This is a genomic window from Streptomyces sp. NPDC006544 (assembly GCF_040611715.1).
Lineage (GTDB): Bacteria > Actinomycetota > Actinomycetes > Streptomycetales > Streptomycetaceae > Streptomyces.
The window spans coordinates 1-42,754 of record NZ_JBEXOV010000065.1; the positions used below are offsets into that span (position 1 = coordinate 1).

Here is a 42,754-nt window from a genome sequence, read left to right on the forward strand (position 1 = left end):
AGCTACCTCGCCGGCCTCCACCTCCGCGCCGCAATGATCTGGATCGACGACCTGCTGAAGGCTCCCGAATGATCACGACATCACACAGGCCCTAGTAGGGCTTGGTCAGGTCGGTGCGAGGGTGGGTATGTCGCGGTGACAGGTGGGGCAGGCGCCGGCCCAGGCGGCGAGGAGACTCTGCAGTTCGCGGACGATTCGGTAGAGGCTCAGACCGGCGCCGTGGCTTTTGGGGCTCCGGCCAGTCGCTGGAGGGTGCAGAAGGCGTGGGCGGCGGAGACGAGGGTGACGTGGTGGTGCCAGCCGGCCCAGGTGCCGCCCTCGAAGTGGGCCAGGCCCAGGGCCTGCTTCATCTCGCGGTAGTCGTGCTCGATGCGCCAGCGGAGCTTCGCGAGGCGCACGAGTGTGGTCAGCGGTGTCTCCGCGGGCAGGTTCGAGAACCAGAACTGGATCGGCTCGGCCTGATCGGCAGGCCATTCGGCCAGCAGCCAGCACGCGGGCAGTTCCGGCCCGTCGACGGCTTTGCGGACCTCGCGGCCGGCGGCCCGGATCCGCAGGGCAACGAATCGCGCCGAGCTCGGGAACCGAGCACTTCCCCTCCACCAGGGCACGTCGCACGTCCTCCACCACACCCACACTCCTGAAAGCACCCAGACGATCCACCCTGGATCACGACTGGGACATGGTGCAGTTAACAGGCCTCTGGGCTGTCGAGGTGCCGTGGGACCGGGCCAGCCGCGTCGAGGCAAGGGACTTCTCCCGCTGGCTGCAGGTCGCAGGGCAGCCGTCGCGCCCTCACTGGCGGCGCCCCGACTCGGTCGGCCAGTGGGCTTCAAGCGGAAAGCCGTACGCGCCGTCGGTTCGTACATCACAGCGAGACGGTCTACGAACCTTCTACGACTGTCAGGTACGGGCGAAGGCGCGCAGGTCTTCGTTGAGACGGTCCGCATGGGTCGCGAACAGCCCGTGGCCCGCGCTCTCGTACACGTGGAGTGTTGCTCCCGGAATCATGGCGGCCGCGCGACGTCCCGTGAGGTGGAGCGGGGCGGAGGCGTCGGCGGAGCCGTGCACGACGAGGACCGGTCGGTCGATCTTCGCCAGCTCCGGTACGAGGTTCAGTGAGGGCAGGAGGTCGTTGAGGGCCGTCCCGGCCCGTGCCGTCGCTCCCTGGCAGAGGGCCACCATGTGCGCCACGTACGCGTCCGACACCGCAGGGCCCGGGAGGTGGCGGGCGAAGAAGGCGTCCGCCCCGTCGGTGAAGAACTTGGCGCGGTCCTGCCGGAAGGTCTCGTTGAATGCGCGGATGAGCTGCGGATCCAGTCCGTCGGCGTGATCCGAAGATCGGGCCGGTCCGGGCGCCATCCCGCTGACGAGAACGGCCCGGGCCACCCGCTCACCACCGTCGAGGGTCAGGTGGCGTACGACCTCGACGGTGCCGAATGAGTGCCCGACCAGCGTGACGTCGAGCAGGTTCAGGTGGTCGAGCAGAGAGCCCAGGTCCCCGGCCAGCGTGTCGAGATCGAAGCCGCCCCAGACGTCCTCGGACCTGCCGTGTCCCCTGCGGTCGAACCCCACGCACCGGAACCCCTCGGCCGCGAGCGGCAGCATCTGGTACTCCCACATCTCGGTGCTGAGGTAGGAGCTGTTGACGAAGACGATGACGGGTCCGTTCGCCGGACCGTAGTCGACGAAGTGGAGGCGAGTGCGATCGGTCGTGGACTCGAAGTACGGCATGACGCGGGTCCTTCCGTGGGGTGGCTGTGGGGCGTGGCACCATCCTTGCCCGGTGCCACAGGGGCGAGCCATTACCTCCGAGGTCATGGCCGAGGCGGATACCTGTTCTCCTGCGCCGGGAAATCGAGGCCAGCCGTTCGGGCATCTCAACGGCGCTCTTCGATCAGGCGAAAGGGAGTGGGTTTCTCGCCCTGAGGGGAGGCCCGCCCCCGCAACGGACCCGGGTTCGCGTCCCTGGGCGTCACCGTCGAACGGGTACCGACCGACAATGCGCGGGCCTACAGCGAGAACACCGGGTTAGGTTCTTCCGCTCGGTCCGGCAGCGTCGGCGGCTGGTGCGGCGGACCGGTCATCACAGGTTCAGATGCCCGCGAGGAACTCCCGGACCGCGATCGCCAAGCCCTCGGGGTCGGCCTGTTGGACGAAGTGGTCGGTGTCCAGGGCGCGGTAGACCGTGCCGGGGCGCCTGGAGCACATGGCATCGGCCTGTTCGGCGGGCAGGACCTGGCTGCGCAGTCCATGGATGAGGAGTGCGGGACAGTCTGTGGCGAGCCACTGTTTCCAGTGGTCGCCATGAACGAGGTTCTCGGAGTCCACGGTGTCCTGCGGGTGGAAAGGCAGTCGCCAGCCGGCGCCGTCGGGCAACGGGCGCAGCAACGGGCCAAGGACGGTGGCGAGGGGTCCACAGGCGGCGGCCAGTTCCTCGCGGGTGGCTGCGGTGTAGGGGAAGTTGAGGACGAAGGCGAGGGGTCTGGTTCCGTGGTCGGGGAAGTCGACCGCTGCGTCGACGTTTATCAACGCTTCGACCAGTTCCGGGCGTTCGGCGGCTAGGTGGAAGGCGTTGAATGCGCCGAGGGAGTGACCGAGGAAGACCGCGCGGTCGATGCCCAGGTGGTGGACGAGGGCAAGGAGGTCGGCGACGTAGCCGGCCCGCGTGTATTCGGGGGCACGGTCGGAGTCGCCATGGCCGCGCTGGTCCGGGGCTATCACCCGCCACTCCGGGCCGAGGGCTGCCGCCAGGGCAGTGAAGGACGCCCCCTCTGAGAGGTGGCCGTGCAGGGTGACGAGGGGGCGGCCAGTGCCGCCGAAGTCGAGATAGGACAGGGCGCGGCCGGCGACGGTCAGGGTGGCACGGGTGGGCTGGACGGCCATGACGGTTGTACTCCCTCGGTTCGTGTTATTACGGGCCTTTACCGAGACCAACCATACATACGTCTATGACGATTGTTCAATACATCTGTATGAATGCCGTGGAGGGGGCGCCACGCCGCCCGCCAGCCCAGCGGACGCTCACTCCACTGACCAGCCAATCCAACAACCCGGGCCCAGTCATTCCTCGACAACTGCCCAACCTCAACACCCAACCATCACCAGCGGGGCTGTGAACGTTCCGGGTTGGGCAATGCCGCTTAGACCGACCGGAAAAAGGATCACTTGAGGCGCCGGGCGGTGGGCGGATCGTCCCAGCGATATCGGCTCGTCGAGCGCCGGATGAGCATGCGGAGCGTGACGAGAGCGGCGGCGAGGTAGAGATAGAGATAGAAGTCCACGGCCTCGCCGCTTCGCTCGGTGCAGCGTCGCAGCTTGCCGTAGTCGTTCATCCAGGAGTGCGTGCGCTCGATCACCCAACGCTTGACGGCCTGGATCGGGGCGGGCACTCCCCTGCGGGCGATCGCGGCCGTGAATCCCAACTCGGCTACCATTACACGGGACTTGGTTCTGTCGTATCCGCGGTCGAGGTTGACGTTGACCGCCTCCGGGATCGTGCCGGCCTGTTCCCTGACCGCTGCCAGGGTGGGGCCGAGCAGCGGTGAGTCATGACGGTTCGCACCATCGGACACGATCCCCAGCGGGACCCCGCACGCGTCGGAGGCGACCGAGCGTTTCAGTCCCTGTTTGCCCCGGTCGACGGGCGAGCGTCCCGCCTTCTCCCCGCCGCACGGAGCTTTGGTGATGCAGCCGTCGACCGAGATCTCGCCGAGATCGAGGCCGATCATGCGGTCGTACGCCTCCAGGGCGATCTACTGGCGGTCGGCCTTAATAGCTCTGATTGCGGGGCGAGTTGGGGGCACACCACCGCATAAGTCGCCTACGCGTACGCGAGGGTCCTGCGTCATCCGGACGGGTGACGCAGGGCCCTCCGCCCGCTAGCCGCGCCGCCCGTCCGGCGGCCTGCCTTTGCCGATCCTCTCTGTTGACCCACGAAGCCCGCCAGGTCGCCGCCTGGCTGCGCGCGGTGGCCGCCGGGACGGTGTCTGTGACCGAACCTAATGCCGAGGGTCAGGCACCGCGCGGCCAGGCCGCACGGCGCAGACCCCGTGATCACACCAGCCACGAACAAGATCAGGAAGGGCGGCGGCTACCGCTTCGGGGAAGGCGGCGGCTCCGGCCACGGCCTCTCCGGCGGCTCCGGGCAAGGCCGCGGGGACGGCCACCAATACCGCGGCGACGGCGGTGAAGAAGGCCACCACCAAGAAACCCCCCCGCCAAAGCGACTGCGAACAAGACCGCCGCCACCGCGAAGACCACCACCGCGAAGAAGTCCGCCGAACCGCAGGCGCCCCAGGTGACGGAGCCCCCGCGGCGCGAACTCGTCCTGACCCTGCTGGTCGAGGCCGCGGAACCCCGCATGGACAGTGAGGTCGCCGCCGAACCGGCGCAGGCCCACCCCGAGCGCCCGGCCTCCGTCCAGGTGGTCCGCAACACCCTGGAGGCCTCGCCAAGAAGGGCGTCGTCGAGAAGGAGAACAAGCATGGTTCGGTCATGTACTCCGCGCCCCGGCCCGCAGCGAAGGAGCAGGCACCCTCGGCGGCCCCTGCCGCCGCTCCGGCGCAGGAGAAGGCCCCGGCCGAGGAGGAGGCCCCGGCTGAGGTCTGATCCACGGTGCTGCCCACCGCGCCCCGGCGGCCACCCCGGCCTGACGGCGGGGAGCCCCGGTCCGGGCTCCCCGCCGTCCGTCGGGGGTGGGTGCCCCTATATGTTTGGTCAAGGTGGAGGAGGGCTGGTTCGGGCGTCTGGAACGATGTGCCTGTGCATGCTGATGATCAGGTTGGCGAGGGTGTTTCTGCGGATCTCGCGGTGCTTCTCCGGAGCGCTGACGACAGCCGTCCGGTGATGATCGTGTCTTCCGTCTGTGGCGGTTGTGGCGGGCGTGTGTTCCTCGTGCTCTTTGACGATGTCGAGGGCGGAGCCGAGCGCATGTGTGTTGGTTGCGGCGTCCACGCGTTCATTGCTGATAGTGAGGAGTTTTGGGAGGACGCGGATCCTGGCGAGGCCGGCTGCCCGTGCGGAAGCCGGGAGTTCGAGGTGGCAGTCGCGTTCTCGCTTGCCGACGACGGGCTGGTCCGATGGGTGACGGTTGGGCTGCGGTGCCGGAGGGATGGCGCCGTGGGGGTCTATGCCGAATGGAAGATCGATTACGGACCCACGGACCACCTCCTGACCATGGTCTAGATCTGTGGGACGACGGCCCGAACAGGCTGGGGTTCGTAAAAGGTTCCGTCGCGGAGCATGGCGAAGAGGACGTCGGCCCGGCGCCGGGCGAGACAGAGCAGAGCCTGAGTGTGGTGCTTCCCTTGGGCGATCTTCTTGTCGTAGTAGGCCCGCGATGCCGGGTCGCCCAAGGCCGCGAATGCGGAGAGGAAGAAGGCCCTCTTGAGCTGCTTGTTTCCCCTGCGGGAGGGCTGTTCGCCCCGGATCGAGGACCCGGAACTGCGGGTCGCGGGCGCGAGACCGGCGTAGGCGGCGAGGTGGCCGGCGGTCGGGAACGTGCTGCAGTCACCGACCTCGATCAGAATCCGTGCTCCGGTCCTGACGCCGACTCCCGCATCGACCTCAGGACCTTCGAAAGAGGGTGAGCCTCCAGGAGCTCCTCGATCCGCCCGGCCAGGAGTTTGCGCTGGTCAAGGACGGCGGTCAGAGATGGGGCCAGGCTCGGGACGATCAGCGCGGCCGCCTCGGTCCCCGGAACCGTGACCGTCTGTGGACGGTCGCGTAGTTCGGCTCTGTCGGGGATCTTGTGATGTCGCCGGGCTGAGCTGGGCAGTCTCCGGGTGTGCGGTTCAGGGGTTTTGGGGCGGTTGTTGCCGCATCTGTCCGGTGTTGTCATCGAGTCGATCAAGCGAACGGCAGGGGTCATCACGCTTCGCGCGGGGTGTCAGGCGTCGCCGGTGAGATGCCCGGGATGCGGCATGCCGTCGTGGCGGGTGCACGGCCGGTACGTCCGCCGGCTCGGCGACGCGCCCGTGGCCGGCAGCCCCGTAGTCATCGAGCTGACTGTGCGCCGGTTTAAGTGTCTGAGCAGCCGGTGCCCGGCTGTGCCGTTCGCCGAGCAGATCGAGGGGCTGACCAGGCCGCATGCCCGGCAGACGCAGATGCTGCGGTCGATGCTTGCCTCGATCGCTCTGTGCCTGGCGGGCCGTCCCGGCGCCCGCCTGGCCGCGGCCCTCGGGATCCGTATCGCCAAGGACGCCCTGCTGGACCTGCTCCGCTCGGTTCCGCAACCACCGGTTGGCGCCGTCAGGTTCCTGGGAGTGGACGATTTCGCTCTGCGCAAGGGCGACTCCTACGCGACGATCCTGGTTGATCTGGAGGCCCGCCGCCCGGTCGATGTCCTGCCCGGCCGGGAGGCCGAGCCGCTGGCCGTGTGGCTTCGTCGACACCCGGAGGTGGAGGTGATTTGCCGGGATCGGGCCGGCGCCTACGCGGAGGGAGCCCGAACCGGCGCCCCGCAGGCGATGCAGGTCGCCGATGCCTGGCATCTGTGGCGGAACGTCGCGGATGCGGTGGAGAGAACGGTCGGATCCCACCACGGGTGCATCCAGGCCGCGTTCGCGGAGACCGCGGTAATGGCGGAGGCGACCGCGAGGGACCTGGTCACGCCGGAGCCGTCCAGACCGATGGCCGTGCCGTTCGTCCCGCCGGACAGCACGCTCGACGTCAGCGGCCAACCCCGGCGCCTGGTGGCCCGCACGACAGAGAGATACGCGGCGGTCCAGACTCTGCTGGCCGAGGGAAAGTCGCTGGCGGCGATCGGCCGGACACTGCGGCTGGACCACTCCACCGTCCGCCGCTTCGTCCGAGCCGACAGCCTCGATGAACTCCTGGTCAAAGCCACCGGCAGGCTGTCTCTCCTGGATGAGCACAAGCCCTACCTCCACGCCCGCTGGCTGGAGGGCTGTCACGACATTCCCCAGCTCCACCGGGAACTGGTCGACCGCGGATTCACCGGGAGCGTCCAGTGCCTCCGCCGCTACTTCCGCGTCTCAGACCTCTCCGCCAACCAGGACGGAAGCAGCAGCCGGTGTCCCGGCCGCGGCCCAGGTCGGCCCCGAAACCTCGACGCGTCGTCCGCTGGATCATGACCAACCCCCAGCACCTCGCGGCCGCCGACGCCGCGGAACTGAAGGAGATCCGCACGGCCTGTCCTCACCTCGACGCTGCCGCACGGCACGTCCACGACTTCGCTGAAATGCTCCACCACCTCCGCGGAGACCAACTCCCCAACTGGATGGACCGTGTCCTTGCCGACGACCTCCCGGCCTTACATTCCCTGGTCAGCGGCCTAAGACGAGACTTCGACGCCGTCACCGCAGGACTCTCCACCTCATGGAGCTCCGGGCAGGTTGAGGGCCACGTCACCCGCGTCAAGCTCATCAAGCGCATGGCCTACGGCCGAGCCAACCTCGACCTCCTACGCCAACGTGTACTGCTGGGCCCCTGACCTTGCGACAGCGACCTCCCGCTGTGAGATCGCCTGAACCTGCCGTCTATTCTGAACGCGTTCAGTCAGGTGTGGAGGTGGGATGTGGATGAGCACTTCAGCGAGACGGTGGTCGGCTCTGGTCGCCGCGTTGGCGTGGGCCTGCGTTGCTTGCGCTGATGCAGGTGGAGACGCGGCTCGCATTGATCAGTCGGCGCTGACGGGCGAGTGGAGTAGTCCGGGCGGCGCTCGGCTTCGATTGCGGGCGGACCGCGGTATGACGGGGGAAAGCCTGAACAGCGCGATGTTGGGAGGCACATCGTGCCCGGACACGGCAACCGGACGCTGGAGCTTCTTCAGCTCGCCGGACGACTCGGGTTTCATGTTCGCCGATGACACGTTCACCAGCGGCGACGCCATCTCTGTGCGCATCGACGACCCGAAGGACTCCTGTCTTCTGTCAGTTCAGGTTCGGCGAGACGAGCACGGACTCAATCTGTGTCTGGTAGAGGACCTTGACTCTGGCTGTTCCGCCGAAGAGCTTCTGCGCCTTGAGCCGGTTACGCCGACAGGACAGGTAGCAAAGTGACCCACTGCCCCTGCCTCTAACGGAGCATCACAAGATCCCCGACAGAGCCCGAATTCCCCAGGTACCCGCCTCGCTGGGGGCTGCGGGTGTTCCTCCTCCTATGGGCACCTCGACAAGGGAGCAGAGTGGATCTCAGAGCACCGGTACCGTCTCGAAGACTTGGGCCGTACGCGTTGACCGATCACGGGATCGCGGCACTGCCGGCACGCTACGAGTTCGGTGATTCCTGTGTCCGCCGGGTGATCCTTGACCAGGAGTTCGGACGGAAACCACGGGGGCGGGCCGTCAGACTTGTGATCGACGTTCGGGTGGTGGACGAGGCCCTGCGTTGGGAGCCGGTGTGCCTGGACCTGGTCGACGTGAAGCGATTTCGGATCGACGAGAGCCAGGGCTCTCCTGCGGGGGTGCTCTACGATCCCCCGCAGTTCACCCGGTTCGATGGGCTGATGCAGGTCGACTGTGCGCTGAGCGTTTGGCGGCCTTCGTCCGGGGAGTGGGCAGGAGGTCTTCGAAGGCTCGGAGTTGGTCTTCGAGGCGGTCGAGGGCACGTGGAGTGTCCTGGAGCCGTGGAGCGTGTGACACCGCGCCCGCTACCAAGCACTTGCCTCGGCATCGAGCTGCCACACCCCCGTTACGGAGAACTCTTCCGGCCAGGGTGAAGCCGGTGCTCAAGCCCCTCATTAGCGGTCCGTCGATGCCTCCGGGCCCGGTGACACCACCCCCCGGATCATCAACCGCAACAAGGGGGAAGTCATGCCGGACCCGAAGGCCGGTAGCCCCATTGCGGAGCCACGAAGACGGTAACGGGGGGGGGCGGGGCGCGGGGGCACTGGAGGGCGTTTAAGCTTCCGTGACGGGGCCACCGGCCGGGACGGATTGACGGGCCAGGCGGTCAGCCAGGCGCGCAGCCACGCAGCCGCTGCCTGAGTAGCCGGCTATCCGCGCGAGGGTTTCCCGGCGGCCTGGCCGGTGCGGGTGTGCGACGCCGCCTCGGTGCGGGGCCGCAGCCCGTGGAGCGCGGCCTCGACGACTCGGTCGGCGTACTCCGCGGTCAACGGCCCCGTGCGCTGCAACCAGCGGTTGAGCAGCGGGCTCCAGAGCAGTTCGACCGCGAGGTCCAGATCGGTGTCGGCGTCGAGTTGACCGGCCTCCTGGGCGCGGCGAAGCCGGTCGCGCTTGATCCGCCGCATGGGTTCGTGTAGACGCTCGGCGTACGCCGCCGCAAGTTCCGGGTCGTGCACGATCTCGGTGTTGAGGGCCCGTAGCGGCTCGTCGTAGCGGGCGTCGTTGAGTTCGTCGACGGTGGCCCGCAGGACGGTTTTGAGGTCGGCCTCGATGTCGCCGGTGTCGGGCAGCGCGGGGTCGCCGCTCGCGTGGTCCTCGCTGAGCATGAGGAACGCATCGAAGAGCACGGTGCCCTTGGACGGCCACCAGCGGTAGATCGTCTGCTTGCCCACGCCCGCACGCGCGGCGATGGCCTCGATGCTCAGCTTGGCGAAACCGACCTCACCGACCAGGTCGAAGGCGGCCGTCAGGATGGCCTTGCGGGAGGCTTCGTTGCGGCGGCCGGCATCGGGGAGGCTCTTCGACTGCTTGGTCATGGCCCCAACCTAGCAGGCGGACGAAACGAGACGGTCCGTCTTGACAATTGCCTCATCCGCCCTCATGCTGAAAATCAACGAGACGCAACGTCTCGTCTAGTCGAGAGAGGGAGACACCATGCGTGCGTCATCCACACCGGGCCATCGCGTCTGGTTCATTACGGGCGCGGGGCGAGGGCTCGGGCGTGCTTTCGCCGAGGCTGCGCTCGCCGCGGGCGACCACGTCGCAGCCGCCGCGCGCACCATGGGGCCACTGGAGGAGCTGGCCGCCTCACACCCTCCTGGGCGCGTACTCCCCCTCGGTGTCGACGTCACCGACAGGGAGGCGGTGCGCGCGGCTGTCGCGGAGGCGGTCGGCCATTTCGGGCGGCTCGACATCGTCGTCAACAACGCCGGGATGCTGGCGATGGGCATGGTCGAGGAGTTCACCGAAGCCGAGGCCAGAGCCCAGCTGGACGTCAATTTCTTCGGCGCACTGTGGGTGAGCCAGGCCGTGTTGCCCACGCTCCGGCATCAGGGCTCCGGACACATCGTGCAGATCTCCAGCATCGCCGCCCTGGGCGGGTTTCCGAGCACCGGGCTCTACAGCGCGAGCAAGTTCGCGCTGGAGGGCATGAGCGAGGCGCTGGCCCTGGAGGCGGCCGGCTTTGGAGTGAAGGTGAGCATCGTCCACCCCGGGGGCTACTGGACCGACCTCTACACGGCGATGCGCAACACGAGCGCCCTGGGTCCCTACGCCTCGCTGCGGGAGGAGCTGGAGAAGCAGTTCGCGCAGGGGTCGGTCGACAGCGACCCGAAGCTCGCCGCCCGGGCCCTGCTCACCCTGGTCGACAGCGACGACCCTCCGCGGCGCCTGCTGCTCGGTGGCACGGCCTACGACCTCGCGTTCGATCTGGCGCACCAGCGGATGGCCGCATGGGCGGCCTGGGAACCCGTCAGCCGGGCCGCCGAACAGCCGATACCCGCGCCCAACCCCTAATGCTCCAGCCAACACGACCGAATCACCATGGACACCCTGAACGCGTTGAAAGACTCCGGCATGTTTTGCCCTCGACCACGCCGGAACTATGCGGTAGAGATAGGCCGTTGCGGACAGCTTCGGAGTCGCCGCGGAGGTTGCGGGCGAAACCAGCGAGCGGAGCGAGGTCCTCCTGTTCGGCATCGGCGATCCAGTCCTCGAGGCGGTCGCCGTGAAGTCCGGTCATCATCGCGGCGAACTTCCTGATGTGACCGGTGAGCCGGTCCATCCCGGGATCACGGGCCCGGAGGCCGTGCAGCTTGTCGGCATCTTCGTCCCGCAGGTGCTCGGGGTGGGTCGTGGATCCATGAGGCGACCTCACGGACCGTGGACTGCGGAGTCGCGGCGAGTGTCGATGCTCCGGCGCGTCCACCACGTTCGGCCGTGGCGCTCGGTGCCTGCGGGGAGGTAGCCGGTGGTGGCGTACGCACAGACCAGGGTGGCGTCGATACCGAGAACGGCCGCGGCCTCCTTGTCGCTGGAGCAGTCGTCCTGGTGGACGCCAGCCGGGCTCAGAACTACTACGGCCGCGACTTCGAGCGCGATCTGGCCGGTTTGGAGTTCGGCTGCTGCGGCCGGCCCGCAAGGGTGAACCCGAGCGGGCCGGAGCCGAGCTGTTCAAACCGCTGCGAAAGGTGATCGAGTCGGTCATACAGACGTTGAGAGGTCAGCTCGACCTCGAACGACACGGCGGCCGCACCCCCGCCGGAGTCACCGTCCGCGTCCTGCAGCGACTCCTCGCCGGACCGCCGCGATCTGGCACAACCACAAGAGCGGCGGACCCGTCATCCGCTCACTGACCGCCTACGACCACTAACCCTTGGAATCAATCATCTAAGGGCTTGCGGGGAATCAAGGTGTTGCTTCCCGTTCTGGAGCTCGTTGGTGTGGTATGCGCATCCCGGACGAGACTCGTGACCACCTGGCTGTGAAGTTCGCAGTGTTGTTCCCGCACCTGGACGAGCGGCAGCGGCGACTATTGATGGCTGCCGAGGCTCGTGTCCTGGGTCATGGCGGAGTTCGGGCTGTTGCGCGGGCGGCCGCGGTGAGTGAGACGACGGTACGCAAGGGCGTGTTCGAGTTGGAGGCTGGCGAGGCCCCGTTGGGGCGGGTGCGGCGCCCTGGCGGGGGCCGCCGGCGGGTCGCGGATCTTGACGCCGGGCTGCGGCCCGCGCTGCTGGCACTGGTCGAGCCGGATGTGCGGGGCGATCCGATGTCGCCGCTGCGGTGGACGGTGAAGTCGACCCGCGCGCTCGCGAGGGAACTAACTCGGGCCGGGCACCGGGTCAGTGCCGACACCGTCGCTGACCTGCTGCGGGAGGAGGGCTTCAGCCTGCAGGCCAATGCCAAGACGCTTGAGGGCAGCCAGCACGTGGACCGGGACGCACAGTTCCGCTACCTCAACGAGCAAGCCCGCGAGCACCGGGACGCCGGCCAGCCTGTCATCAGCGTGGACACCAAAAAGAAGGAGCTCGTCGGCGAGTTCAAGAACAACGGCCGTCAGTGGCGCCCGGTCGGGGATCCGGTGCCGGTGAACATGCATGACTTCGCCAACCCCCAGTTGGGGAAGGCGATCCCGTACGGGGTCTACGACCTGGCGGCGAACACCGGCTGGGTCAACGTCGGCACCGATCACGACACCGCCGCGTTCGCGGTGGAATCGATCCGCCGATGGTGGCACGGCCAGGGCCAGGCCGCCTACCCGCAGGCGACGCGGCTGCTGATCAACGCCGACGCGGGCGGCTCCAACGGCTACCGCACCCGGGCCTGGAAGCTCGAACTCGCCCGCCTCGCAGCTGAAACGGGCCTGACCATCACCGTCTGCCATCTGCCGCCGGGCACACAATGCCGTTGCTTGAACGTTCATCGAGTGTGTGGGTGACAGGCCGAGCGCTGGGTCGTTGGGCCGGGTGTGCATCCATGGACTGGGGTATCCGAGCGAGTGCGGCTGGGTGTGATCACGCAGTGGGTGACGGCCGGGCTGGTGGACGAGGTGTTGGCGGAGTGTCGTAAGCGGGACCGTCGGCCGGGAGCGTTGCCGGCGGGGTTCATGGTCTATTTCACGCTCGCGCTGGCGCTCTTCCACCAGGACTCCTACGACGATGTGGCCGAGCATGTGGTCGGCGGGATCCCGGAGTTGAGCGGGTGCATCCCGCACAAGGCGTCGTTCACCCGGGCCCGGGAGCGTCTGGGGCCGGAGCCGCTGGAGCGGCTCTTCCACCGCCTGGCCGGTCCGCTTGCCCCGCCAGGGCTGGCGGGGTCCTTCTACCGAGGGATGCGAATCGCGGCGGTCGACGGGTTCCTGCTCGACGCGCCGGACAACGATGCGAACCGGCGCGCCTTCGGCGGGCCGAAAGACTCCAGCGGGAAGCCGGGCGGATTTCCGCAGGTGAGGGTCGTGACGCTGACCGAGACCGGCACCCACGCCTCCATCGACGCGCGAGTGGGCGGCTACAACAGCGGCGAACGTGACCCGGCCGTGGCCATGGCGTCCTCGGCCGCCGGGATGCTCGTACTCATGGACCGCGGGTTCCCCGGGGTGGAGCTGTGGAAGGCGTACACCAGTGCCGGCGCGCACCTTCTGCTGCGAGCCCGCTCATGTGTCGCACGCCGCCCGGTCCGGTACCTGCCCGACGGCACCTATCTGGCACGTATGAACCTGGCGGGACAGAAAGGGGCTCACCCGGGCGGTGTGCTGGTCCGTGTGATCGAGTACCGCGTCGACGGGGGCGAAGTGATCCGGCTGCTGACCGACCTCTTCGACCACGACACCTACCCGGCAAGGGAATTGGCGGCGTTGTATCAGGAGAGGTGGGAGGCAGAGTCCTCATACCGGCAGGTCAAGACCTTCCAGCGCGGCCGCCAGGAGGTCCTGCGGTCGGCCGACCCGCAACTGGTGCGCCAGGAGGTGTGGGCGCACCTGGTCGTCCACCACTGCCTGACCCGGATCATCATGCGGCTCGCCGACGGCCACGGCATCGACCCGGACCGCATCTCGTTCGTCAAGGTACTCAAGCACACCCGCCGCAGCGTGGTCCGCCAGCGCACCGACACCCCGATGAAGATCCGGGCGTTCCTGGCCTCGCTCGCGGCGAAGGTCCGCCGCAAGCTCGACAACGGCACCCGCCGTCTCCGAGAGGCGGACCGCTACCTCAAGCGGCCCAACTCGCTGTACTCCTACCGGCCGAAGGACCGACCGCGAACCCCGGCCCGCCGCGTCGCGGCCAAGACCATCACGCTGCATACGGCAATAGTTCAGTAGTCAAGCAACGGCATTGGCCGGGCACATCGAAGTGGAACAAGATCGAGCACCGGCTTTTCTCGCACATCACCATGAACTGGCGAGGCCGCCCGCTGACCAGCCACGAAGTCATCGTCCAGTCGATCGCCGCGACCGCCACCCGCACCGGACTGCGCGTGCACGCCGAACTCGACACCAGCGCCTACCCGACCGGAGTGCAGATCCGTGACGCGGAGATGGCGGCTCTGCCGCTGACCCGCCATGGCTTCCACGGCGACTGGAACTACGTCCTCCACCCCCAGTCCAACCCCGCCATCCCGGCGGCCCGGGCCCCACAGACACCGGCGCCGGAGTGGGACCAGGCACTGCTGAACGCCCCCGAGCTGACCGGCATGACCCGGCAGCAGCTGAAGGACCTCACACAGAGTTTGGGCCCGGACGGTGATGGCCAGCGCGGCCGCCCGCCCCGGCTCGCCTTCCCCGAACAGGTCCTGGCCACCGTGCTCCACCTGCGAGTCGCCCTGGCCGCAGAACCTCTCGCCGTACTCTTCGGCAGCAGCCGCACAGCCATGCACCGCACCCTCCTGAAGACCAGGAAACTACTCGAAGCGCACGGCATCGTCATCCCACCGGCGACCACCCCACCCGCTGCCCTTGTGCCCCTCCAGGCTCGAGTCCTCGCCCAAAGCGGCGACCCAGAAAACAAGATCAAGACAACGTGTTAATCATCTGCAAGCCCTAACTTGATCTTTAACCTGTGCGGCGTGGGCGAGGAGTCGTGGACTTCTTCGTTCTGGGCTTTGCGGTGTCTGTTTTGCCGACTGTGTGGACGTCGTGGCGGGGTGTTGGCCGGGTGTTCTTTCGGCCTGGTGGCCGTCCAGGGCCTGGGCGGCTCGGTTTCGGTGCTTCGGCTGGGCAGGCAGCTTTCGGGCGGATGTGCCGGAAGTCGCGTCGGACGCGGGCGGGTGTGAGGCGTTCGGCCGGTGCGGGTTTCTCCCACGGCCGGCGGAGGTCGGCAGCCAGCGGGCGGGCGAGGCGGAGTTGGGTGTAGGCGGCGAGGATCAGCCAGGTCCACCGGTCGGCGGCCTGAGGAGTGCGGATCTTCGGGCAGGTCCAGCCCAGGGTCTGCTTGAACAGGCGGAACGTGTGCTCGATGTCGAAGCGTCGCAGGTAGGCCTGCCACAGACGGTCGGCATCGGCAGGGCCGGCGTCCGTTCCGGACCACCACAGCCAGACCGGCTTCGGAGTCGCTCCGCTGGGCAGGCGGTCGATGTCCAGACGGATCACGGTTCCCTCGACGATGGGAAGGGTGCCGTCTGCCGCGGCCCAGGAGGAGCGGTGGGTGAGTTTGGGGTGCAGGCGGTTCCAGGAGCGGGCGGTGGCGGTGCCGTAGAGGCGCGTGTTGGTGACGGTTTCGGTGTCCGGGGTGCCCCAGGTGTCGGCCTGGCCGAAGACGAACTCGCCGCCGTGCCGCGGCGGGCGGCCCCTCGTGTGGGGCTGCCGGGCCGGGACAGCCCGGCGCAGGACTCGGTCCGAACGCATCCGTGCCAGGATCTGGACCGGCATATCCCGTAGCAGGTGGGCAAGGCGGGGCGCGTCGTATCCGGCATCCGCGACGATCAGAATCTCCGGGTCTCCCGCTCGCCACTGCCCCGCCGTGATCAATCGCCCGACCAGTTCGCGCAGCTGCCGGGCGGTGACCGTCGCCGTGTCGTCCCCGGGTGCCAGGCGGAGCACGTCCAGGGGTGCGGTCCATGAGCTGCGGCCGGGCTCGAGCGCGCAGATGATCGAGTAGGGCCAGCCGGGGACGGGAATGTGCTGGTCCTTGCCCCGGCCGTAGGTGTGGCACAGGATTCGCTCGGGTGAGGTGTGGGCGTCGGGCCGCAGCCAGCACGTGACGTCGACGGCCAGGACCAGTCGGCCGTCGGCAGCCCGCGGCAGCGGCACCGCCGCCAGTGCCTGCCGCAGCCGGGCGATGTCGATCCGTCCGTGAGCCACAGCGGCGTAGAGCCCGCCGTGGCCGCGGCGGTGTTCGCCCACCAGCGACAGTTCGGCCAGCGATCTCACCGGCCCGTCGCCGCACAGAACAGCATCAGCCAGCTCGAACAGCCCGTCCGAACGAGCGGTCAGGCAGGAGTAGAAGTCATCCCGGAAGCGTGACAGTTCCGCCAACGGCTCTCGCCGGGCATCACAATGCAGCAGACTCATCCTCACGGCCTTCGCGCTGGACGTGTGTGTTCCTTGGTCGGAGCACATGATCCAGACGAAGGCCGCTTCCGTGTACGGCGGTTACCGAACCGAGTGATCGAGTTCGACGCACCGTTCGACGTCAAAGGTTAAAGATCAAGCTAAGGGCTGTCCCGTAAGTGATCTTGCTCTGCGATGATCTTGCCCGTGTCAGGTGTGATCACGGCCTCCGAGCCGTTCTAATTGGCCCCGTTTACCGGGTTGAGCCCGCGCGCCTTCGGCAAGTTGGTGACCGCGCTGCGTCGCGAGGGTGCCGGCGCCCCGGGCCGGGGCCGGCCGTGGAAGCTGTCGTTGGAGGACCGGGTGCTGCTGGTCGCCGCGTACTGGCGGACGAACCTGACGATGAGGCAACTGGCCCCGCTATTCGGGGTGTCGAAGTCGGCCGCGGACCGGGTGATCGACGACTTCAGCCCGAGGCTTGCGCTGCATCCCCGCCAGCGGTTCGCCAAGGACGCGGTGCTGATCGTGGACGGCACCCTGATGCCCACCCGGGACCACAAGGTTGCCGAGCAGTCGAAGAACTATCGCTATTCCACCAACCATCAGGTGGTCATCGACGCCGACACCCGCCTGGTCGTGGTGGTCGGTCGGCCGCTGCCGGGCAATCGCAACGACTGCCGGGCCTGGGCGGAGTCCGGCGCGAAGACCGCCGTCGGCAACACGATGACCATCGCCGATGGCGGCTACCCGGGTACCGGGCTCGTGATGCCGCACCGCCGCCGCAAGGAAGAGGATCTACCCGACTGGAAACAGGCCCACAACAAGTCCCACAAGCAGGTCCGCGCCCGCGTCGAGCACGTCTTTGCCCGGATGAAGACCTGGAAGATCCTCCGCGACTGCCGCCTGAAGGGCGATGGCGTTCACACCGCCATGCTCGGCATCGCCCGGCTGCACAACCTCGCCCTCACGGGGTAACTCCCGCCCTGTACCGGACCAGAGAGGTCCAATGGAGGCGGCTTGACGGCTCGGAGGATGCTCAGTCGATACAGAACTCGTTGCCCTCGATGTCCTGCATCGGGATGCATGAATCATTGCCGTCATACAGCGTTTGTACGTATACCGCCCCGAGCGGGACCAGTCGTGCGCACTCGGCCTCAAGCGCGGCGAGGCGCTCTTCGCCTACGAGTCCGGTGCCGACCCGCACGTCGAGATGCACCCGGTTCTTGGCAGCCTTCCCTTCGGGGACGCGCTGAAAGTACAGTCGCGGGCCCACGCCTGAAGGGTCGATGCAGGCAAACCATGCGTCCCGCTGCTCGGGCGGCTGCGCGCGCTTGAAGTCGTCCCAAGTGGCAAACCGCTCCGGTGGCGGCGGCACGACGTACCCCAACACCTCGCACCAGAAGCGAGCGAGGCGCTCAGGTTCTGCGCAGTCGAAGGTGACTTGGAAGTGCTTGATCGATGACATCGGCGCACCCTACCAAGGGGGCTCTGCAGCCCGATACCCCAGGTGGATCCCATGCCGTCGAGACTTTGACCCCAACCCCGCCGAACCCTGGTCCGGATCGGACACCAGGTGATCAAACCGAGCACTCCACGAGAACGACGCAACCCTGGCGCGTAGCCGCATGCCGAAGATCAGTTACGTGACAGCCCGTAGTGTCCTGCGCCTGGGATCCGTCGCCGGATCCTTCGTTACTGAGGTCTGATGCGTGATGTCGCTGGGTCGACGTCTTGAACTGCGAAGACGAGGGTTCGCCGCGCGGCATCGTGCGCAGATCACCAGTAACGGGCTCTCCCGCATTGGTCGTGAGGCGTGTTGGCCTTGCTCCTGAGGGAAGGGCCCGCTTCGCGGAGCTGCGCTAGTAGTAGCCCTTCGTGCCGTCGAGTAGCTCCCGGACGATGTCCGCGTGCCCCGCGTGTCGCCCCGTCTCCTCGACGAGGTGGATCAGGATCCAGCGGAGGTTGGCGCTGCCGTCGCGGAAGTCGGGGTGGCGGCCGGCGTCGTCCAGGTCGGCCGCGGCAACGATCTCGTTGCTGCGGGCGCACTGGGCCTCGTACTCCGCGAGGAGCTCTGCGAGGGGGCTGCCGTCGGTGTGCCAGTCGGCGTTCTTGCGTGACTCGTCGAATGCGGGGTTCTGCTTCTTGTCGCCGCCGAGGAACAGCACTTCCAGCCATATGTGCTCGGTCCAGCGCATGTGGGAGATGAGACCGGCCATCGTCATGGCCGGTGAGGTCGGGATGACCGGGCGGCGCGCGTCCTCGTCGCTCAGCCCTTTGCATTTCCAGCGCAGGATCTGCCGCTGCAGGTCCAGCCAGCCGATGAGCGCGGTGCGTTCGTCCGCTTGGCGCGGGGGGCGTTCCAGTTCCGATGACATGCCGGCGCACGCTACCAGGGCGGTCGCGAGGGGGCACCTGGATGACGGGCTCTTCCGCGATTTTCGATCTTGGTCACGGTTGGGGGCATCGGGGTGTTACTGGTGATCTTCGCATGATGCCGCGGGTCGGGCCCTCGTCTTCGCAGTTCAAGGCGCCGACCCAGCGACATCACGCATCAAACCTCAGTAGTTACTGGAAGATGACGAACGGGTGGATGTCCAGGGCGCCGTCCTCGGCGTTCCAGCCCCTGACCTTCCCCAGGCAGCTGCCGGAGAACTCGCCGGCGGGAGTGTGCCGGCGCAGGCCCGCGTTGGCGCAGGCCAGACGGACGTGGGCCGAGGGGACGGCGGAACCGACGCCGGCGTAGGAGGCGATGAAGACGGTGGTGCCGCTCGGGTCCTCGGAGGTCCGGGCGGCCAGCCGGAATCTTCCCTTGACCAGCACGTAGTCCTCGACGTGGCTCAGCAGGGTGCTCTTGGGCAGCGGATCGGACTGGCCGAGATCGCTCAGCAGTTTGACGAGCGCCGGGTTCTTGCGGAGCGTGCCGGTCTTGAGGTTGGCGTGGACGATGCCGTTCCCTTTCTCGATGGCGTCGACGAGGATTCCGATCACCTCGATGGGGGTGTGGGTCTGGACGTAGTTGGTGATCAGCTGTTCCCCCCGGGTCTTCTCGAAGCCCAGCGTGCCGTCCGGGCTGGCGCCGCTGACCGTGTAGCCGCCGTTGGTCTGGTGCTCGACCGCCTGGACGAGGGCCGCGGAGTGACGGCCCATCTGATAGCTGTCGGTGATGGCGGAATCGTCCAGGTAGACGCAGATGCCCTGGGTGAGGTCCAGTCCCGTGATCCGCTGCGCGCGCAGTTCCAGGAAGCAGTACACGATGAGGAAGATCAGGCTCGCGACAGCGGCCGCCCAGATGGACAGGAAGCACCACCACTCGCCGAACCAGAGCTTGGACATGGCCGTCGCTTCCTTGTCGCGGGGGCGGTCAGGGTCGCGCGGGCGGTCAGGAGAGGATGCGCTTGCAGCCGGCGACTGCCTGGAGGATGGTCTCCAGGGCCTTGGGCGAGGGCAGGAGGGCGCGGGTCCGGTTGACCGTGGCGGGTGCGGGCAGGTTCCGGCTCCCCAGGAAGGTCCGGAGCTGGTCCTGGCCATGGGCGTCCAGGCCGGTGTGGAAGCCGAGCTCGGTTGCCCGTTTGCGCAACTCGGGGTCGGTGTCGATGAGGACGGCCAGTTCGTCGGCCCGGGGTTTCAGCGAGATGATGCGCGGCTCGGTCACGAACGCGCTGTCCGGGTAGAGCAGGACGCGGGTGGTGTCGGGTTTGCCCTTCGCCGACTTGTGGTGGAGTTGGTAGGCGAGGTACTGGTGCTCGTAGACCACCGGGGTGGGCGCGGAGTCCTCACCGTTGACGAAGGAGTCGAAGCGGTCGCTGGCCGGGCGTCCCTGGGCCTCCAGCAGTGGTTTGACGGCCCTGCCCACATCGTCGGCAGATGCCTCGTCCACTGTGCGGCTGCCGTGGTAGGAGAAGGCGACCTGGCTGACGTAGGTCTCCGCGGAGTTCGAGTCGCAGTACGGCGAGGTGTAGGCGGCGACGACGTTGTTGTTGATCCGGCCCGGATTGAGCCCGAGATTGCTCCAGGTCGTGTCGCTGCGGGCGAGGTCCAGGAACTTGGCCAGGTCGAGGTCGTAGTACAGGGTGTCGGCGGAGGCGGTGCCCTGGGGTGTCGCCGCTCCCCTGCCGACCAGGGCCTCGGCGTAGGCCCGGTAGGTCGCGATGACGAGTGGGCTGGTGAACGGCAGCTTGATCATGGCGTGCTCGTGCGCCGCTTCCCGGCGTTCTTTGATGGTGTCGGCCGCCGCCTGCCCGGAGGGGAAGACGAAGTCGTACTGGCTGAGGTCACCCTCCGCGACCTGACGCGACCCGGCGACGTCCACGGTGACCTTGATCCGGTGGCGCATCAGGATCCGCCGCACCTCCGGATCCGTGAAGAGGTCGGCCTTGGAGGCCACGCGCCCCTTCAGCTCGACCACGGGCACCCCCGGGACCGGGAGGTTGCCGGTGAGGGCGAGTATCCCGGTGGCGAGCACGAGCACGGCGAAGGGGAAAGCAGCGACTCGCCGGAATCGCCGACGGGCCAGGAAGAACGGGCGTCTGCCCGCGATCCCGAGCGAGGGCTCTTCGAACACATCGGCAGGGTCCACAATTGACAGAGTGTCAGACACGTTACGAGGGTGCGAGACTGTCGGCGGGTGTTCACCAACCAGTTGTGGGTTCGTTACTTCCGCCAGGAGGGCGGGCCGCGCCAGTTGTGACTGAAGCGCTTCAGTCGACCGGTGGCCGGTTGAGTTCGCGGGCTGAACGTCCGGCGGTCAGGGCGGGCCTGTCGCACATCACGCCGAACGAGCGCCTTGGCGACCGGCTCATCGCTACGCCGTGCGTATGTCATCCGCTCGCGCACGACGCGCAACGTTCGGGCCGGTATCCAGAGCCGCCGCCCCGCAGCAGCTCTTGTGGAAGCCCACACCGGCGTTCAGCAGCACTGTGAGAGTCCGCCAGTAGGCCCCCACCGGGCAGACTGGATAGACCGGACAGCGAACGTCGCGAGCGCGGAGGTGACGGTTCGGGAGAGAAGTCCTGCCCGCGGTCGATCCGTATCAGCGCGGGCAAACCGCCGATCGGCCCGTACGGGCCGTCGCCGTCACGGGACAGTGCGATCCGCGCGGTATGCGTGGCCTGGTGGTGAAGGTTCGGGTGGCCGGGGAGTTCGGTGACGCCGAAAAGGACGATCCGCGCGAACTGCGTCTACCGTGTACTCCCCCGCGCCCCTGGTCTGTTGCCGGTAGGGCACGGACTGCGGCTTCCGGCCCTGCTGCCCGGGAGCCGCGGCGGGAGGCGTGGCCGTGGAGCGGGAGCGGGCCGCGCGCATGTCCCGGATCCGGGACATGCGCGCGGCCCGCTCCCGCTCCACGGCCACGCCTCCCGCCGCGGCTCCCGGGCAGCAGGGCCGGAAGCCGCAGTCCGTGCCCTACCGGCAACAGACCAGGGGCGCGGGGGAGTACACGGTAGACGCAGTTCGCGCGGATCGTCCTTTTCGGCGTCACCGAACTCCCCGGCCACCCGAACCTTCACCACCAGGCCACGCATACCGCGCGGATCGCACTGTCCCGTGACGGCGACGGCCCGTACGGGCCGATCGGCGGTTTGCCCGCGCTGATACGGATCGACCGCGGGCAGGACTTCTCTCCCGAACCGTCACCTCCGCGCTCGCGACGTTCGCTGTCCGGTCTATCCAGTCTGCCCGGTGGGGGCCTACTGGCGGACTCTCACAGTGCTGCTGAACGCCGGTGTGGGCTTCCACAAGAGCTGCTGCGGGGCGGCGGCTCTGGATACCGGCCCGAACGTTGCGCGTCGTGCGCGAGCGGATGACATACGCACGGCGTAGCGATGAGCCGGTCGCCAAGGCGCTCGTTCGGCGTGATGTGCGACAGGCCCGCCCTGACCGCCGGACGTTCAGCCCGCGAACTCAACCGGCCACCGGTCGACTGAAGCGCTTCAGTCACAACTGGCGCGGCCCGCCCTCCTGGCGGAAGTAACGAACCCACAACTGGTTGGTGAACACCCGCCGACAGTCTCGCACCCTCGTAACGTGTCTGACACTCTGTCAATTGTGGACCCTGCCGATGTGTTCGAAGAGCCCTCGCTCGGGATCGCGGGCAGACGCCCGTTCTTCCTGGCCCGTCGGCGATTCCGGCGAGTCGCTGCTTTCCCCTTCGCCGTGCTCGTGCTCGCCACCGGGATACTCGCCCTCACCGGCAACCTCCCGGTCCCGGGGGTGCCCGTGGTCGAGCTGAAGGGGCGCGTGGCCTCCAAGGCCGACCTCTTCACGGATCCGGAGGTGCGGCGGATCCTGATGCGCCACCGGATCAAGGTCACCGTGGACGTCGCCGGGTCGCGTCAGGTCGCGGAGGGTGACCTCAGCCAGTACGACTTCGTCTTCCCCTCCGGGCAGGCGGCGGCCGACACCATCAAAGAACGCCGGGAAGCGGCGCACGAGCACGCCATGATCAAGCTGCCGTTCACCAGCCCACTCGTCATCGCGACCTACCGGGCCTACGCCGAGGCCCTGGTCGGCAGGGGAGCGGCGACACCCCAGGGCACCGCCTCCGCCGACACCCTGTACTACGACCTCGACCTGGCCAAGTTCCTGGACCTCGCCCGCAGCGACACGACCTGGAGCAATCTCGGGCTCAATCCGGGCCGGATCAACAACAACGTCGTCGCCGCCTACACCTCGCCGTACTGCGACTCGAACTCCGCGGAGACCTACGTCAGCCAGGTCGCCTTCTCCTACCACGGCAGCCGCACAGTGGACGAGGCATCTGCCGACGATGTGGGCAGGGCCGTCAAACCACTGCTGGAGGCCCAGGGACGCCCGGCCAGCGACCGCTTCGACTCCTTCGTCAACGGTGAGGACTCCGCGCCCACCCCGGTGGTCTACGAGCACCAGTACCTCGCCTACCAACTCCACCACAAGTCGGCGAAGGGCAAACCCGACACCACCCGCGTCCTGCTCTACCCGGACAGCGCGTTCGTGACCGAGCCGCGCATCATCTCGCTGAAACCCCGGGCCGACGAACTGGCCGTCCTCATCGACACCGACCCCGAGTTGCGCAAACGGGCAACCGAGCTCGGCTTCCACACCGGCCTGGACGCCCATGGCCAGGACCAGCTCCGGACCTTCCTGGGGAGCCGGAACCTGCCCGCACCCGCCACGGTCAACCGGACCCGCGCCCTCCTGCCCTCGCCCAAGGCCCTGGAGACCATCCTCCAGGCAGTCGCCGGCTGCAAGCGCATCCTCTCCTGACCGCCCGCGCGACCCTGACCGCCCCCGCGACAAGGAAGCGACGGCCATGTCCAAGCTCTGGTTCGGCGAGTGGTGGTGCTTCCTGTCCATCTGGGCGGCCGCTGTCGCGAGCCTGATCTTCCTCATCGTGTACTGCTTCCTGGAACTGCGCGCGCAGCGGATCACGGGACTGGACCTCACCCAGGGCATCTGCGTCTACCTGGACGATTCCGCCATCACCGACAGCTATCAGATGGGCCGTCACTCCGCGGCCCTCGTCCAGGCGGTCGAGCACCAGACCAACGGCGGCTACACGGTCAGCGGCGCCAGCCCGGACGGCACGCTGGGCTTCGAGAAGACCCGGGGGGAACAGCTGATCACCAACTACGTCCAGACCCACACCCCCATCGAGGTGATCGGAATCCTCGTCGACGCCATCGAGAAAGGGAACGGCATCGTCCACGCCAACCTCAAGACCGGCACGCTCCGCAAGAACCCGGCGCTCGTCAAACTGCTGAGCGATCTCGGCCAGTCCGATCCGCTGCCCAAGAGCACCCTGCTGAGCCACGTCGAGGACTACGTGCTGGTCAAGGGAAGATTCCGGCTGGCCGCCCGGACCTCCGAGGACCCGAGCGGCACCACCGTCTTCATCGCCTCCTACGCCGGCGTCGGTTCCGCCGTCCCCTCGGCCCACGTCCGTCTGGCCTGCGCCAACGCGGGCCTGCGCCGGCACACTCCCGCCGGCGAGTTCTCCGGCAGCTGCCTGGGGAAGGTCAGGGGCTGGAACGCCGAGGACGGCGCCCTGGACATCCACCCGTTCGTCATCTTCCAGTAACTACTGAGGTTTGATGCGTGATGTCGCTGGGTCGGCGCCTTGAACTGCGAAGACGAGGGCCCGACCCGCGGCATCATGCGAAGATCACCAGTAACACCCCGATGCCCCCAACCGTGACCAAGATCGAAAATCGCGGAAGAGCCCGTCATCCAGGTGCCCCCTCGCGACCGCCCTGGTAGCGTGCGCCGGCATGTCATCGGAACTGGAACGCCCCCCGCGCCAAGCGGACGAACGCACCGCGCTCATCGGCTGGCTGGACCTGCAGCGGCAGATCCTGCGCTGGAAATGCAAAGGGCTGAGCGACGAGGACGCGCGCCGCCCGGTCATCCCGACCTCACCGGCCATGACGATGGCCGGTCTCATCTCCCACATGCGCTGGACCGAGCACATATGGCTGGAAGTGCTGTTCCTCGGCGGCGACAAGAAGCAGAACCCCGCATTCGACGAGTCACGCAAGAACGCCGACTGGCACACCGACGGCAGCCCCCTCGCAGAGCTCCTCGCGGAGTACGAGGCCCAGTGCGCCCGCAGCAACGAGATCGTTGCCGCGGCCGACCTGGACGACGCCGGCCGCCACCCCGACTTCCGCGACGGCAGCGCCAACCTCCGCTGGATCCTGATCCACCTCGTCGAGGAGACGGGGCGACACGCGGGGCACGCGGACATCGTCCGGGAGCTACTCGACGGCACGAAGGGCTACTACTAGCGCAGCTCCGCGAAGCGGGCCCTTCCCTCAGGAGCAAGGCCAACACGCCTCACGACCAATGCGGGAGAGCCCGTTACTGGTGATCTGCGCACGATGCCGCGCGGCGAACCCTCGTCTTCGCAGTTCAAGACGTCGACCCAGCGACATCACGCATCAGACCTCAGTAACGAAGGATCCGGCGACGGATCCCAGGCGCAGGACACTACGGGCTGTCACGTAACTGATCTTCGGCATGCGGCTACGCGCCAGGGTTGCGTCGTTCTCGTGGAGTGCTCGGTTTGATCACCTGGTGTCCGATCCGGACCAGGGTTCGGCGGGGTTGGGGTCAAAGTCTCGACGGCATGGGATCCACCTGGGGTATCGGGCTGCAGAGCCCCCTTGGTAGGGTGCGCCGATGTCATCGATCAAGCACTTCCAAGTCACCTTCGACTGCGCAGAACCTGAGCGCCTCGCTCGCTTCTGGTGCGAGGTGTTGGGGTACGTCGTGCCGCCGCCACCGGAGCGGTTTGCCACTTGGGACGACTTCAAGCGCGCGCAGCCGCCCGAGCAGCGGGACGCATGGTTTGCCTGCATCGACCCTTCAGGCGTGGGCCCGCGACTGTACTTTCAGCGCGTCCCCGAAGGGAAGGCTGCCAAGAACCGGGTGCATCTCGACGTGCGGGTCGGCACCGGACTCGTAGGCGAAGAGCGCCTCGCCGCGCTTGAGGCCGAGTGCGCACGACTGGTCCCGCTCGGGGCGGTATACGTACAAACGCTGTATGACGGCAATGATTCATGCATCCCGATGCAGGACATCGAGGGCAACGAGTTCTGTATCGACTGAGCATCCTCCGAGCCGTCAAGCCGCCTCCATTGGACCTCTCTGGTCCGGTACAGGGCGGGAGTTACCCCGTGAGGGCGAGGTTGTGCAGCCGGGCGATGCCGAGCATGGCGGTGTGAACGCCATCGCCCTTCAGGCGGCAGTCGCGGAGGATCTTCCAGGTCTTCATCCGGGCAAAGACGTGCTCGACGCGGGCGCGGACCTGCTTGTGGGACTTGTTGTGGGCCTGTTTCCAGTCGGGTAGATCCTCTTCCTTGCGGCGGCGGTGCGGCATCACGAGCCCGGTACCCGGGTAGCCGCCATCGGCGATGGTCATCGTGTTGCCGACGGCGGTCTTCGCGCCGGACTCCGCCCAGGCCCGGCAGTCGTTGCGATTGCCCGGCAGCGGCCGACCGACCACCACGACCAGGCGGGTGTCGGCGTCGATGACCACCTGATGGTTGGTGGAATAGCGATAGTTCTTCGACTGCTCGGCAACCTTGTGGTCCCGGGTGGGCATCAGGGTGCCGTCCACGATCAGCACCGCGTCCTTGGCGAACCGCTGGCGGGGATGCAGCGCAAGCCTCGGGCTGAAGTCGTCGATCACCCGGTCCGCGGCCGACTTCGACACCCCGAATAGCGGGGCCAGTTGCCTCATCGTCAGGTTCGTCCGCCAGTACGCGGCGACCAGCAGCACCCGGTCCTCCAACGACAGCTTCCACGGCCGGCCCCGGCCCGGGGCGCCGGCACCCTCGCGACGCAGCGCGGTCACCAACTTGCCGAAGGCGCGCGGGCTCAACCCGGTAAACGGGGCCAATTAGAACGGCTCGGAGGCCGTGATCACACCTGACACGGGCAAGATCATCGCAGAGCAAGATCACTTACGGGACAGCCCTTAGCTTGATCTTTAACCTTTGACGTCGAACGGTGCGTCGAACTCGATCACTCGGTTCGGTAACCGCCGTACACGGAAGCGGCCTTCGTCTGGATCATGTGCTCCGACCAAGGAACACACACGTCCAGCGCGAAGGCCGTGAGGATGAGTCTGCTGCATTGTGATGCCCGGCGAGAGCCGTTGGCGGAACTGTCACGCTTCCGGGATGACTTCTACTCCTGCCTGACCGCTCGTTCGGACGGGCTGTTCGAGCTGGCTGATGCTGTTCTGTGCGGCGACGGGCCGGTGAGATCGCTGGCCGAACTGTCGCTGGTGGGCGAACACCGCCGCGGCCACGGCGGGCTCTACGCCGCTGTGGCTCACGGACGGATCGACATCGCCCGGCTGCGGCAGGCACTGGCGGCGGTGCCGCTGCCGCGGGCTGCCGACGGCCGACTGGTCCTGGCCGTCGACGTCACGTGCTGGCTGCGGCCCGACGCCCACACCTCACCCGAGCGAATCCTGTGCCACACCTACGGCCGGGGCAAGGACCAGCACATTCCCGTCCCCGGCTGGCCCTACTCGATCATCTGCGCGCTCGAGCCCGGCCGCAGCTCATGGACCGCACCCCTGGACGTGCTCCGCCTGGCACCCGGGGACGACACGGCGACGGTCACCGCCCGGCAGCTGCGCGAACTGGTCGGGCGATTGATCACGGCGGGGCAGTGGCGAGCGGGAGACCCGGAGATTCTGATCGTCGCGGATGCCGGATACGACGCGCCCCGCCTTGCCCACCTGCTACGGGATATGCCGGTCCAGATCCTGGCACGGATGCGTTCGGACCGAGTCCTGCGCCGGGCTGTCCCGGCCCGGCAGCCCCACACGAGGGGCCGCCCGCCGCGGCACGGCGGCGAGTTCGTCTTCGGCCAGGCCGACACCTGGGGCACCCCGGACACCGAAACCGTCACCAACACGCGCCTCTACGGCACCGCCACCGCCCGCTCCTGGAACCGCCTGCACCCCAAACTCACCCACCGCTCCTCCTGGGCCGCGGCAGACGGCACCCTTCCCATCGTCGAGGGAACCGTGATCCGTCTGGACATCGACCGCCTGCCCAGCGGAGCGACTCCGAAGCCGGTCTGGCTGTGGTGGTCCGGAACGGACGCCGGCCCTGCCGATGCCGACCGTCTGTGGCAGGCCTACCTGCGACGCTTCGACATCGAGCACACGTTCCGCCTGTTCAAGCAGACCCTGGGCTGGACCTGCCCGAAGATCCGCACTCCTCAGGCCGCCGACCGGTGGACCTGGCTGATCCTCGCCGCCTACACCCAACTCCGCCTCGCCCGCCCGCTGGCTGCCGACCTCCGCCGGCCGTGGGAGAAACCCGCACCGGCCGAACGCCTCACACCCGCCCGCGTCCGACGCGACTTCCGGCACATCCGCCCGAAAGCTGCCTGCCCAGCCGAAGCACCGAAACCGAGCCGCCCAGGCCCTGGACGGCCACCAGGCCGAAAGAACACCCGGCCAACACCCCGCCACGACGTCCACACAGTCGGCAAAACAGACACCGCAAAGCCCAGAACGAAGAAGTCCACGACTCCTCGCCCACGCCGCACAGGTTAAAGATCAAGTTAGGGCTTGCAGATGATTAACACGTTGTCTTGATCTTGTTTTCTGGGTCGCCGCTTTGGGCGAGGACTCGAGCCTGGAGGGGCACAAGGGCAGCGGGTGGGGTGGTCGCCGGTGGGATGACGATGCCGTGCGCTTCGAGTAGTTTCCTGGTCTTCAGGAGGGTGCGGTGCATGGCTGTGCGGCTGCTGCCGAAGAGTACGGCGAGAGGTTCTGCGGCCAGGGCGACTCGCAGGTGGAGCACGGTGGCCAGGACCTGTTCGGGGAAGGCGAGCCGGGGCGGGCGGCCGCGCTGGCCATCACCGTCCGGGCCCAAACTCTGTGTGAGGTCCTTCAGCTGCTGCCGGGTCATGCCGGTCAGCTCGGGGGCGTTCAGCAGTGCCTGGTCCCACTCCGGCGCCGGTGTCTGTGGGGCCCGGGCCGCCGGGATGGCGGGGTTGGACTGGGGGTGGAGGACGTAGTTCCAGTCGCCGTGGAAGCCATGGCGGGTCAGCGGCAGAGCCGCCATCTCCGCGTCACGGATCTGCACTCCGGTCGGGTAGGCGCTGGTGTCGAGTTCGGCGTGCACGCGCAGTCCGGTGCGGGTGGCGGTCGCGGCGATCGACTGGACGATGACTTCGTGGCTGGTCAGCGGGCGGCCTCGCCAGTTCATGGTGATGTGCGAGAAAAGCCGGTGCTCGATCTTGTTCCACTTCGATGTGCCCGGCCAATGCCGTTGCTTGACTACTGAACTATTGCCGTATGCAGCGTGATGGTCTTGGCCGCGACGCGGCGGGCCGGGGTTCGCGGTCGGTCCTTCGGCCGGTAGGAGTACAGCGAGTTGGGCCGCTTGAGGTAGCGGTCCGCCTCTCGGAGACGGCGGGTGCCGTTGTCGAGCTTGCGGCGGACCTTCGCCGCGAGCGAGGCCAGGAACGCCCGGATCTTCATCGGGGTGTCGGTGCGCTGGCGGACCACGCTGCGGCGGGTGTGCTTGAGTACCTTGACGAACGAGATGCGGTCCGGGTCGATGCCGTGGCCGTCGGCGAGCCGCATGATGATCCGGGTCAGGCAGTGGTGGACGACCAGGTGCGCCCACACCTCCTGGCGCACCAGTTGCGGGTCGGCCGACCGCAGGACCTCCTGGCGGCCGCGCTGGAAGGTCTTGACCTGCCGGTATGAGGACTCTGCCTCCCACCTCTCCTGATACAACGCCGCCAATTCCCTTGCCGGGTAGGTGTCGTGGTCGAAGAGGTCGGTCAGCAGCCGGATCACTTCGCCCCCGTCGACGCGGTACTCGATCACACGGACCAGCACACCGCCCGGGTGAGCCCCTTTCTGTCCCGCCAGGTTCATACGTGCCAGATAGGTGCCGTCGGGCAGGTACCGGACCGGGCGGCGTGCGACACATGAGCGGGCTCGCAGCAGAAGGTGCGCGCCGGCACTGGTGTACGCCTTCCACAGCTCCACCCCGGGGAACCCGCGGTCCATGAGTACGAGCATCCCGGCGGCCGAGGACGCCATGGCCACGGCCGGGTCACGTTCGCCGCTGTTGTAGCCGCCCACTCGCGCGTCGATGGAGGCGTGGGTGCCGGTCTCGGTCAGCGTCACGACCCTCACCTGCGGAAATCCGCCCGGCTTCCCGCTGGAGTCTTTCGGCCCGCCGAAGGCGCGCCGGTTCGCATCGTTGTCCGGCGCGTCGAGCAGGAACCCGTCGACCGCCGCGATTCGCATCCCTCGGTAGAAGGACCCCGCCAGCCCTGGCGGGGCAAGCGGACCGGCCAGGCGGTGGAAGAGCCGCTCCAGCGGCTCCGGCCCCAGACGCTCCCGGGCCCGGGTGAACGACGCCTTGTGCGGGATGCACCCGCTCAACTCCGGGATCCCGCCGACCACATGCTCGGCCACATCGTCGTAGGAGTCCTGGTGGAAGAGCGCCAGCGCGAGCGTGAAATAGACCATGAACCCCGCCGGCAACGCTCCCGGCCGACGGTCCCGCTTACGACACTCCGCCAACACCTCGTCCACCAGCCCGGCCGTCACCCACTGCGTGATCACACCCAGCCGCACTCGCTCGGATACCCCAGTCCATGGATGCACACCCGGCCCAACGACCCAGCGCTCGGCCTGTCACCCACACACTCGATGAACGTTCAAGCAACGGCATTGTGTGCCCGGCGGCAGATGGCAGACGGTGATGGTCAGGCCCGTTTCAGCTGCGAGGCGGGCGAGTTCGAGCTTCCAGGCCCGGGTGCGGTAGCCGTTGGAGCCGCCCGCGTCGGCGTTGATCAGCAGCCGCGTCGCCTGCGGGTAGGCGGCCTGGCCCTGGCCGTGCCACCATCGGCGGATCGATTCCACCGCGAACGCGGCGGTGTCGTGATCGGTGCCGACGTTGACCCAGCCGGTGTTCGCCGCCAGGTCGTAGACCCCGTACGGGATCGCCTTCCCCAACTGGGGGTTGGCGAAGTCATGCATGTTCACCGGCACCGGATCCCCGACCGGGCGCCACTGACGGCCGTTGTTCTTGAACTCGCCGACGAGCTCCTTCTTTTTGGTGTCCACGCTGATGACAGGCTGGCCGGCGTCCCGGTGCTCGCGGGCTTGCTCGTTGAGGTAGCGGAACTGTGCGTCCCGGTCCACGTGCTGGCTGCCCTCAAGCGTCTTGGCATTGGCCTGCAGGCTGAAGCCCTCCTCCCGCAGCAGGTCAGCGACGGTGTCGGCACTGACCCGGTGCCCGGCCCGAGTTAGTTCCCTCGCGAGCGCGCGGGTCGACTTCACCGTCCACCGCAGCGGCGACATCGGATCGCCCCGCACATCCGGCTCGACCAGTGCCAGCAGCGCGGGCCGCAGCCCGGCGTCAAGATCCGCGACCCGCCGGCGGCCCCCGCCAGGGCGCCGCACCCGCCCCAACGGGGCCTCGCCAGCCTCCAACTCGAACACGCCCTTGCGTACCGTCGTCTCACTCACCGCGGCCGCCCGCGCAACAGCCCGAACTCCGCCATGACCCAGGACACGAGCCTCGGCAGCCATCAATAGTCGCCGCTGCCGCTCGTCCAGGTGCGGGAACAACACTGCGAACTTCACAGCCAGGTGGTCACGAGTCTCGTCCGGGATGCGCATACCACACCAACGAGCTCCAGAACGGGAAGCAACACCTTGATTCCCCGCAAGCCCTTAGATGATTGATTCCAAGGGTTAGTGGTCGTAGGCGGTCAGTGAGCGGATGACGGGTCCGCCGCTCTTGTGGTTGTGCCAGATCGCGGCGGTCCGGCGAGGAGTCGCTGCAGGACGCGGACGGTGACTCCGGCGGGGGTGCGGCCGCCGTGTCGTTCGAGGTCGAGCTGACCTCTCAACGTCTGTATGACCGACTCGATCACCTTTCGCAGCGGTTTGAACAGCTCGGCTCCGGCCCGCTCGGGTTCACCCTTGCGGGCCGGCCGCAGCAGCCGAACTCCAAACCGGCCAGATCGCGCTCGAAGTCGCGGCCGTAGTAGTTCTGAGCCCGGCTGGCGTCCACCAGGACGACTGCTCCAGCGACAAGGAGGCCGCGGCCGTTCTCGGTATCGACGCCACCCTGGTCTGTGCGTACGCCACCACCGGCTACCTCCCCGCAGGCACCGAGCGCCACGGCCGAACGTGGTGGACGCGCCGGAGCATCGACACTCGCCGCGACTCCGCAGTCCACGGTCCGTGAGGTCGCCTCATGGATCCACGACCCACCCCGAGCACCTGCGGGACGAAGATGCCGACAAGCTGCACGGCCTCCGGGCCCGTGATCCCGGGATGGACCGGCTCACCGGTCACATCAGGAAGTTCGCCGCGATGATGACCGGACTTCACGGCGACCGCCTCGAGGACTGGATCGCCGATGCCGAACAGGAGGACCTCGCTCCGCTCGCTGGTTTCGCCCGCAACCTCCGCGGCGACTCCGAAGCTGTCCGCAACGGCCTATCTCTACCGCATAGTTCCGGCGTGGTCGAGGGCAAAACATGCCGGAGTCTTTCAACGCGTTCAGGGTGTCCATGGTGATTCGGTCGTGTTGGCTGGAGCATTAGGGGTTGGGCGCGGGTATCGGCTGTTCGGCGGCCCGGCTGACGGGTTCCCAGGCCGCCCATGCGGCCATCCGCTGGTGCGCCAGATCGAACGCGAGGTCGTAGGCCGTGCCACCGAGCAGCAGGCGCCGCGGAGGGTCGTCGCTGTCGACCAGGGTGAGCAGGGCCCGGGCGGCGAGCTTCGGGTCGCTGTCGACCGACCCCTGCGCGAACTGCTTCTCCAGCTCCTCCCGCAGCGAGGCGTAGGGACCCAGGGCGCTCGTGTTGCGCATCGCCGTGTAGAGGTCGGTCCAGTAGCCCCCGGGGTGGACGATGCTCACCTTCACTCCAAAGCCGGCCGCCTCCAGGGCCAGCGCCTCGCTCATGCCCTCCAGCGCGAACTTGCTCGCGCTGTAGAGCCCGGTGCTCGGAAACCCGCCCAGGGCGGCGATGCTGGAGATCTGCACGATGTGTCCGGAGCCCTGATGCCGGAGCGTGGGCAACACGGCCTGGCTCACCCACAGTGCGCCGAAGAAATTGACGTCCAGCTGGGCTCTGGCCTCGGCTTCGGTGAACTCCTCGACCATGCCCATCGCCAGCATCCCGGCGTTGTTGACGACGATGTCGAGCCGCCCGAAATGGCCGACCGCCTCCGCGACAGCCGCGCGCACCGCCTCCCTGTCGGTGACGTCGACACCGAGGGGGAGTACGCGCCCAGGAGGGTGTGAGGCGGCCAGCTCCTCCAGTGGCCCCATGGTGCGCGCGGCGGCTGCGACGTGGTCGCCCGCGGCGAGCGCAGCCTCGGCGAAAGCACGCCCGAGCCCTCGCCCCGCGCCCGTAATGAACCAGACGCGATGGCCCGGTGTGGATGACGCACGCATGGTGTCTCCCTCTCTCGACTAGACGAGACGTTGCGTCTCGTTGATTTTCAGCATGAGGGCGGATGAGGCAATTGTCAAGACGGACCGTCTCGTTTCGTCCGCCTGCTAGGTTGGGGCCATGACCAAGCAGTCGAAGAGCCTCCCCGATGCCGGCCGCCGCAACGAAGCCTCCCGCAAGGCCATCCTGACGGCCGCCTTCGACCTGGTCGGTGAGGTCGGTTTCGCCAAGCTGAGCATCGAGGCCATCGCCGCGCGTGCGGGCGTGGGCAAGCAGACGATCTACCGCTGGTGGCCGTCCAAGGGCACCGTGCTCTTCGATGCGTTCCTCATGCTCAGCGAGGACCACGCGAGCGGCGACCCCGCGCTGCCCGACACCGGCGACATCGAGGCCGACCTCAAAACCGTCCTGCGGGCCACCGTCGACGAACTCAACGACGCCCGCTACGACGAGCCGCTACGGGCCCTCAACACCGAGATCGTGCACGACCCGGAACTTGCGGCGGCGTACGCCGAGCGTCTACACGAACCCATGCGGCGGATCAAGCGCGACCGGCTTCGCCGCGCCCAGGAGGCCGGTCAACTCGACGCCGACACCGATCTGGACCTCGCGGTCGAACTGCTCTGGAGCCCGCTGCTCAACCGCTGGTTGCAGCGCACGGGGCCGTTGACCGCGGAGTACGCCGACCGAGTCGTCGAGGCCGCGCTCCACGGGCTGCGGCCCCGCACCGAGGCGGCGTCGCACACCCGCACCGGCCAGGCCGCCGGGAAACCCTCGCGCGGATAGCCGGCTACTCAGGCAGCGGCTGCGTGGCTGCGCGCCTGGCTGACCGCCTGGCCCGTCAATCCGTCCCGGCCGGTGGCCCCGTCACGGAAGCTTAAACGCCCTCCAGTGCCCCCGCGCCCCGCCCCCCCCCGTTACCGTCTTCGTGGCTCCGCAATGGGGCTACCGGCCTTCGGGTCCGGCATGACTTCCCCCTTGTTGCGGTTGATGATCCGGGGGGTGGTGTCACCGGGCCCGGAGGCATCGACGGACCGCTAATGAGGGGCTTGAGCACCGGCTTCACCCTGGCCGGAAGAGTTCTCCGTAACGGGGGTGTGGCAGCTCGATGCCGAGGCAAGTGCTTGGTAGCGGGCGCGGTGTCACACGCTCCACGGCTCCAGGACACTCCACGTGCCCTCGACCGCCTCGAAGACCAACTCCGAGCCTTCGAAGACCTCCTGCCCACTCCCCGGACGAAGGCCGCCAAACGCTCAGCGCACAGTCGACCTGCATCAGCCCATCGAACCGGGTGAACTGCGGGGGATCGTAGAGCACCCCCGCAGGAGAGCCCTGGCTCTCGTCGATCCGAAATCGCTTCACGTCGACCAGGTCCAGGCACACCGGCTCCCAACGCAGGGCCTCGTCCACCACCCGAACGTCGATCACAAGTCTGACGGCCCGCCCCCGTGGTTTCCGTCCGAACTCCTGGTCAAGGATCACCCGGCGGACACAGGAATCACCGAACTCGTAGCGTGCCGGCAGTGCCGCGATCCCGTGATCGGTCAACGCGTACGGCCCAAGTCTTCGAGACGGTACCGGTGCTCTGAGATCCACTCTGCTCCCTTGTCGAGGTGCCCATAGGAGGAGGAACACCCGCAGCCCCCAGCGAGGCGGGTACCTGGGGAATTCGGGCTCTGTCGGGGATCTTGTGATGCTCCGTTAGAGGCAGGGGCAGTGGGTCACTTTGCTACCTGTCCTGTCGGCGTAACCGGCTCAAGGCGCAGAAGCTCTTCGGCGGAACAGCCAGAGTCAAGGTCCTCTACCAGACACAGATTGAGTCCGTGCTCGTCTCGCCGAACCTGAACTGACAGAAGACAGGAGTCCTTCGGGTCGTCGATGCGCACAGAGATGGCGTCGCCGCTGGTGAACGTGTCATCGGCGAACATGAAACCCGAGTCGTCCGGCGAGCTGAAGAAGCTCCAGCGTCCGGTTGCCGTGTCCGGGCACGATGTGCCTCCCAACATCGCGCTGTTCAGGCTTTCCCCCGTCATACCGCGGTCCGCCCGCAATCGAAGCCGAGCGCCGCCCGGACTACTCCACTCGCCCGTCAGCGCCGACTGATCAATGCGAGCCGCGTCTCCACCTGCATCAGCGCAAGCAACGCAGGCCCACGCCAACGCGGCGACCAGAGCCGACCACCGTCTCGCTGAAGTGCTCATCCACATCCCACCTCCACACCTGACTGAACGCGTTCAGAATAGACGGCAGGTTCAGGCGATCTCACAGCGGGAGGTCGCTGTCGCAAGGTCAGGGGCCCAGCAGTACACGTTGGCGTAGGAGGTCGAGGTTGGCTCGGCCGTAGGCCATGCGCTTGATGAGCTTGACGCGGGTGACGTGGCCCTCAACCTGCCCGGAGCTCCATGAGGTGGAGAGTCCTGCGGTGACGGCGTCGAAGTCTCGTCTTAGGCCGCTGACCAGGGAATGTAAGGCCGGGAGGTCGTCGGCAAGGACACGGTCCATCCAGTTGGGGAGTTGGTCTCCGCGGAGGTGGTGGAGCATTTCAGCGAAGTCGTGGACGTGCCGTGCGGCAGCGTCGAGGTGAGGACAGGCCGTGCGGATCTCCTTCAGTTCCGCGGCGTCGGCGGCCGCGAGGTGCTGGGGGTTGGTCATGATCCAGCGGACGACGCGTCGAGGTTTCGGGGCCGACCTGGGCCGCGGCCGGGACACCGGCTGCTGCTTCCGTCCTGGTTGGCGGAGAGGTCTGAGACGCGGAAGTAGCGGCGGAGGCACTGGACGCTCCCGGTGAATCCGCGGTCGACCAGTTCCCGGTGGAGCTGGGGAATGTCGTGACAGCCCTCCAGCCAGCGGGCGTGGAGGTAGGGCTTGTGCTCATCCAGGAGAGACAGCCTGCCGGTGGCTTTGACCAGGAGTTCATCGAGGCTGTCGGCTCGGACGAAGCGGCGGACGGTGGAGTGGTCCAGCCGCAGTGTCCGGCCGATCGCCGCCAGCGACTTTCCCTCGGCCAGCAGAGTCTGGACCGCCGCGTATCTCTCTGTCGTGCGGGCCACCAGGCGCCGGGGTTGGCCGCTGACGTCGAGCGTGCTGTCCGGCGGGACGAACGGCACGGCCATCGGTCTGGACGGCTCCGGCGTGACCAGGTCCCTCGCGGTCGCCTCCGCCATTACCGCGGTCTCCGCGAACGCGGCCTGGATGCACCCGTGGTGGGATCCGACCGTTCTCTCCACCGCATCCGCGACGTTCCGCCACAGATGCCAGGCATCGGCGACCTGCATCGCCTGCGGGGCGCCGGTTCGGGCTCCCTCCGCGTAGGCGCCGGCCCGATCCCGGCAAATCACCTCCACCTCCGGGTGTCGACGAAGCCACACGGCCAGCGGCTCGGCCTCCCGGCCGGGCAGGACATCGACCGGGCGGCGGGCCTCCAGATCAACCAGGATCGTCGCGTAGGAGTCGCCCTTGCGCAGAGCGAAATCGTCCACTCCCAGGAACCTGACGGCGCCAACCGGTGGTTGCGGAACCGAGCGGAGCAGGTCCAGCAGGGCGTCCTTGGCGATACGGATCCCGAGGGCCGCGGCCAGGCGGGCGCCGGGACGGCCCGCCAGGCACAGAGCGATCGAGGCAAGCATCGACCGCAGCATCTGCGTCTGCCGGGCATGCGGCCTGGTCAGCCCCTCGATCTGCTCGGCGAACGGCACAGCCGGGCACCGGCTGCTCAGACACTTAAACCGGCGCACAGTCAGCTCGATGACTACGGGGCTGCCGGCCACGGGCGCGTCGCCGAGCCGGCGGACGTACCGGCCGTGCACCCGCCACGACGGCATGCCGCATCCCGGGCATCTCACCGGCGACGCCTGACACCCCGCGCGAAGCGTGATGACCCCTGCCGTTCGCTTGATCGACTCGATGACAACACCGGACAGATGCGGCAACAACCGCCCCAAAACCCCTGAACCGCACACCCGGAGACTGCCCAGCTCAGCCCGGCGACATCACAAGATCCCCGACAGAGCCGAACTACGCGACCGTCCACAGACGGTCACGGTTCCGGGGACCGAGGCGGCCGCGCTGATCGTCCCGAGCCTGGCCCCATCTCTGACCGCCGTCCTTGACCAGCGCAAACTCCTGGCCGGGCGGATCGAGGAGCTCCTGGAGGCTCACCCTCTTTCGAAGGTCCTGAGGTCGATGCGGGAGTCGGCGTCAGGACCGGAGCACGGATTCTGATCGAGGTCGGTGACTGCAGCACGTTCCCGACCGCCGGCCACCTCGCCGCCTACGCCGGTCTCGCGCCCGCGACCCGCAGTTCCGGGTCCTCGATCCGGGGCGAACAGCCCTCCCGCAGGGGAAACAAGCAGCTCAAGAGGGCCTTCTTCCTCTCCGCATTCGCGGCCTTGGGCGACCCGGCATCGCGGGCCTACTACGACAAGAAGATCGCCCAAGGGAAGCACCACACTCAGGCTCTGCTCTGTCTCGCCCGGCGCCGGGCCGACGTCCTCTTCGCCATGCTCCGCGACGGAACCTTTTACGAACCCCAGCCTGTTCGGGCCGTCGTCCCACAGATCTAGACCATGGTCAGGAGGTGGTCCGTGGGTCCGTAATCGATCTTCCATTCGGCATAGACCCCCACGGCGCCATCCCTCCGGCACCGCAGCCCAACCGTCACCCATCGGACCAGCCCGTCGTCGGCAAGCGAGAACGCGACTGCCACCTCGAACTCCCGGCTTCCGCACGGGCAGCCGGCCTCGCCAGGATCCGCGTCCTCCCAAAACTCCTCACTATCAGCAATGAACGCGTGGACGCCGCAACCAACACACATGCGCTCGGCTCCGCCCTCGACATCGTCAAAGAGCACGAGGAACACACGCCCGCCACAACCGCCACAGACGGAAGACACGATCATCACCGGACGGCTGTCGTCAGCGCTCCGGAGAAGCACCGCGAGATCCGCAGAAACACCCTCGCCAACCTGATCATCAGCATGCACAGGCACATCGTTCCAGACGCCCGAACCAGCCCTCCTCCACCTTGACCAAACATATAGGGGCACCCACCCCCGACGGACGGCGGGGAGCCCGGACCGGGGCTCCCCGCCGTCAGGCCGGGGTGGCCGCCGGGGCGCGGTGGGCAGCACCGTGGATCAGACCTCAGCCGGGGCCTCCTCCTCGGCCGGGGCCTTCTCCTGCGCCGGAGCGGCGGCAGGGGCCGCCGAGGGTGCCTGCTCCTTCGCTGCGGGCCGGGGCGCGGAGTACATGACCGAACCATGCTTGTTCTCCTTCTCGACGACGCCCTTCTTGGCGAGGCCTCCAGGGTGTTGCGGACCACCTGGACGGAGGCCGGGCGCTCGGGGTGGGCCTGCGCCGGTTCGGCGGCGACCTCACTGTCCATGCGGGGTTCCGCGGCCTCGACCAGCAGGGTCAGGACGAGTTCGCGCCGCGGGGGCTCCGTCACCTGGGGCGCCTGCGGTTCGGCGGACTTCTTCGCGGTGGTGGTCTTCGCGGTGGCGGCGGTCTTGTTCGCAGTCGCTTTGGCGGGGGGGTTTCTTGGTGGTGGCCTTCTTCACCGCCGTCGCCGCGGTATTGGTGGCCGTCCCCGCGGCCTTGCCCGGAGCCGCCGGAGAGGCCGTGGCCGGAGCCGCCGCCTTCCCCGAAGCGGTAGCCGCCGCCCTTCCTGATCTTGTTCGTGGCTGGTGTGATCACGGGGTCTGCGCCGTGCGGCCTGGCCGCGCGGTGCCTGACCCTCGGCATTAGGTTCGGTCACAGACACCGTCCCGGCGGCCACCGCGCGCAGCCAGGCGGCGACCTGGCGGGCTTCGTGGGTCAACAGAGAGGATCGGCAAAGGCAGGCCGCCGGACGGGCGGCGCGGCTAGCGGGCGGAGGGCCCTGCGTCACCCGTCCGGATGACGCAGGACCCTCGCGTACGCGTAGGCGACTTATGCGGTGGTGTGCCCCCAACTCGCCCCGCAATCAGAGCTATTAAGGCCGACCGCCAGTAGATCGCCCTGGAGGCGTACGACCGCATGATCGGCCTCGATCTCGGCGAGATCTCGGTCGACGGCTGCATCACCAAAGCTCCGTGCGGCGGGGAGAAGGCGGGACGCTCGCCCGTCGACCGGGGCAAACAGGGACTGAAACGCTCGGTCGCCTCCGACGCGTGCGGGGTCCCGCTGGGGATCGTGTCCGATGGTGCGAACCGTCATGACTCACCGCTGCTCGGCCCCACCCTGGCAGCGGTCAGGGAACAGGCCGGCACGATCCCGGAGGCGGTCAACGTCAACCTCGACCGCGGATACGACAGAACCAAGTCCCGTGTAATGGTAGCCGAGTTGGGATTCACGGCCGCGATCGCCCGCAGGGGAGTGCCCGCCCCGATCCAGGCCGTCAAGCGTTGGGTGATCGAGCGCACGCACTCCTGGATGAACGACTACGGCAAGCTGCGACGCTGCACCGAGCGAAGCGGCGAGGCCGTGGACTTCTATCTCTATCTCTACCTCGCCGCCGCTCTCGTCACGCTCCGCATGCTCATCCGGCGCTCGACGAGCCGATATCGCTGGGACGATCCGCCCACCGCCCGGCGCCTCAAGTGATCCTTTTTCCGGTCGGTCTAAGCGGCATTGCCCAACCCGGAACGTTCACAGCCCCGCTGGTGATGGTTGGGTGTTGAGGTTGGGCAGTTGTCGAGGAATGACTGGGCCCGGGTTGTTGGATTGGCTGGTCAGTGGAGTGAGCGTCCGCTGGGCTGGCGGGCGGCGTGGCGCCCCCTCCACGGCATTCATACAGATGTATTGAACAATCGTCATAGACGTATGTATGGTTGGTCTCGGTAAAGGCCCGTAATAACACGAACCGAGGGAGTACAACCGTCATGGCCGTCCAGCCCACCCGTGCCACCCTGACCGTCGCCGGCCGCGCCCTGTCCTATCTCGACTTCGGCGGCACTGGCCGCCCCCTCGTCACCCTGCACGGCCACCTCTCAGAGGGGGCGTCCTTCACTGCCCTGGCGGCAGCCCTCGGCCCGGAGTGGCGGGTGATAGCCCCGGACCAGCGCGGCCATGGCGACTCCGACCGTGCCCCCGAATACACGCGGGCCGGCTACGTCGCCGACCTCCTTGCCCTCGTCCACCACCTGGGCATCGACCGCGCGGTCTTCCTCGGTCACTCCCTCGGCGCATTCAACGCCTTCCACCTAGCCGCCGAACGCCCGGAACTGGTCGAAGCGTTGATAAACGTCGACGCAGCGGTCGACTTCCCCGACCACGGAACCAGACCCCTCGCCTTCGTCCTCAACTTCCCCTACACCGCAGCCACCCGCGAGGAACTGGCCGCCGCCTGTGGACCCCTCGCCACCGTCCTTGGCCCGTTGCTGCGCCCGTTGCCCGACGGCGCCGGCTGGCGACTGCCTTTCCACCCGCAGGACACCGTGGACTCCGAGAACCTCGTTCATGGCGACCACTGGAAACAGTGGCTCGCCACAGACTGTCCCGCACTCCTCATCCATGGACTGCGCAGCCAGGTCCTGCCCGCCGAACAGGCCGATGCCATGTGCTCCAGGCGCCCCGGCACGGTCTACCGCGCCCTGGACACCGACCACTTCGTCCAACAGGCCGACCCCGAGGGCTTGGCGATCGCGGTCCGGGAGTTCCTCGCGGGCATCTGAACCTGTGATGACCGGTCCGCCGCACCAGCCGCCGACGCTGCCGGACCGAGCGGAAGAACCTAACCCGGTGTTCTCGCTGTAGGCCCGCGCATTGTCGGTCGGTACCCGTTCGACGGTGACGCCCAGGGACGCGAACCCGGGTCCGTTGCGGGGGCGGGCCTCCCCTCAGGGCGAGAAACCCACTCCCTTTCGCCTGATCGAAGAGCGCCGTTGAGATGCCCGAACGGCTGGCCTCGATTTCCCGGCGCAGGAGAACAGGTATCCGCCTCGGCCATGACCTCGGAGGTAATGGCTCGCCCCTGTGGCACCGGGCAAGGATGGTGCCACGCCCCACAGCCACCCCACGGAAGGACCCGCGTCATGCCGTACTTCGAGTCCACGACCGATCGCACTCGCCTCCACTTCGTCGACTACGGTCCGGCGAACGGACCCGTCATCGTCTTCGTCAACAGCTCCTACCTCAGCACCGAGATGTGGGAGTACCAGATGCTGCCGCTCGCGGCCGAGGGGTTCCGGTGCGTGGGGTTCGACCGCAGGGGACACGGCAGGTCCGAGGACGTCTGGGGCGGCTTCGATCTCGACACGCTGGCCGGGGACCTGGGCTCTCTGCTCGACCACCTGAACCTGCTCGACGTCACGCTGGTCGGGCACTCATTCGGCACCGTCGAGGTCGTACGCCACCTGACCCTCGACGGTGGTGAGCGGGTGGCCCGGGCCGTTCTCGTCAGCGGGATGGCGCCCGGACCGGCCCGATCTTCGGATCACGCCGACGGACTGGATCCGCAGCTCATCCGCGCATTCAACGAGACCTTCCGGCAGGACCGCGCCAAGTTCTTCACCGACGGGGCGGACGCCTTCTTCGCCCGCCACCTCCCGGGCCCTGCGGTGTCGGACGCGTACGTGGCGCACATGGTGGCCCTCTGCCAGGGAGCGACGGCACGGGCCGGGACGGCCCTCAACGACCTCCTGCCCTCACTGAACCTCGTACCGGAGCTGGCGAAGATCGACCGACCGGTCCTCGTCGTGCACGGCTCCGCCGACGCCTCCGCCCCGCTCCACCTCACGGGACGTCGCGCGGCCGCCATGATTCCGGGAGCAACACTCCACGTGTACGAGAGCGCGGGCCACGGGCTGTTCGCGACCCATGCGGACCGTCTCAACGAAGACCTGCGCGCCTTCGCCCGTACCTGACAGTCGTAGAAGGTTCGTAGACCGTCTCGCTGTGATGTACGAACCGACGGCGCGTACGGCTTTCCGCTTGAAGCCCACTGGCCGACCGAGTCGGGGCGCCGCCAGTGAGGGCGCGACGGCTGCCCTGCGACCTGCAGCCAGCGGGAGAAGTCCCTTGCCTCGACGCGGCTGGCCCGGTCCCACGGCACCTCGACAGCCCAGAGGCCTGTTAACTGCACCATGTCCCAGTCGTGATCCAGGGTGGATCGTCTGGGTGCTTTCAGGAGTGTGGGTGTGGTGGAGGACGTGCGACGTGCCCTGGTGGAGGGGAAGTGCTCGGTTCCCGAGCTCGGCGCGATTCGTTGCCCTGCGGATCCGGGCCGCCGGCCGCGAGGTCCGCAAAGCCGTCGACGGGCCGGAACTGCCCGCGTGCTGGCTGCTGGCCGAATGGCCTGCCGATCAGGCCGAGCCGATCCAGTTCTGGTTCTCGAACCTGCCCGCGGAGACACCGCTGACCACACTCGTGCGCCTCGCGAAGCTCCGCTGGCGCATCGAGCACGACTACCGCGAGATGAAGCAGGCCCTGGGCCTGGCCCACTTCGAGGGCGGCACCTGGGCCGGCTGGCACCACCACGTCACCCTCGTCTCCGCCGCCCACGCCTTCTGCACCCTCCAGCGACTGGCCGGAGCCCCAAAAGCCACGGCGCCGGTCTGAGCCTCTACCGAATCGTCCGCGAACTGCAGAGTCTCCTCGCCGCCTGGGCCGGCGCCTGCCCCACCTGTCACCGCGACATACCCACCCTCGCACCGACCTGACCAAGCCCTACTAGGGCCTGTGTGATGTCGTGATCATTCGGGAGCCTTCAGCAGGTCGTCGATCCAGATCATTGCGGCGCGGAGGTGGAGGCCGGCGAGGTAGCT

32 protein-coding genes and 14 pseudogenes are annotated in these 42,754 nt (G+C 67.9%); 23 read left to right on the forward strand and 23 right to left on the reverse strand.

What is annotated here, in order from left to right:
- Nucleotides 1-206: 206 nt before the first annotated feature.
- From ABZY44_RS26125 to ABZY44_RS26140, 4 genes and pseudogenes are all read right to left on the reverse strand, one after another.
- Nucleotides 207-569, reverse strand: a pseudogene (locus ABZY44_RS26125) (transposase); the annotation flags it as partial.
- A gap of 331 nt (nt 570-900) precedes the next feature.
- Nucleotides 901-1,731 (reverse strand): alpha/beta hydrolase, encoded by an 831-nt coding sequence (locus ABZY44_RS26130; RefSeq protein ID WP_356657860.1) that lies wholly within the window; start codon nt 1,729-1,731, stop codon nt 901-903.
- Nucleotides 1,732-2,091: 360 nt separating this feature from the next.
- Nucleotides 2,092-2,883, reverse strand: coding sequence for an alpha/beta hydrolase (locus tag ABZY44_RS26135; protein WP_356657862.1), 792 nt, complete (start codon nt 2,881-2,883; stop codon nt 2,092-2,094).
- Nucleotides 2,884-3,161: 278 nt separating this feature from the next.
- Nucleotides 3,162-3,752: pseudogene (locus ABZY44_RS26140) on the reverse strand (transposase); the annotation flags it as partial.
- A gap of 1,009 nt (nt 3,753-4,761) precedes the next feature.
- Between ABZY44_RS26140 and ABZY44_RS26145 the strand changes: the two are divergent.
- Nucleotides 4,762-5,184 carry a hypothetical protein gene (locus ABZY44_RS26145; RefSeq protein WP_356657864.1) on the forward strand — a complete coding sequence of 141 codons (423 nt, stop codon included), beginning with the start codon at nt 4,762-4,764 and terminating at the stop codon, nt 5,182-5,184.
- On the opposite strand, the pseudogene ABZY44_RS26150 reads toward ABZY44_RS26145, so the two are convergent.
- Nucleotides 5,181-5,713, reverse strand: a pseudogene (locus ABZY44_RS26150) (transposase); the annotation flags it as partial. The gene ABZY44_RS26145 and the pseudogene ABZY44_RS26150 sit on opposite strands and share 4 nt — an antisense overlap.
- Before the next feature lie 100 nt (nt 5,714-5,813).
- Between ABZY44_RS26150 and ABZY44_RS26155 the strand changes: the two are divergent.
- From ABZY44_RS26155 to ABZY44_RS26165, 3 genes are all read left to right on the forward strand, one after another.
- The gene (locus ABZY44_RS26155; RefSeq protein ID WP_356657866.1) at nt 5,814-7,094 is read left to right on the forward strand and encodes an ISL3 family transposase; all 1,281 of its coding nucleotides are present in this window, start codon (nt 5,814-5,816) and stop codon (nt 7,092-7,094) included.
- Nucleotides 7,091-7,453, forward strand: coding sequence for a transposase (locus ABZY44_RS26160; RefSeq protein WP_356657868.1), 363 nt, complete (start codon nt 7,091-7,093; stop codon nt 7,451-7,453). The genes ABZY44_RS26155 and ABZY44_RS26160 overlap by 4 nt, the downstream gene beginning before the upstream one ends.
- A gap of 88 nt (nt 7,454-7,541) precedes the next feature.
- Entirely contained in the window at nt 7,542-8,021 is a 480-nt protein-coding gene (locus ABZY44_RS26165) for a hypothetical protein (RefSeq protein WP_356657870.1), read from the forward strand.
- 935 nt (nt 8,022-8,956) lie between these two features.
- Here ABZY44_RS26165 and ABZY44_RS26170 read toward each other — a convergent pair.
- Nucleotides 8,957-9,622, reverse strand: a complete 666-nt coding sequence (locus ABZY44_RS26170) for a TetR/AcrR family transcriptional regulator (protein ID WP_356657872.1) — start codon at nt 9,620-9,622, stop codon at nt 8,957-8,959.
- A 118-nt stretch (nt 9,623-9,740) separates the two neighbouring features.
- Between ABZY44_RS26170 and ABZY44_RS26175 the strand changes: the two genes are divergently transcribed.
- Nucleotides 9,741-10,601: an SDR family NAD(P)-dependent oxidoreductase gene (locus ABZY44_RS26175; RefSeq protein WP_356657874.1), complete on the forward strand. Its 861-nt coding sequence runs from the start codon at nt 9,741-9,743 to the stop codon at nt 10,599-10,601.
- Nucleotides 10,602-10,623: 22 nt separating this feature from the next.
- Here the strand turns inward: ABZY44_RS26175 and ABZY44_RS26180 are convergent, their stop codons facing one another.
- Nucleotides 10,624-10,869 (reverse strand): hypothetical protein, encoded by a 246-nt coding sequence (locus tag ABZY44_RS26180; protein ID WP_356657876.1) that lies wholly within the window; start codon nt 10,867-10,869, stop codon nt 10,624-10,626.
- Nucleotides 10,870-11,153: 284 nt separating this feature from the next.
- Here ABZY44_RS26180 and ABZY44_RS26185 point away from each other — a divergent pair.
- The 4 genes and pseudogenes from ABZY44_RS26185 to ABZY44_RS26200 form a co-directional block, all read left to right on the forward strand.
- A pseudogene (locus ABZY44_RS26185) lies at nt 11,154-11,457 on the forward strand (IS982 family transposase); the annotation flags it as partial.
- Between the two features lie 75 nt (nt 11,458-11,532).
- Nucleotides 11,533-12,483 (forward strand): annotated as a pseudogene (locus tag ABZY44_RS26190) (ISAzo13 family transposase); the annotation flags it as partial.
- Between the two features lie 111 nt (nt 12,484-12,594).
- Nucleotides 12,595-13,902, forward strand: coding sequence for an IS4 family transposase (locus ABZY44_RS26195; RefSeq protein WP_356657878.1), 1,308 nt, complete (start codon nt 12,595-12,597; stop codon nt 13,900-13,902).
- Between the two features lie 17 nt (nt 13,903-13,919).
- Nucleotides 13,920-14,606, forward strand: a pseudogene (locus tag ABZY44_RS26200) (ISAzo13 family transposase); the annotation flags it as partial.
- A 25-nt stretch (nt 14,607-14,631) separates the two neighbouring features.
- Here the strand turns inward: ABZY44_RS26200 and ABZY44_RS26205 are convergent.
- Entirely contained in the window at nt 14,632-16,089 is a 1,458-nt protein-coding gene (locus tag ABZY44_RS26205) for an NF041680 family putative transposase (RefSeq protein WP_356657880.1), read from the reverse strand.
- Nucleotides 16,090-16,311: 222 nt separating this feature from the next.
- Here ABZY44_RS26205 and ABZY44_RS26210 point away from each other — a divergent pair, with 222 nt between their 5' ends.
- On the forward strand, nt 16,312-17,043 hold the full coding sequence (locus tag ABZY44_RS26210) for a transposase (protein WP_356657882.1): 732 nt from the start codon (nt 16,312-16,314) through the stop codon (nt 17,041-17,043).
- Nucleotides 17,044-17,104: 61 nt separating this feature from the next.
- Here the strand turns inward: ABZY44_RS26210 and ABZY44_RS26215 are convergent, their stop codons facing one another.
- From ABZY44_RS26215 to ABZY44_RS26235, 5 genes and pseudogenes are all read right to left on the reverse strand, one after another.
- Complete coding sequence (locus ABZY44_RS26215) at nt 17,105-17,533, reverse strand: VOC family protein (protein WP_356657884.1); 429 nt, start codon at nt 17,531-17,533, stop codon at nt 17,105-17,107.
- A gap of 394 nt (nt 17,534-17,927) precedes the next feature.
- Nucleotides 17,928-18,443, reverse strand: a complete 516-nt coding sequence (locus ABZY44_RS26220) for a DinB family protein (protein WP_356657886.1) — start codon at nt 18,441-18,443, stop codon at nt 17,928-17,930.
- A 190-nt stretch (nt 18,444-18,633) separates the two neighbouring features.
- A complete protein-coding gene (locus ABZY44_RS26225; protein ID WP_356657888.1) occupies nt 18,634-19,401 on the reverse strand; it encodes a hypothetical protein in 768 nt (255 codons plus the stop codon).
- A 46-nt stretch (nt 19,402-19,447) separates the two neighbouring features.
- On the reverse strand, nt 19,448-20,665 hold the full coding sequence (locus ABZY44_RS26230) for a hypothetical protein (protein ID WP_356657890.1): 1,218 nt from the start codon (nt 20,663-20,665) through the stop codon (nt 19,448-19,450).
- A 164-nt stretch (nt 20,666-20,829) separates the two neighbouring features.
- Nucleotides 20,830-21,004, reverse strand: a pseudogene (locus ABZY44_RS26235) (deoxyxylulose-5-phosphate synthase); the annotation flags it as partial.
- A gap of 746 nt (nt 21,005-21,750) precedes the next feature.
- Here ABZY44_RS26235 and ABZY44_RS26240 point away from each other — a divergent pair.
- From ABZY44_RS26240 to ABZY44_RS26260, 5 genes and pseudogenes are all read left to right on the forward strand, one after another.
- Nucleotides 21,751-21,925 (forward strand): annotated as a pseudogene (locus tag ABZY44_RS26240) (deoxyxylulose-5-phosphate synthase); the annotation flags it as partial.
- A gap of 164 nt (nt 21,926-22,089) precedes the next feature.
- Complete coding sequence (locus ABZY44_RS26245) at nt 22,090-23,307, forward strand: hypothetical protein (protein WP_356657890.1); 1,218 nt, start codon at nt 22,090-22,092, stop codon at nt 23,305-23,307.
- Nucleotides 23,308-23,353: 46 nt separating this feature from the next.
- The gene (locus ABZY44_RS26250) at nt 23,354-24,121 is read left to right on the forward strand and encodes a hypothetical protein (RefSeq protein ID WP_356657888.1); all 768 of its coding nucleotides are present in this window, start codon (nt 23,354-23,356) and stop codon (nt 24,119-24,121) included.
- A gap of 190 nt (nt 24,122-24,311) precedes the next feature.
- Nucleotides 24,312-24,827, forward strand: coding sequence for a DinB family protein (locus tag ABZY44_RS26255; RefSeq protein ID WP_356657886.1), 516 nt, complete (start codon nt 24,312-24,314; stop codon nt 24,825-24,827).
- 394 nt (nt 24,828-25,221) lie between these two features.
- On the forward strand, nt 25,222-25,650 hold the full coding sequence (locus tag ABZY44_RS26260; protein WP_356657884.1) for a VOC family protein: 429 nt from the start codon (nt 25,222-25,224) through the stop codon (nt 25,648-25,650).
- Nucleotides 25,651-25,711: 61 nt separating this feature from the next.
- Here ABZY44_RS26260 and ABZY44_RS26265 read toward each other — a convergent pair whose 3' ends face one another.
- Nucleotides 25,712-26,443 (reverse strand): transposase, encoded by a 732-nt coding sequence (locus ABZY44_RS26265; RefSeq protein WP_356657882.1) that lies wholly within the window; start codon nt 26,441-26,443, stop codon nt 25,712-25,714.
- Nucleotides 26,444-26,665: 222 nt separating this feature from the next.
- Here ABZY44_RS26265 and ABZY44_RS26270 point away from each other — a divergent pair, with 222 nt between their 5' ends.
- Complete coding sequence (locus ABZY44_RS26270; protein WP_356657880.1) at nt 26,666-28,123, forward strand: NF041680 family putative transposase; 1,458 nt, start codon at nt 26,666-26,668, stop codon at nt 28,121-28,123.
- Between the two features lie 25 nt (nt 28,124-28,148).
- Here the strand turns inward: ABZY44_RS26270 and ABZY44_RS26275 are convergent.
- The 4 genes and pseudogenes from ABZY44_RS26275 to ABZY44_RS26290 all read right to left on the reverse strand — a co-directional run.
- Nucleotides 28,149-28,835 (reverse strand): annotated as a pseudogene (locus ABZY44_RS26275) (ISAzo13 family transposase); the annotation flags it as partial.
- A 17-nt stretch (nt 28,836-28,852) separates the two neighbouring features.
- Nucleotides 28,853-30,202 (reverse strand): IS4 family transposase, encoded by a 1,350-nt coding sequence (locus ABZY44_RS26280; RefSeq protein ID WP_356657892.1) that lies wholly within the window; start codon nt 30,200-30,202, stop codon nt 28,853-28,855.
- A gap of 69 nt (nt 30,203-30,271) precedes the next feature.
- Nucleotides 30,272-31,222, reverse strand: a pseudogene (locus ABZY44_RS26285) (ISAzo13 family transposase); the annotation flags it as partial.
- Between the two features lie 75 nt (nt 31,223-31,297).
- Nucleotides 31,298-31,601, reverse strand: a pseudogene (locus ABZY44_RS26290) (IS982 family transposase); the annotation flags it as partial.
- A 284-nt stretch (nt 31,602-31,885) separates the two neighbouring features.
- Between ABZY44_RS26290 and ABZY44_RS26295 the strand changes: the two are divergent.
- Nucleotides 31,886-32,131, forward strand: coding sequence for a hypothetical protein (locus ABZY44_RS26295; RefSeq protein ID WP_356657876.1), 246 nt, complete (start codon nt 31,886-31,888; stop codon nt 32,129-32,131).
- Nucleotides 32,132-32,153: 22 nt separating this feature from the next.
- Here the strand turns inward: ABZY44_RS26295 and ABZY44_RS26300 are convergent, their stop codons facing one another.
- Entirely contained in the window at nt 32,154-33,014 is an 861-nt protein-coding gene (locus ABZY44_RS26300) for an SDR family NAD(P)-dependent oxidoreductase (protein ID WP_356657874.1), read from the reverse strand.
- A 118-nt stretch (nt 33,015-33,132) separates the two neighbouring features.
- Between ABZY44_RS26300 and ABZY44_RS26305 the strand changes: the two genes are divergently transcribed.
- Nucleotides 33,133-33,798: a TetR/AcrR family transcriptional regulator gene (locus ABZY44_RS26305; RefSeq protein WP_356657872.1), complete on the forward strand. Its 666-nt coding sequence runs from the start codon at nt 33,133-33,135 to the stop codon at nt 33,796-33,798.
- 935 nt (nt 33,799-34,733) lie between these two features.
- On the opposite strand, the gene ABZY44_RS26310 is transcribed toward ABZY44_RS26305, so the two are convergent.
- From ABZY44_RS26310 to ABZY44_RS26320, 3 genes are all read right to left on the reverse strand, one after another.
- On the reverse strand, nt 34,734-35,213 hold the full coding sequence (locus tag ABZY44_RS26310) for a hypothetical protein (protein ID WP_356657870.1): 480 nt from the start codon (nt 35,211-35,213) through the stop codon (nt 34,734-34,736).
- Between the two features lie 88 nt (nt 35,214-35,301).
- The gene (locus tag ABZY44_RS26315; protein WP_356657868.1) at nt 35,302-35,664 is read right to left on the reverse strand and encodes a transposase; all 363 of its coding nucleotides are present in this window, start codon (nt 35,662-35,664) and stop codon (nt 35,302-35,304) included.
- Nucleotides 35,661-36,941 carry an ISL3 family transposase gene (locus ABZY44_RS26320; RefSeq protein ID WP_356657866.1) on the reverse strand — a complete coding sequence of 427 codons (1,281 nt, stop codon included), beginning with the start codon at nt 36,939-36,941 and terminating at the stop codon, nt 35,661-35,663. The genes ABZY44_RS26315 and ABZY44_RS26320 overlap by 4 nt, the downstream gene beginning before the upstream one ends.
- A 100-nt stretch (nt 36,942-37,041) precedes the next feature.
- On the opposite strand from ABZY44_RS26320, the pseudogene ABZY44_RS26325 reads away from it, so the two are divergent.
- A pseudogene (locus ABZY44_RS26325) lies at nt 37,042-37,574 on the forward strand (transposase); the annotation flags it as partial.
- Here the strand turns inward: ABZY44_RS26325 and ABZY44_RS26330 are convergent.
- Nucleotides 37,571-37,993, reverse strand: a complete 423-nt coding sequence (locus ABZY44_RS26330) for a hypothetical protein (RefSeq protein WP_356657864.1) — start codon at nt 37,991-37,993, stop codon at nt 37,571-37,573. The pseudogene ABZY44_RS26325 and the gene ABZY44_RS26330 overlap by 4 nt on opposite strands.
- 1,009 nt (nt 37,994-39,002) lie before the next feature.
- On the opposite strand from ABZY44_RS26330, the pseudogene ABZY44_RS26335 reads away from it, so the two are divergent.
- The 4 genes and pseudogenes from ABZY44_RS26335 to ABZY44_RS26350 all read left to right on the forward strand — a co-directional run.
- Nucleotides 39,003-39,593 (forward strand): annotated as a pseudogene (locus ABZY44_RS26335) (transposase); the annotation flags it as partial.
- Nucleotides 39,594-39,871: 278 nt separating this feature from the next.
- Complete coding sequence (locus ABZY44_RS26340; protein WP_356657862.1) at nt 39,872-40,663, forward strand: alpha/beta hydrolase; 792 nt, start codon at nt 39,872-39,874, stop codon at nt 40,661-40,663.
- 360 nt (nt 40,664-41,023) lie between these two features.
- Nucleotides 41,024-41,854: an alpha/beta hydrolase gene (locus tag ABZY44_RS26345; protein ID WP_356657860.1), complete on the forward strand. Its 831-nt coding sequence runs from the start codon at nt 41,024-41,026 to the stop codon at nt 41,852-41,854.
- 331 nt (nt 41,855-42,185) lie between these two features.
- Nucleotides 42,186-42,548 (forward strand): annotated as a pseudogene (locus tag ABZY44_RS26350) (transposase); the annotation flags it as partial.
- Between the last annotated feature and the right edge of the window lie 206 nt (nt 42,549-42,754).

What these genes read in the sequence shown, in the direction of transcription:
- ABZY44_RS26130 (WP_356657860.1), bottom strand. Translation starts at nt 1,731, where the DNA reads ATGCCGTACTTCGAGTCCACGACCGATCGCACTCGCCTCCACTTCGTC.
- ABZY44_RS26135 (WP_356657862.1), bottom strand. Translation starts at nt 2,883, where the DNA reads ATGGCCGTCCAGCCCACCCGTGCCACCCTGACCGTCGCCGGCCGCGCC.
- ABZY44_RS26160 (WP_356657868.1), top strand. Translation starts at nt 7,091, where the DNA reads ATGACCAACCCCCAGCACCTCGCGGCCGCCGACGCCGCGGAACTGAAG.
- ABZY44_RS26165 (WP_356657870.1), top strand. Translation starts at nt 7,542, where the DNA reads ATGAGCACTTCAGCGAGACGGTGGTCGGCTCTGGTCGCCGCGTTGGCG.
- ABZY44_RS26170 (WP_356657872.1), bottom strand. Translation starts at nt 9,622, where the DNA reads ATGACCAAGCAGTCGAAGAGCCTCCCCGATGCCGGCCGCCGCAACGAA.
- ABZY44_RS26175 (WP_356657874.1), top strand. Translation starts at nt 9,741, where the DNA reads ATGCGTGCGTCATCCACACCGGGCCATCGCGTCTGGTTCATTACGGGC.
- ABZY44_RS26180 (WP_356657876.1), bottom strand. Translation starts at nt 10,869, where the DNA reads ATGGACCGGCTCACCGGTCACATCAGGAAGTTCGCCGCGATGATGACC.
- ABZY44_RS26205 (WP_356657880.1), bottom strand. Translation starts at nt 16,089, where the DNA reads ATGAGTCTGCTGCATTGTGATGCCCGGCGAGAGCCGTTGGCGGAACTG.
- ABZY44_RS26215 (WP_356657884.1), bottom strand. Translation starts at nt 17,533, where the DNA reads ATGTCATCGATCAAGCACTTCCAAGTCACCTTCGACTGCGCAGAACCT.
- ABZY44_RS26220 (WP_356657886.1), bottom strand. Translation starts at nt 18,443, where the DNA reads ATGTCATCGGAACTGGAACGCCCCCCGCGCCAAGCGGACGAACGCACC.
- ABZY44_RS26225 (WP_356657888.1), bottom strand. Translation starts at nt 19,401, where the DNA reads ATGTCCAAGCTCTGGTTCGGCGAGTGGTGGTGCTTCCTGTCCATCTGG.
- ABZY44_RS26250 (WP_356657888.1), top strand. Translation starts at nt 23,354, where the DNA reads ATGTCCAAGCTCTGGTTCGGCGAGTGGTGGTGCTTCCTGTCCATCTGG.
- ABZY44_RS26255 (WP_356657886.1), top strand. Translation starts at nt 24,312, where the DNA reads ATGTCATCGGAACTGGAACGCCCCCCGCGCCAAGCGGACGAACGCACC.
- ABZY44_RS26260 (WP_356657884.1), top strand. Translation starts at nt 25,222, where the DNA reads ATGTCATCGATCAAGCACTTCCAAGTCACCTTCGACTGCGCAGAACCT.
- ABZY44_RS26270 (WP_356657880.1), top strand. Translation starts at nt 26,666, where the DNA reads ATGAGTCTGCTGCATTGTGATGCCCGGCGAGAGCCGTTGGCGGAACTG.
- ABZY44_RS26295 (WP_356657876.1), top strand. Translation starts at nt 31,886, where the DNA reads ATGGACCGGCTCACCGGTCACATCAGGAAGTTCGCCGCGATGATGACC.
- ABZY44_RS26300 (WP_356657874.1), bottom strand. Translation starts at nt 33,014, where the DNA reads ATGCGTGCGTCATCCACACCGGGCCATCGCGTCTGGTTCATTACGGGC.
- ABZY44_RS26305 (WP_356657872.1), top strand. Translation starts at nt 33,133, where the DNA reads ATGACCAAGCAGTCGAAGAGCCTCCCCGATGCCGGCCGCCGCAACGAA.
- ABZY44_RS26310 (WP_356657870.1), bottom strand. Translation starts at nt 35,213, where the DNA reads ATGAGCACTTCAGCGAGACGGTGGTCGGCTCTGGTCGCCGCGTTGGCG.
- ABZY44_RS26315 (WP_356657868.1), bottom strand. Translation starts at nt 35,664, where the DNA reads ATGACCAACCCCCAGCACCTCGCGGCCGCCGACGCCGCGGAACTGAAG.
- ABZY44_RS26340 (WP_356657862.1), top strand. Translation starts at nt 39,872, where the DNA reads ATGGCCGTCCAGCCCACCCGTGCCACCCTGACCGTCGCCGGCCGCGCC.
- ABZY44_RS26345 (WP_356657860.1), top strand. Translation starts at nt 41,024, where the DNA reads ATGCCGTACTTCGAGTCCACGACCGATCGCACTCGCCTCCACTTCGTC.